The organism is Streptomyces sp. CA-179760 (genome assembly GCF_050937045.1).
Taxonomy (GTDB): Bacteria; Actinomycetota; Actinomycetes; order Streptomycetales; family Streptomycetaceae; genus Streptomyces.
Genome location: NZ_JBNJLZ010000001.1, coordinates 114,998 through 170,902, shown reverse-complemented (window position 1 = coordinate 170,902; position 55,905 = coordinate 114,998). Strand labels below are relative to the sequence as shown.

Here is a 55,905-nt window from a genome sequence, read left to right as displayed (position 1 = left end):
CCAGGTCCTTGGGCATACCCAGGAAGTACTGCCGCATCAGGAACGTGCCGAAGGCGGTCGGGAAGGCCGGGATGATCAATCCCAGCAGGGTGTCGGTCAGGCTCATCGACTTCAGCACCAGGAACACCGGCACGATGGTGACCTGCAACGGCACCATCATCGTCGCCAGGACCAGGCCGAACAGCGGCTTCTTGAAGCGGAACTCCAGCCGCGCGAAGGCGTATCCGGCGAGGCCCGCCGTGATCATCTGGCCGACCGCGATCAGCCCGGTCACCAGCGTGGAGTTCAGCGCCAGCAGCCAGACGTCTATCTGGTCGAACACCCCGCGGTACGCCTCGGTGGACGGGTTCGTCGGGACGAGCTGCGGCGGCAGGTCGAACGCCTCGGCAGGCGTGCGCAGCGAGGTGGACACCGTCCACACCACCGGGCCGAGGGTGAGCAGGGCGCACACGGCCAGACCGGCGATCCGCGCCCAGGGCGCGAGCCGGTAACGCACGCGGCCCGAGGACAGGGTTGCTTGGCTCATGGGAGGACTCACCCGGCTCACTGGTAGTGGACGAAACGCCGGCTGAGCCGGAACTGGAGTGCCGTGACCGCCATGATCAGCACGAACAGCAGCACACCCACCGCGGACGCCTCACCGAAGCGCAGCTGCTCGAACGCCGTCTCGTAGATCACCATCACGACCGTGCGGGTGGAGTCTCCGGGACCGCCGTTGGTGAGGACGTACGGCTGCTCGAAGACCTGCAGCGCGTTGATGATGCCGACGACCGAGGCGACCAGCAGCGTCGGTGACAGCAGCGGCAGGGTGACGGTGAGGTGCTTGCGCAGGCCGGTCGCGCCGTCCAGGGCGGCGGCCTCGTGGATCTCCTTCGGGATGTTGTTCAGGCCGCCGATGAACAGCAGGAACGAGAAGCCGAACTGCTGCCAGACATAGACCAGCACCACGGTCGCCATCGCCGCGTTCTCCGACGTCAGCCAGGGCACCGGCGCGATCCCGAGGAAACCGAGCGCCCAGTTGATCACCCCGAAGTCCTGGTTGAACAGGTACTTCATCACGACAGAGATCGAGGCGGCGGACAGCACCAGCGGGAAGAAGAACGCCGAGCGGAACACCGACCGCAGCCACACCGGCATCCGCCCGTTGAGGGTCAGCGCGAGCGCCAGCGCGATCAGCAGTTGCAGCGCCACCGCGAACACCATGAACACCAGCGTGTTGCGGAAGGACACCAGGACCGTCTCGTCGCCGAACACCTCGCCGTAGTTGGAGAGCCCGGCGTAGGACGGCGAGTCGATGACATTCCAGTGGAAGAGGCTCAACACCACCGAGCCGACGATGGGGACGACCGTGAAGACGACGATGCCGACGATCGTCGGGGTCAGGAACAGCGTGGCCAGCAGCCGGGTGCCCCGGTCGCGGGCCGAGGGACGCTTCGGCGTCGGGGACGACGCGGCCCGGGGCCGGGCGGCCCGGGCGGGCGGTGTCTGGGTGTTCGTCACGCGTCACGCTCCATGGCCTTCTCCAGATCGCCCTGCATCCGGCGCAGCGCGGGACGTACCGAGCGCGAGGAGGCCAGGGCCGTACCGGTGTGCTTCAGCAGCACCTGTTCGACCTCCGCGACCTGCGGCGGCGCCGGGATCGGTCCGGTGTCGGGGAACCGGTCGAGGGTGTCGTAGAAGACCGGCCAGTGTGCCGGACCCGTCTTCTCGTAGCGGTCGGCGGTCAGCAGGGAGCGGCGGGCCGGAGTCGTCTGGTTCGTGGCGAACAGCCGCGTCAGGGTGTCCTTCTTCGCGGCGTACTTGATGAACTCCCAGGCCTCGTCCTGCATCTTCGAGGTGCGCAGCAGCGCGTAGCCCGCCGCCCCGTACTGCATGCGCTGGGTGCGCCAGCGCGGGAAGTACTGCACGTCGAAGCCGTCCCGCTCCATACCGGCCAGGGACAGTCCGCCCGCCCAGAAGCCGCCCGCCGGTGTGACGCCGACCCGGCCGGTGGAGAACACGCCGATCAGGTTCTGGCCGTTGCCGCCCTCGGGGCGGGTGCACAGGCCGTCCTGGATGAGGGAGGCCAGGTAGTCGTAGACCTCCTCCACGCGGTCGTGGGTGGCCTGCGGCGTCGTCCAGCGGAAGCCGCCCCCACGGCCCTTGCGCTGAGCCGCCGGATAGAAGCCGTCCCACAGCCACTGCCCGCCGGGCGCCTTGGACTCGGTGAGCAGGTTGGTCTCGTTCGCGAACAGCCAGGGCACCACACCGCCCCACAGCCGGTTGGTCCAGAAGTACGGCGTGAAGCGCGAGCCGCTGGACTTCTTCATGTCCCGCAGCAGCGTGGTGAAGTCGTCGCGGGTCCAGTCGGCCGGAGGGAAGTCCGCCCCGGCCCGGCGCAGCACCTGCCGGTTGAAGTACATGTCGGCCGCGTTGAACTCCACCGGCAGCTGGTAGAGGCTGCCCTCATACATCATCGACTCCACCAGCGACGGGTGGACGTCGGCGAAGTACTCCTTCAGCTCGGCCGCGTCCCGCCGCACCCACCTGTCCAGGGCCACGCCGAGCCGCTGCGCGAACAGCTGCACGCCCTCGGTGGCGACGTAGACGAGGTCGGGGGCGGTGCCCGCCGCGACCTGGGTGAGGATCTTCGCGAAGAAATCCGACCAGTCGACGGCCTGCACCGCGTTGATCCGGAGCTTGATGTCGGGGTGCAGCTCGCGGAAGCCCTCCTGGAGCGTGCGGATGGCCTCCGGCCCATAGGCGGGGCCCAGGGTGGCGACGACGAGGGAGCCGTCGTCCCGGCCGGGGATGTCGGCTCCGGTGAGCCGGTCCCAGCTCGCGGCGGTGCCGGCCAGGGCGGCGGCCCCCGCGCCATAGGCGCCGTACCGCATGAGGGCGCGGCGGGTGAGGTGCGAGTCGGTCATCGTTAAGGGCCTAACTCGTGTTAGACGAGGTGTGATGCCCCAGATGATGTGAGGGTCGCGCGGAGCTGTCAAGGCGTGTGGGTGCTTGACCTTTAACGAGTTAGGTCCGAGAGTCCTGGTCCCATGAGCCGCCGTTTCCGACGAGAGGAACGAGTGTGATGAGCGGGTTCACCAGGAGAGCGCTGTTCGCCGGTTCGGCCGTGGGCGCGGCCGGCGCCTTACTGCCCGTCGCGGCGAGCCCGGCCGATGCCGGGCCGAGGGCGGCCCGCGCGAGCTACCGCGCCGCCTATCACTTCACCGTCCCCGAACAGTGGAAGAACGACCCGCAGCGCCCGGTCTGGATCGACGGCGCGTATCACTACTACTACCTCCACAACGCCGACTACCTCTCCGGCGCGGTCGGCACCGCCTGGCGCCTGGCCACCAGCACCGACCTGGTCTCCTTCACCGACCGGGGGATCGCCGTACCCAAGGACACCACTCCCAACGGCGACGTCTGGTCGGGCTCGGCGGTCGTCGACACGGACGGCACGGCGGGCTTCGGGGCGGGCGCGGTCGTCGTCCTGGCCACGATGTCGCCGCACGACGGCCCGAGCGACCAGGCGCAGTACCTGTACTACTCCACCGACGACGGCCGTTCGTTCACCCCGCACGGCACCGATCCGGTGCTGCCCAACCCCGGAGTGCGCGACTTCCGCGACCCGAAGGTGATCCGGGACGAGGAACGTGGCCGGTGGGTGATGACCCTCGCCGAGAACGACAAGGTGGGCTTCTACCACTCGTCCGACCTCAGGTCCTGGTCGTACGTGAGCGGTTTCGTCAGGGGCGGCATCGGTGTGCTGGAGTGCCCCGACCTGTTCCGGATCCGCGCCGGTGACGGCACGGTGAAGTGGGTGCTCGGTGTGAGCGCCAACGGCAAGGCCGCCGGGCTGCCGAACACCTACGCGTACTGGACGGGCTCCTTCGACGGAAGCGCCTTCACCGCCGACGCCGACCAGCCGCAGTGGCTCGACCACGGCTGGGACTGGTACGGAGCCGTCACGTTCGACAAGCGCGGCGCCGACGGCACGTCCGACGAGGAGACCCGCTACGCGATCGGCTGGCTGAACAACTGGGACTACGCCCAGATCACGCCCACCATCGACAGCGACGGCTTCAACGGCACCGACTCGATCGTCCGCGAGATCACGCTGAAGCGCGGCGCCGACGGCACCTACCACCTGGCGTCCCGGCCGGTCCCCGCGCTCGACCGGTACGTCTCCCGCACGGTCCGGCCAGGGGACCTGGAGGTCGAGGGCACCCGCCTCCTCGACTACCGGGGTACCGCCTACGAGCTGACCTGCGAGATCACCTGGGACCAGCTCACGGGCGCGGGAGTGCAACTGCGGCGCTCCCCGGACGGCGTCCGGCACATCGACGCAGGGGTCCACCGCGACTACACGTACCTCAACCGCCGCCCCTCCGTGTCCCCCGACATGTCGGGCCGATGGCAGGAGAGCCGCAGCCCCTTCGACCCGGCCCGGCGCTCGGTGAAGCTGCGGATCCTGGTCGACCGTACGTCCGTGGAGATGTTCGTGGACGACGGCCGGTACGTGCATTCCTCGGCGGCCTTCCCCTATCTGGTCGACACCGGGCTCGCGCTGTTCACGGTCGAGGGGAAGGCGGTGTTCCGGAACACGGTGATCCGGGAGTTCAGGGTGTGAGGGCGTCGGCGCGGTGTCGCCCCGGGCGGAGATCACTGTCACGATCTTCGGGACGGCAGACACACGCCCACGACCAGCGGAGCGCTCATGACGACGGACGGCCCGATCACGGACGAGGCGGCGCGGCAGGCCGGTGTGGAGGTGAAGCCGGTCGCCGGGCACATCGGCGCCGAGATCGGCGGTGTCGACCTGGCCGCGGACCTCGACGACACCGTGATCGCCGCGATCAGGGCGGCGGTGCTGCGGTGGAAGGTGGTGTTCTTCCGGGGGCAGCGGCTGGACCACACCGGGCATGTGGCGTTCGCGCGCCGGTTCGGTGAGACCGTGGTGCTGCCCCGGCGCGGCAAGGCCTCGCCGCCCGACTTCCCCGAGATCGAGACGACCGCCGACCGTCTCGAACTGGGCGGGCGGTTCGGTATGGAGCACGACGAGTGGCTGCGGCGCCGCCGCCACACCCTGCTGCGCGGCTGGCACTGCGACCACGGCGCTCGCGTCGACCCGCCCGCCGCGACGATCCTGCGCGCCGAGACCGTACCGCCCTACGGCGGCGACACCACCTGGTCGAACCTTGCGGCGGCCTACGCCGGACTCTCCGCGCCGCTGCGGGAGTTCGCCGACGGGCTGAGGGCCGAGCACCGGCTCGGCGTCGGCTACCAGCCCCGGCCCGGTGACGACGCGTACGTCCGCCACCTGCTGGACCGTCAGGTCGCCTCGCTGCACCCGCTGGTGCGCGTTCACCCGGAGACGGGGGAGCGGATCCTCTACGTCAACGGCTATTACGTGGAGCAGATCGCCGGTCTCTCCCGGCCCGAGAGCAGCGCGATCCTGGACCTGCTGCTCGAGCAGGCGGTCCGGCCCGAGTACACGGTCCGGTTCCGCTGGGAGCCGGGCAGCGTGGCGTTCTGGGACAACCGCGCCACGATGCATCTCGCCCCCGGCGACACGGCCCACTTCGACCACCCGCGGATCATGCACCGGGTGATGCTCGCAGGGGACGTGCCCGTCGGGGTGGACGGCAAGGCGTCGGAGCCGATCACGGGGACAGAGCCCGGGCGTTGGTGACCTGTGCCCGTTCGGCCTGTGTGCCCGGCCGCCATCCCAGCGCCGGGCCGAGCTTCGTCGCCATGTCGGTGAGGATCTGCAGACAGTCCTCGTGCTCGAAGGTGAACGGCAGTGCGAACGCGACCTCGTCCACCTCGCGGAACGCGGCGTGTGCCTCCAGGCGCTCGGCGATCTCCGCCGAGGTGCCCACCAGGTCCGGCGCGAACAACAGCCGCGCCGGGCCCTGAGGTTCGGCCGTACGAGGGGTGCGCCGGCCGGCGTACTCCTCGTACCGGGCGCGCTGTTCGGGCGAGGCCGAGTCCGTGGGGATGACCACGAGGCCCTGGGAGACCCGGGCGGCCTCGCCGTCGGGGTGGGCGGCGCGGAAGGCGTGGATGTGGGAGAGCTGGATCCGCGCGAAGTCGTAGGGCCCTTCGGGGTCTTCGGCCTTCACGACGCTGCTGGTGAGGAGGTTCGTGGCGTGCTCGCCCGCCCACCGGGCCGAGCGCAGGCTGCCGCCGCCGTACCACATGCGCCGCCCCAGGCCGGGGAGTGCGGCTGCACCCGCTGCGAGAAGACCTCGAGGCCTTCCCGCCCGCTGAAGTCTGTCGCCGGCTCGCCCCGTACGAAGTCCAGCAGTCGCTCCACCCGTCCGTAGCCGAAGTCCTCGGTGCCGGCGGTGTCCGGGTAGAGCGCGCCCTTGATCTCGTCGAAGTGCATCGGCGGGCCCACACTGACGCCCGGGTTGAGGCGGCCGCCGGACAGCAGGTCGACGGTGGCCAGGTCCTCGGCCAGCCGCAGCGGGTTCTCCCAGCCCAACGGGATGACCGCCGTACCGAGCTCGATGCGGCGGGTGCGCTGGGAGGCCGCGGACAGGACCGCGACGGGGGAGGAGATGCCGTACTGCAGATGGCGGTGACGTACCCACGCGCTGTCGAACCCGAGCCGCTCGCCCAGCTCGATGATCTCCAGCGTCGACTCGTGGCCGCGGCGTGGATCCGCCTCGTCGAACAGCCCGATGGTCAGGAAACCCAGCTTGCGCAGCGGTCGTGAGGTCGGTGGCACGGAGCCTCCATCATTGAATGTTCAATGGTTATGCCTGTGCCAACCCCGCGGCCGCTCGCGCTGTTCCCGCCGTCGCGGGTCAGCGCAGCGGGATCGTCACCTCGTCCTCGATCGGCGGGGCGAGTTCCTGGGCGCGGTCACCGGTGGCCGCGTAGCAGCGCAGGCGGACCGAGTCCGGGGAGACGTCCAGACGCAGGAAGCACTTGAAGAACGGTGGGCTGTAGGTCGCCGAACTCGGCGAGAACAGCGACGTGTAGATCTTCCGCACGGGCAGCCGGAACCGCTTGGCCTTGTCGGGCCGACGGCCGGTGCCGAGCAGCCCGGCGACCAGGCGGACGCGCCGGGTGACACGGGCCGGGGCGCCCGGGGCACGGGCCGGCCGGATGCCGAGGCGCTCGGCGATCACGGCCGTCGCCTCGGCCTCGGTGAGCGTGAAGAAGCGGCGCATGCGCAGCCGGCGGCCGTAGAGCCGGCTGTAGAAGGCGAGGGAGTCACCACGCAGCGGATAGCAGCGGAAGTCCTGCTCGGTGACGTCCGCGACGGAGACGCGGGGGATGGTGTGGGTGGCGTGCATGAACGCACCGCCGCCGCCCGCGACCACGTACTGGAGGGTTCGTCCGTCGGCCAGCCGGACGGGGTAGCGCTGGTAGTTGTGGATGTCGCCGCCGATCGCCGCCACGTAGTGGTGCGCGGGGTCACGGACGATGCCGTCGACCGTGCCGCCCCCTTCGATGGCGCCCGGCTCGTGCCTGCCGTCCACGTACAGGGGCGAGCCGGTGACCAGGATCTTCGGACGGGGGCCCTGGGAGACCTCGCGCAGCCACGCCCCCTGCTCGGCGTCGAGGGTGCCCAGCAGGCCCGTGTCGATGCCGATGATCCGCACCGGTCCGGCGTCGATGGCCCAGTAGGGGCCCGGCTGGACGGCCTGCTGGGCGGGGGAGGAGCGCAACTTGCGTGCCTCGGCCAGGTGTTGTCCGTCGTCCGGGCGCGCCTTGTGCCACAGCAGGGACCGCAGCCAGGCCCGGCTGAGGGGGCGCGGCCGGGGCTCGGGCGGCAGCGGCGGTGCGTCGTCGCAGAAGACGCGCATGAAGCCGCCGAGGTCCTCGTACCAGTCGTGGTTGCCGGGTATCGCGTAGATGGGTGCCCGGTAGTCCTGGTACGGCCGGAAGAACTTGGTGTCGTAGTCGTCCGCGCTGCCCACCGGGTAGATCACGTCACTGGCGAGCACGGCGAAGCTGGTGTCCTGACCGGTCTTCAGAAGGCCCGGCACGACGGCGTACTGAGGGTCGTCGCCCTCTCCGGTGTCGCCGATGACGAGGAAGGAGAAACGGTCCGGCTCATCGCGCCGGATCACCTTGTCGGCCGGTGCGCCGGTGGCCTCGCGCTGCGCCACCCACCGGCCGCGTGTCCGGCCGGTGGGGTCGCCGAACCAGGAGGCCAGCACGCCGTTGCGGGCGGCCCACAGCGTCTTCGGGTTCAGCCAGGAGATCTTCTCGACCCGCTGCGGCATCAACTGCTGGTACGCGCCGCGTTCGGTGCTGTTCCAGCCGGCGCCATCGGCGGTATCGCGTGAGGAGTCAGACACCGATGCACCGTAACAATCGAACCTGAAGCCGTCCGCGCCGGGTTGGTCAGCGCTTTCGGTTGGGCCACGCCGTTCCGGGCCGCGAACCGCCCTGCGACGCGGCGGAGTTGGCGGCCGAGCCTCGGCCGGAGGTGCCCGGGTGCGATGCGGAGGTCCGTTCGCCCGCCACCAGCAGCGGATCGAACATCACCACGACCCCGGCCAGCAGCAGGAAGACGACCGGCCCCAGCAGCATCGGCAGCAGCAGCGACAGAGGCGAGTCCCCGTCCCACGTCCCGTTGGCCGTGTCGTGTACGTGGACGCTCACGGCGGCCATGCCCGTGTAGTGCATCCCGGACACCGCCACCCCCATCACCAGACTCGCCCCGAGGCTCATCAGAAAGCTGCGGATCGTGACGGCCGCCCACAGCGCGGCGGTCGCGGCGGCGATGGCGATCAGTACGGACAGCGCGACACCGAGCGGGTCGTAGCCGACGTCGCCGTTCAGCCGCATCGCCGCCATGCCCAGGTAGTGCATGGTCGCGACGCCCAGTCCCGTGACGGTGCCCGCGACCGCCAGGGCCGTGCGGCCCGTGCCGCGGTAGCCGACGATGAACACTCCGATGCCGACCACGACGACGGCCACGACGAGACTGAGCACCGTCGTGGCCGCGTCGTAGCGGATCCGGGTCTCCTTCACGTGGAAGCCGATCATGGCGATGAAGTGCATCGTCCAGATGCCGCACCCGATGGAGACGGCGCCTAACGCCAGCCAGCCGGGTTTCCAGGATCGCGCATTGAGCAGCGAGCGCACGATGCACCGCAGCCCGAGTGCCCCTCCCAGGCAAGCCATCAGATAGGCCGCAACCGGAGTCACCGCACCGTAGCGGAACCCGTCGACCGTGCCGTCCATAAGCCAACTCCCCCCAGAGTCTTGGCTGGTGTGGAGGCAAGGTCTACGTGCAGTGGACACGTGAAAGCAAGCCCTTACCGTCGGTAGATCAACAACTTCCGTTCATCGAGAGTCGACTTCGGTCAGAATGTGCGCTTCAGGAGGTCGAGCAGAGCCGCCCAGTGCCGCTCGTCGCCCTCCTGGTGGTACGACGCCGTGTCCGACTGCGTGAAACCGTGGGGCGCGCCCGGGTACACTTCGCAGCGGTGGCGCACGCCCGCGGCCGTCAGGGCCTCCTCCAGGCGCTCGATCTGCTCCGGCGGCAGCGAGGGGTCCTCGTCGGCGTGGCCGAAGTACAGCTCGGCGGTTATCCCGCCGGCCACCAGGTGTGGGCTGTCCGGCGTGTCCGTCGCCAGCCGCCCGCCGTGGAAGCCGGCCGCGGCCGCGACCCGCTCCGGGTAGGTGCCGGCGGTGAGCAGCGAGAGCCGGGCGCCCATGCAGTAGCCGGTCAGGGCGACCGGGCCGTCGGCCACCGCGGGAGACTCGGCCAGCCAGCCCAGATAGGCGGCGGCGTCCCGCATCGCGACGTCAGGCGTCAGGGTCTGCATGACCGGCATGATGCGCTCGAATATCTCCGGACGCGCCCCCGGGTCGATGAACTCCGGCAGATCGAACAGCGGGGCCCGGCCGTGCCGGTAGAACACGTTCGGCACCAGCACCACGTAGCCCTCACCGGCCAGCCGGTCGGCCATGGACCGCAGCCGCGGACGCAGGCCGAAGGCGTCCATGTAGAGCAGGACCGCCGGATGGGCGGCCCCGTCGTCGGGACGGGCCAGATACGCGTCCGCGGTGCCGTCCTCGGTGGAGATGTCGACTTCGGTTCCCTGTACGGCGGTCATGGCTGGGCTGCCTCTCTGCGGGGTGTCGGGGCTGCGGGGTCTTGGACCCGCGAGGTGCCGGCCCCGCGGGGTCCCGCCAGGAACCCGTCCGCGTGACCGGGCAGATCACGGGCATCGTGACACGCGCTTTCCCGGGGCATTTCGCCCACCCCCCGCACACGGTTCAACCGTGAACGGCCCTTGGCGTGCCGTTTACTCGAACCGTGCGGTGTCGCCCGCACCGTGCCGCACGATCTCCGCCTCCCCGCCGGAGAAGTCGATGACTGTCGTCGGCTCGGTGCCGCAGTCGCCGGAGTCGACCACCCCGTCCAGGACGTGGTCCAGCTCGTCCTTGATCTCCCAGCCCTGCGTCATCGGCTCCTCCTCGCCGGGCAGCAGCAGCGTGCTGGACAGCAGCGGCTCTCCCAGCTCGGCGAGCAGGGCCTGGGTGACGACATGGTCCGGGATCCGGACGCCGACCGTCTTCTTCTTGGGGTGCTGCAGCATGCGCGGCACCTCCTTCGTCGCGGGCAGGATGAAGGTGTAACTGCCGGGCGTCGACGCCTTGATCGCGCGGAACACGTCCTTGTCGACCCGCACGAACTGGCCGAGCTGCGCGAAGTCCTGGCACACGAGGGTGAAGTGGTGCCGGTCGTCCAGCTTGCGGATCGACCGGATCCGGTCGATGCCGTCCCGGCTGCCCAGGCGGCAGCCCAGTGCGTAACAGGAGTCCGTGGGGTAGGCGACAAGAGCGTCCGCGCGGATGCTGTCGGCGATCTGGCCGATGGTGCGCGGCTGGGGATTGTCGGGGTGCACGTCGTAGTACTTGGCCATCTGCCGAGCTTATGCCGCCAGCGTGGGCCGGTGGCGCAGGGTGGGGCTTCGGCCCGGGATGAGTGTGTGACACACGTGAGGTAACGTCCCCGACCGGTGCGCCGGAGGCGGCGCGAGGAGCGAGGGGAAGGCCCAGGTGGCTGGCCGAGAGGACGGGAACCGGCAGCAGGAGACGCCGGCCGGCGCGGGTCCGGCGTGGGCGGAGGAACTGCTCGAGCATCTGCGCCCTGCGGGACGCGACGTCCGCAGAGTCGTCGCCTGGCTCTCCGGCGCCGTGCGCGGATCGGTGGCCCTGCAGGACGCCGCCGGGAATCTCGTCGCCGGGAACAGGCTGCCGCTGGACGAGGACCTCGTCACGGACATCACCGCGGGCCGGATCGCCTCCGCCGCCTGGGAGAGCCGGGAGCGCCATCTACGCCTGGTCCGGGTGGAACACCCCTCCCACGCGTGCGTGCTGGCCGTCTCGCGCGCGACCCCCTTCGACCGGCGGGCCTCCGACGTGGTCACCCACACCGCCCAGGTGATTGAGCTCCTGCTGACGGCGCGCGAGTCGACCGCGGCGGGGCACCGGCTCCGGCGGGCCACCTCCGACCTGCGCCTGGCCATCCTGCAGCTGCTCATGGTCGAGGACACCGTCGCCGCCCGCCGTGTCGCCGCCGGCCTCTGGCCAGGACTGCTCGACGCCGAGACGGCCTGCGTGTACGTGGTCGAGTCCGGCCCCGCCGTACGCGACCGCATCGCCGAGGAGTGCCTGGACAGCACCGGGGAGGAAGCCCTGGTCGTGCGCTGCCCGGCCATGGACGGGCACGTGATCGTGGTCAGTCCCCGTGACGCCACGCGCGAGGCCCTGCGGTCACTGGTGGGACGGCACCCGGACCTCTATCTCGGCGGCAGCGTCCGGCAGAGCCTGGCCCGGACCGCCACCGCGTACGGCCAGGCCGTCAGCGCCCTCGCCGTCGCCCGCTTCCGGCCCGACAAGACAGCCGTGTACGCCGAGCGCACCCACCCGGAACGCCTGATGGACCCGGTGGCGCTGCACGACTGGACGTCCCGCGTGCTGCGCCCGCTCGACACCCTGCCGCACCACACCCGCGCCGAACTGCTCGCCACCAGCCGTCTCGGCCTGGAGTTCACCGCCGTCAACGCCGCCAAGGTCCTCGGCGTCAGCCGCAACACCGTCCGAGCCCGCATGGAACGCGTCGAGGGCCTGCTCGGCACGGACTTCGCCGACCTCACGGTCCGGGCCGTCGTCCACTTGGCGCTCAACACTCAGATCGGTCTGCCCGACGCGCAGCCGGCGAGCGACACCGGCAGCCCCGGACTCCGGTTCTCCGACCTGCTGTCCGGGCCCGCCGTGCGCACCTGGGCGCAGGACCTGCTGGGCCGGCTGGACGCGGACGCCAGGAACCCGCGCCGGACCCTGCGGACCTGGATCGCCGCCGGAGGCAACGCCGAACGGGCCGCGCAGACCCTGGGCGTGCACGCGCAGACCGTGCGTGAGCACGTCCGCAGTGCCGAACCCGTCCTGGAACGCCAGATGCTGGCCGCCGGTACCGACCTGTACGAGGTCGTGCTCGCGCACCTGGCCGTCGGGGATCTCGACCTGCCGGTCTTCCACCGCCGCGGCTGACCGGTTTGCCTCAGGGGCAACCGGTTGGCCAGGTCCAGGGGGGATGAAATCGGGCCAACCGGACGCAGCTGTGCACGGGTGAGCCTCGTTGAGCGTGCAACGGGCATCGACGAGGTTCACAAGGCCTCTGCCATGGACGTAAGTTCAACACACCGCGGGGGCACGACCGGAACGGGGGACCGGTCGCGCTCCCGCGAGCTGCCGTCTGCCGCCTCAGCCCCGCAGCCGCACCGGAATCTCCTGCCAGCCGAAGGCGATGAAGGACGGCACCTGCCGCAGGTCCTCGTCACCGGCGGCCAGGCACAGGCCGGGGAAACGGTCGAACAGGGCAGGAAGCGCGGTGAGTGCCTCCAGGCGGGCCAGCGGCGCGCCGATGCACCGGTGGACCCCGATCCCGAACGCCAGATGGTCGTCGGCGGCCCGCGTGGCGTCGAAGAGGTCGGCGTCCGCACCGTAATGCTCGGGGTCGAGACCCGCGGCGGCGTACGTCGTGATGATGGCGTCACCGGCCGGGACCGTGACGTCGCCGACGGTGAGGTCCGTGACGGCGAACCGGAGCGGCAGCGACGCGATCGACGGGTGTGCGCGCAGCGTCTCGTCGACCACGGCGTCCCAGCCGATCTCCCCCGACCGCACGGCGGCCAGCTGCTCGGGGCGCCGGAGCAGGGCCACGGCCGCGTTGCCTATCAGGTTGACGGTGGTCTCGAAGCCGGCCCCGATGACCAGCAGCAGCGTGTACAGCAGCTCCTCGTCGCTGAGCCGGTCGCCGTCCTCGTCCCGGACCCGGATCAGCTCCGTGGTCATGTCGTCACCGGGGTGCGCGGCCTTGTACGTGATCAGCGCGGGCAGCACCGTGCCGATCTGCCGCTGGACGGACGCCGCGTGTTCCGGGCTCGGGTCGGTGGTGTCCATGATGGCCGCGATCATCCGGGCGGTGTCCTCCCGCAACTCGTCCGGGACACCGAAGAGTTCGCAGATCAGCCGCATCGGCAGCGGATGGGCGAACCCCTCCTTGATGTCCACGACCTCGTCGTCGGCCGCCGCGAGCGCGTCCAGCAGCTCCGCCGTGATCGCCTCCACCCGGGGCCGCATCGCCTCGGTGCGCCGGTGCGTGAAGCTCGGCGCCACCAGCTTGCGCAGCCGTGTGTGGTCCGCGCCGTACGTGGAGAGCATGTTGACCACGCCCACCCAGCCCAGGATCCAGCCCCAGGACGGGTGCTCGCCGATCTCGGGCCACAGCCGCCAGTGCAGCCGCGGGTCCTTGCTGACCCGCGGATCGAGGATGAGTTCCTTCAGCGTGTCGTAGCGCGTGGGCGCCCAGGCGGGAATGCCGCCGGGCAGCTCCACGGGCACGATCGGGCCGAGGGAGCGCAGCCGGGCGCTCTCGGCGGCGATGTCGGCGCCGAACGGGTCGAGAGCGATGCGGTCGGTCACGGTCATGGTCGTACTCCTGGCTGGTCGGGAGAGCGGGGACTGAATCGGACGGGCAGCGCCGTCAGCGAGCGGTGGAAGGGCCCGGGCCGCCAGGTGAGGCGCTCACGGGGCAGCACGGGTTCGAGGTCGGGCAGCCACTGGGTGAGCCGTTCGATCGCCTCGGTGGCGATGAGCAGCGTGTGCCGCTTCACCGGGCAGGCGTGCGGGCCCGCCGACCAGGACAGGTGGGAGGCGTCCCCCGGGTGCCGGTCCGTGCCGCGCTCCTGCTCGGCGGCCTGCGCCAGCGCCCCGTAGGAGATCACCACCGGCACCGCGGCCCTGAGCCACACGCCGTGGAAGGTCACCGGCGTGCGGGCGTAGTGGATGCCGTAGTTGGCGAGCGGCGTCTCGTGGTGCAGCACCTCCAGCACCGCGTCGGTCACGGTGCGGGCGCCGCTGGTGAGCGTCGAGTAGAAGGCCGGGTTGCCGAGGATCCTGGACAGCGCGTTGGACACCAGGTTGGCCGTAGGTTCGTGCCCCGCGCCGAGCGTGAGGAACACCTGCCAGGTGACCTCCTCGGGGGTCAGCCCCGCCGGGTGGTCCAGCAGCCAGCTCGGGAGGTCGTCACCGCGCCGCTCGCTCTTGGCGGCGATCAGCTCCAGCACGTACCCGCCGAACTCGGCCTCGCCCTCCGCCGCCTGCGCGCCGCCCTCGATCAGCTTGCCGAGGGCGGAGTCGAGCCGGTCGCTCGCGCTGTCCGGCAGCCCGAACAGGCTGTTGAACACCAGCGCCATCAGCGGCCGGGTGAACTCGCCGACCAGGTCGGCCTCGCCCCGCGGCCCGAACCGGCTCACCAGCAGGTGCACCGCCCGGTGGATCCGGTCCCGCAGATCGTGCGGCTCCACCAGGTCGAAGGCGTCGATCAGCGCCGTGCGGTAGCGGAGGTGGGCGGCGCCGTCGGCGAACAGGGTGTTGGGCCGCCAGCGCATCATCCCGAGCACCGGGGAGTCGTCGGGCACGGTTGCCTCCCACGGCCGGGGGTCGTGGGAGAACGTCTCCGTGTCGTGCAGCAGGTCGAGCGCCGCCCGCCGGTCCGTGACGACGTACGCCGCCACACCGGGCGCGAGTTCCGCCCAGCCGACCGGGCCCTGGGCGCGCAGGGCCACGTAGTAGGGGGAGGGGTCGCGGGCGAAGCCGTCCTCCCACAGGCGTACGGGCGCCGCGAGGGAGAAGGCCTGCTCGGCGGGGGACGGAGGTGTCACCGGTGCTCCGCGGGTCGGTGGTCGATCAGGTGCTGGACCAGGGCGAGCAGGGAGTCGATCGAGGAGTCCGCCTCCCGCGCGTCGCAGGTCACCATCGGGGTCGTCGGCGCCAGGTCCAGGGCGGCGCGCAACTGCTCGGGCGTGTGGTGGCGTGGCGCGTCCGGGAAGGTGTTGAAGGCGACCGCGTACGGCAGCCCGGTCTCCTCCACCAGCCCGAGCACGTCGAACGAGGCGTCGATCCGGCGGGCGTCGACCAGGACGAGCGCGCCGAGCGCCCCGTAGGCGATGTCGTCCCACAGCGGCCGGAACCGCTCCTGGCCGGGCGTGCCGAACAGGTACAGCACGATCCCGCCCGGCAGGCTGATCCGGCCGAAGTCGATGGCGACCGTGGTGGTCGACTTGTCCCGCACCCCGGCGAGATCGTCCACCTGCGCCGACGCCTCGGTGAGCCGCTCCTCCGTGTGCAGCGGGCGGATCTCCGAGACGGAGCGGATCAAGGTGGTCTTGCCCACCCGAACGGCCCTGTGACCAGGATCTTCACCAGGTCGCGCGCCGTGTCGGGGAGGTGGACGTCCGTGCCGCCGGGCTGGGCGTCAACGGTGCTTGAGGTCGCGGAGGCCATCGGCCACTCTCTTCAGCAGGTCGGGGTCGAAGCGTCGGGCGGGCGGGATCGGCGCGCGGGCGAGTACCAGGTCGCGGTCGACGAGGCCGGCGGCCAGCACCAGCACCGCGGAGACCGGCAGCCGCAGCAGGGCGGCGGCCTCCACGACCGTCAGGGACCCGTACTCCAGCTCTTCCAGCAGGGCCGCCTGTGCGGCGGGCAGATCGGGGGAGCGGGCTCACCGCTGCCGGTGAGCACGGACAGCCGCTCCAGATGGGTGCGGCTGGGCCGCGCCACCCCGCCGGTCGACAGGTACGCGGGAACCAGGGGACGGCCGCCTCTGCGGCCGGTCATGCCGGCGTGCCGCCGTCGGCGCCTCGGGGCCCGGCGGCCATCGCCTTCTCGCCCAGCCGGGCGACCTGTGAGTGCACCCGGTGGGCGAGCAGGTCGAGACGCACCTCGGGATCGCCGTACGCCGCCACACAGGTGCCGTGGTCGGTCGGCACGATGAGCACATAACCGTGGTCCGACTCGATGACGACCTGCCGTATCTCGGCCCGGTCGGTGTCGGCGAACGCGGCCGCCGCGGTACGGCAGGCGCCCTGCACGGTGCTGGTGATGGCGGCGACCCGCTCGGCGGACGGCTGCGACAGCGCGTCGGTGTAGCCCGTCACGAGCCCGTCCCGGGTGAGCAGGACGGCCGCCACGACGTGCGGCACCTCCAGGACCGGTTCGAGCACCCATGCCGTGTCCCCCGCTGCGCGGCTGGTCATCGAGCCGTTCCCCCTTCGTGGTCGTTCCGGTCGTGGCCGGTGTCGTCGGATGCCGTGTCGGCCGTGGTCGCGGCCGGGGCACCCTCAGGTACGGCTGGGAAGGCGCCGGTGTTCGACATCGCGGCGGCGGAACGTCCGGCCGCTGTGCCGGACTGGAGCGCGCCGAGGGCGGCGGCGGACTCCTCGGGGCGGCGGGGCCGGCGCCGGGGCGCGGGAGCGGATGAGGGGACCTGGGTGTCCGACGCCGACGTGGCCCGGCTGCGGCGCCGGCGCTGGGGGAGATCGCCGCTGTCTCGGGGGCTGTGGTGGCCCGGGGCGGGGGAGACGGCCCGGTCGTCCTGGTCCGTGCCGTAACCGTGCTCCCGGTGGGCGGCGGTGGGGGTCGCTTCGGGCGTCTCGGGCCCGGCGGTCGCTTCGGGCCGCTGGGACGCGGTGGTTGGCTCGGACTCGTCGGACTCGTCGGACCCGTGGGGCTCGTCGGCCCCGTGGGAACGAGCGGACGCGAGGGGCCCGTTGGACGCGGCGGCCGGGGCCGGTTCGGTTCCGCGCGACGGGGACGGGGACAGGGGCGGGGACGAGCCGGGCGCACCCGGCTCCGTACCGCGGGGTGAGGCGGAGCCGCCCGCCGTGTCCCGCACGGCCTCCTTGCGGGTGGAGCGCGGGGCGCTTGCCGCCGGGGGCAGTTCCTCCGGGTCGATCCGCGTCAGCAGATGACGGTCGACCCGCAGCACCGCCCGCACACCGCCGTACGGCGACGGGGAGGACAGGTCGACGCTCAGATCGAACTGCCGGGTCAGCTGGCCGATCGCGGCGAGTCCCATGCGCGGCGGGTCGCCGAGCTCGGTGAGCAGGATCGGTTCGCGGCCGGCGACCATCCGCTGGGCCCGGGCCCGTTCGTCCTGCGTCATGCCCAGACCGGCGTCGTCCACGGTGACACAGACACCGTGGTGGACGGCCTCGAGATTGACCACGATGCCGGTGTCGGGCGCGGAGTGCCGCAGCGCGTTGTCGAGGAGTTCGGCGACGATGATGGCGACCGGCTCGACGGCGTGGGACACCAGGGCGGTGCCGGCCTCCAGGTGATTGTGGATCCGGACGCGCTGGTAGCCCGCGAGCCGGGCCTGGCCGCCCGTCACCGCGTCCACGAGGTGCGACTCCTCCCGGGCGAGCCCGACCCAGGCCCCGCACACCACCGCGGCGATCTGCGCGCGGCGCAGCGACTGCTCGTTCTCGTGGTCGAGCTCGAACAGGGTCTGCGCCAGCTCGGGGTCGTCATAGCGCTGTTGCAGACCGCGCAGGGCGTCCTGCAGCCGGTACAGCGCCGCCTGGATCTCCCGGGTCGCCCCGCGCATCCCGGCCTGCGCGGCGGCGTCGATCCGGGTGCGCTGCGCGGCGAGTTCGGCGTGCAGCCCCTTCAGCACCTGCTCCAGTGCGAAGCCCAGGGGCGAACCGGCGAGCTGCGGGCTCAGCGGGCCGGGCACGGCGAGGTGGGGATGCGCGACCTGCCGGGCGGCGGAGGGCAGGCGCCGGGCCGCCAGATGCTCGACCTCGGCGGTGAACGCCCGTGAAGTACCGTCGAGTTGCGCCCGCAGCGCGGCCGTCTTCGCACGCTGGGCGGCCAGTTGCCGCCGGGACCGCAGCAGCCCGCCGCCGAGGGCGAACGCGGACAGTGTGCCGAGGGCGAGACCACCGACGGCCAGGTCCGGTAGTTCGATCATCGAAGAGATTCCAGGGGGAGTCGGGCAGGGCGGAGTCCGAGGCGCTCAGGCGAGCTACCCGCAGCACAGTACACACCGTCATCGACCGATCTCGCACGGTGGAGCGCCACTTCGTTCCGAAAGTGATCGGTGTCTGTTCGCATCTGGGGCTAACTGTCGGGATTGCCGCGCAGGGAGCTCAGGGAACTCAGAGCCCGAAGACTCCGCTCACCCGCTCGACCAGTTCGTCCTCCGGCATCGTGAGGCCGACGGTGACGGTGGGCAGTTGGAGGCGTGCGGTCTCCTCGTGCAGGCGCTCCGTGAACATGTCGTCCCGGGCGGCGAGGTTGCGGTCCGCGCGCTCCGGGTCGCTGGTCCTCGCCGTGAATCCTTCCCCTGGCACGGCCCGGCTCCGGAACGCGGCCCGGCGGAAATCCGGCGTGGGCAGGAGCCAGACGGCCTGCCCCGGTGCGGTGAGCAGAGGCTGCACGAGGTGCGGCAACAGGCGGAACCCCTCGACCAGGACGGGTGTCTCCCGCGGCATGCGCAGCAGGTCCTCCACGATCAGCCCGAAGGCCTCGCCGCGGAACCAGTGGAACGTCTCGAGCATGGTCTCGGGAGACCGGTCCACCCACCGCTCGTCCATGTCCATGGCCATGAACGCGTGCAGGAGCGGTGCTTCATCGGCGGTGGTCCGTCGAGCGTGGTCCGGCATCACGTCGTCTGTCGAAAAGAGCCGCCAGCCGTGCCGATCGGCGAGCCGGCGGGCGATCGTGGACTTGCCCGCACCGCTGCCGCCCCCGATCCAGTAGACGTGCCGCATCTTTCCGCTCTCCCATGATCGCGCTCTGATTGTCAGTGGCGGATGCCACGATGCCGACAGCTCACCATTCCACCCGTGCGAGGAGGAGCTGATCGTGCGCAGACCGGTCGAGGGAGAGGTACATGTGCACTATGGCCAGATCTATGTCGAGAGCGACCCGGACGGCTGCGGGCCGGGCCTCGCCGAGGCGTTCGCCGGGCAGAGCGTGGGGCTGTGCGGGGCGGCGTCACCGGGCTCCCTCTGGCTGAGCACAGGGCTGCACACCGGATCCGTCGGCTTCACGGTCGAGGTGGGTGAGGAGGCCCCGCCGCTGGACCCGGCCTGGGAAGACGTGGTGGAGGTGTCCTTCCGTCCGGTGTCGGGGGACAGCGCGCTCGTGCAGTGGGCGGGCGAGGCATCCTGGCCGCTGGACCTGGAGGAGACCGAATATCGGGTGCGGTACAGCGCCCAGGGCATGGACGGGGCGGGCGAGAAGGACACCCGACTGGACGACGAGCCCCCACTGGACCGCTACCTCCTGCAGTTCTGGCCCGCCCCGCCCGAGCCGGACCGTGTCCTGAAGCAGACCTCGCTGAGCGCCGCCTACTGGCACCGCTACGCCCGCGAACTGCCGCCGCCCCCCACCCCGGCCGAACGCGCCGAAGCAGAACGCCGCGCCCGCCTCGCCGAGGAGACGGCGCGACGGGAGCGCCGTCTCGCCCGTGAACGCTGGGAGTGGGGCGGACGGTCGCCGAGCCAGAGCCTGCGCGACGTCGGCGGCAACGTCCACGGCCTCCGGCCGTTCGACCCCGCCCTGCTCCACGCCCTCGACGCCTCCGGTCCGGCCACGCAGCGCGCAACGGCCCTGCTCGCCGCCCGCCGTGCCTGTGAGACGGCTGGTCTCACCATCCTCGACTGGGTCGCCGACGCGCTCACGGCCCTGGCCGAAGGCCGCCCGCTGCCACCGCCCTTCGACGACGACGCCCGCATGTGGCAGACCCTGGCCACCGACCCACGCGTCCCCGACCGCACCGTCGGCCGTGCCGTCCCGCCCGAACGGCCCCCCTTCCGGCCGCCCCTGTCGCCGGGCGACCGCGGGCTGGACCCCCGGGAGGCGGCACAGGCCGTGGTCGGCCCGGCAGCGGCCGTGGCGAGAACGGCGACCGCCGAGGCCCGCCCGCGGCCGGCCGTGGCCGAACCGCCGGTCGCCGAGGCGGAACGGTCGATCGCCGAGGCGCAATCGCCGACCACCAGGGCGGAACCGCCGGCCTCCGACACGGCCTCGCACGCCGTGATGTTCAGCATCGGCCGACCGGATCCCTCCCTGCGCATCTCGCAGCCCCACGCAGCCCTCCCCGCGATCGTCGACGCCGCCGGATCCGATCCGCTCCAGGCGGCTTTCGACGCGGTGTACGCGGCCGTGGTCACGTACGGCGAGGACCACCCGGCCCTCCTCGCGGAGGTCTGGTCCGCGGTCGAGGGGCGGCATTCGTAGCCCCGCCCGCGGCCGTGCCCCGGTTCACGCACTGACCATCCGTCCCCCGAGCCCGAACCCGGGCAACGCGCTGGGAATGGGCGCCCACGCCGTACCGCTGGACGATGTACGCCGAGCGCCTCCAGGCGATCGCCGGGTCACCTCCGAGGGGCCGCCGACCGCACATGTGACGCCGGCCCGCTCCACGGCAGGTCGTGACCCGCCGAACTGTCACCCCGCCAGGGCGCCACGGGCCACCGAGAGGGCCTGTTCCGCGTAACCCCGGCCGAACAGCACGGCGTGCACCAGCAGCGGGAACAGCTGGTGCACGCCGGTGCGGTCCGTCCAGCCGTCGGCGAGCGGCGCCTGCTCCTGGTAGGCCTCCAGCACCACATCCAGATGGGGACAGCCGAAGAGACCCAGCATCGCCAGGTCGGTCTCGCGGTGCCCGCCGTGCGCGGCCGGGTCGATCAGCCACACCTGCCCGTCCGGCCCCCACAGCACGTTGCCGTTCCACAGATCGCCGTGCAGCCGGGCGGGCGGCTCGGCCGGCCCCGCCAGCCCGGGCAGCCGCTCGCACAGCCGCTCCACGACGGCTGCCTCAGCGGGGTGGACGGTGCCCTCGTCGACGGCCCGCCGCAGATACGGCAGGACACGATGCGCGGCGTACCAGCGCGGCCAGTCGTTGTCCGGCTCGTTGCGCATCGGGGCGAGTCCGATGTACGCGTCGGCGGGTCCGCCCGGTGGCGGCGCGCCGAACGCGGGCGCCCCGGCGGCGTGCAGGGCGGCCAGGTCACGACCGAAACGGGCCGCCGCCTCCCGGCTCGCCCGCCCCTGCGGAACCCGGTCGATGACCAGCCGGCTCCCGTCGTGGCCGTGCACGCCCGGCACCCGCACCGCCCCGGCACCGGCCAGCCAGCGCAGCCCGGCCGCCTCGGCCCGCGTCGCCCCCGGATCGTCCGCACACTTGACGACCACCACCCGCCCGTCGTCGAGGGTGACCTCCGTGAGGGCCCCGGACAGGGGCCGTTCCCCGCTGACCACCCGTCCGGTGAGCCGGGCGGCGGCGTCCGTACCGGCGGTCATAGGTGGTCCTCCTCGACTCCGCGGGTGATCCACGACCAGCGTACGGTCGTGGCGGTGTCGCTCAGCTCCCGGAACCGCAGTCGACGTCCAGCAGCTGGATCGGCCGCGTCGCGTCCAGGTCGACGTACGCCGTGAAGTCGGCCTTGCCGGACCCGCCGTTCCAGTACGTGCTCACGGTCGCCCAGCCGACCCGCGCGGACTGGGCCGTGGTGACCGGGCCGATGTCGATGGACGCCGGGATGTTCTGGGCGCACAGCAGGACGTCGAACTCCGGGTTGTCGGCGACCTTCTCCTTGAGCTGCGGCGAGATGCCGTACTTGCGTGCGAAGTCGCCGGGGCCGTGCTCGCCGTAGAAGTCCTCGAGGAAGGTGTGGATCTCCTCGGCGGTGTACCGGTCGTTGCCGTCCGCGGCGGGAGCGGCGGCGGCCGGGACCGCGGAGGCGGCGATACCGAGAGCGGCGACACAGCCGACGGCGTAGGCGCGCCAGCGGGCCGGAGTCGCAGTGGTGCGGATCATTCTGGATACCCCCGTCGTGGTCTGCAGAGTCTGTACGTCTTGCCTTGCCTTGGTCGCAGGAGTAGACCGCTCCCGGTCGCCCACCGTTGCGCTCCACCTGGCGGCCGTTTCGATTCCGGGACATCCGCCACGCACCGGTCACGCGGGACGGTGAAATCCCGTCGCCCACTGACAGAACAGGGCGCCGCCGGGGGAGCAGTCGGGTCATGACGACTTCACCGTTCCAGCGCACCATCGCCCTGCCCGCCCCCGTGTGCGAACAGGCCGCCCAGCACCTGGAGCAGGCCGTGCAGCGGGCCATCGACGGAGCCGCGATCCCACTGAAGGCGTTCCGTGGGGCCGCCGACAGCGACTTCACCCTCCCCGTCTCGGTCGTCGAACAGGCGGCGGCCTGTCTGCTGGTCCTGGCCACCGAGACGGCCCAGACCGTACGTCCTTCGGCCTTGCGCGCCACGATCAGCGTCGCGCTGCGGCTGCGCGACGCCGTGGATCTGACGCATCAGCCCGCCCTCAGCAGCAGATTCTGGTGAGGCCGGGCTGATCTTCCGGTGGCCTCCGCCTCAGGTGCTCTCGCGGAAGGCGACGTCGACCTGTCTGCGGCGCAGTTCCTCCAGCGAGGTGTGCTGCCGCCGGGCCCGTTCGACGAGGTCGTCGAGCTGCCGTGCGTCGAGGCGCCGGTCCGTGCCGGCCAGGGCGCGCAGGGCCTGCCAGACCGCCGTCTTCCCGTCCACGCCCAGCCGCAGCGCCTCCAGCTCCCACAGCGTGCTCAGCGGGGAACGCCGTACCAGGCTGCCGTTGCTCTTCAGACGCCCCATCTGCTCGGCCGCACGGCCCGCGTAGACCTTGTAGCGCCGCACCGGGACATCCAGCCGCCGCATGATGTGCAGCAGGCTCGCCCGGTCCTCGGCGATCTCGTCGGCGATCGGGGCCAAGGCGTCGGCGAGCGCCGGATCACCGCACGAGCGCAGCAGATAGCGGACTCGGGCGGTTCCGGCGGTGGCACCGGCGAGATGGTCGTTGAGGTAGATGCCCAGCAGGGACATGTCCGTGGCCGGAGCACCCGGTGCGCCCGGCGGGTCCGCTCGCTGTTCCGTCATGGCACTGCTCCTGTTCTGCTCCGGACCTGTGCCACGGCCACCCGCGTGGTGACGCGTACGACGCAGGGTCTTCGGGGCGTCGAGCCGGGCCCGAACCGCACGGGAGGCTCGACCGGGGCGAGGGCGCCGAGGCTCTCCTCCTCGTAGGTGACGGCGACCGAGGTGACGGGGCGCAGGTCCCGGGCGCCGTACCACTGGTGCCGGCCGGCCCGGGCGCTGCCGTGGGTGCGCGCGCCCAGCAATATCCGGGCGGGCCGGTCCCAGAGCGCGATCCACGCGGGACTCCTGGCGATCGGGCCCGGCACCGCCCGCAGCGCGAGGCCCGGCAGGCCTCGGTGGCCGGTGGTGAAGCGCAGGCCGAGCGGCGGCGCCGAGACGGCCCAGTGCCGCCGGTCGGTGACCCGCACCCCGACCGGCACGACCCGTACCTCGTCGAAAAGATACGTACCGGCCACGAAGTCCGCGGTCTCCCGTGAGGGCGCCAGCAGCAGCCGCGGCCCACCGGGCCCCTCGAACATCACGTCGCTGAACGGCCCGAACGGCGACCTCGCCCAGTGCCCGAGCACCACACGAGCGCCGGACGTCGTTCCGATCCCCGCGATCCAGCCGTCGAAGCGCAGGGTGCGCAGCGGCGACCGGGTTCGGGTACGCCGGGCCGGACCACTGGGTTCGCCGGACTCACCGGGACCGTGGAAGAGCACGCGGGCCGGGTGCCCGGCCCCTCGCGGCGAAACGGCACCGGGGCTCCTCCGTCCCGGCTCCGGCGATGTGGCCGAGGCCACGCCACGGACGAGGCCCTTGTCACGCCCGGACGAGCACCGCTGCGACTACCGTCTAGGAGCGGATCCCCACGTCCCCCACCCTTTCGGACGGCCCGGCAGTGCCAGCAGATCTCTCCCCTGTCATCGCGGCGACCGCACAGTGGCTGACCCGCTCCTTCCCCGCCTTTGGCGGCGCGCTGGCCTCCGCCCTGTGCGAGGTGCAGGCCCGGCAGGCGGTGACGGTCGCGGCGTGGCTCAGGTACCCGACGGAGACGGACGCCGCCCTGCTCGGAATGGCGGGCCCGGGCGGCTCCGCGCGGCTCGACTGGGTCACCGGCGCCGACGTTGCCCCGGGCGACGACGGGGACGACGCGCACGCCTGGCGCACCTGGGTGGACGAGGTCGTCGCCAGCTGGGCGGCCTGTCTGCTCGGCGACCCGGAGCTGGCCGACCGGGCGGTGGCCGCGCTCGCCGAGGGCAGCCACAGCGCCGGCACACCGGCCGAGTTCCGCAGGCTCCTCGCCCCCGACGACGGCGACCGCCGAGCCGCCGCCCTGCTGCGCCACCCCGACCTGCTCGCCCCGGTGGCCGGCCTGCACCACTCCCGGCTGCTGGAACGCCTCCATCCGGGCCGCACACTGATCGCCTGACCCGGCGCCCCGGACGGGGCCCGCCCCTCACCCTCCGTCACTCACCTCTTTGCCGTACACGACCGTGCCCCGCCCGCACGGGAGGCGGACGCTGAGCGTGGCCACGCCGCCGACGGAGGAGAGACCGACATGACCACCGCCCTCTCACAAGACTGGGAACACGCCGTCGTCACGGGCGGTGCCGGATTCGTCGGATCCCATCTGTGCGCGGCTCTGCTGGACGCGGGCGCCGCCGTCACCTGCGTGGACGACTTCAGCACCGGCAGGCCGGAGAACATCTCCCCGCTGCTCGAACGGCCAGGCTTCACCCTGGTGCAGGCCGACGTCGCGGAGGAACTGCCGGTCAGGCAGCGGCCCGACCTCGTCCTGCACTTCGCCTCCCCGGCCTCCCCGGCGGACTACCTGCGGCTGCCGCTGCACACCCTGGACACGGGCAGCCTCGGCACCCGCAACGCCCTGGACCTCGCACACTCCGCCGGGGCCCGATTCGTCCTGGCCTCGACCGCCGAGGTCTACGGCGACCCTCAGCAGCACCCCCAGGACGAGCGCTACTGGGGCAACGCCAACCCCGTCGGCCCGCGCAGCGTCTACAGCGAGGCCAAACGCTTCGGCGAGGCGCTGACCACCGCACACGCGGAGACCCACGGCACCGACACCTGCGTCGTGCGGCTGTTCAACACCTACGGCCCCCGGATGCGTGGCGAGGACGGACGGGTGGTGCCGGTCTTCGTACGGCAGGCCCTGGCGGGTGAGCCTCTCACCGTGACCGGCGACGGCAGGCAGACCCGGTCGCTGTGCTACGTCGACGACACCGTGCGCGGCGTCCTGGCGGCGGCCGCCCACGGCATGCGCGGCCCCGTCAACATCGGCAGCCCGACCGAGATCAGCATGCTCGACCTGGCGCGGCTGGTCGTCGAACTCACCGGTTCCTCCTCGGAGATCCGCCCCGTCGCCCGGCCGGTGGACGACCCGGCCGTGCGCTGCCCGGACATCACGCTGGCTCGCGACAAGCTCGGCTGGGAACCGCAGGTACGTGCCGAGGAAGGGCTGCGGCGGGCGATCGCCTGGTTCCGCGAGGACGCGACGGCGGCGATGGCCGACTGATGCGCCCGGGCAGGCCCTCGGCTCCTCGCAGTTCCGTGCGGACACGATGGCCGAGACGGCGGTCTGACCCGCCCGGGCACGCCCCGGCCCCCTCGCCGCGCCCGGGTCTCCCCGGGGCGCGGCGGCTGCCCTACTCGAACTTGCCGCGTCCCGACAGCGCGTCGCGCAGCCGGTCGACCATCCCCGTGCCCGGAGCGAGCAGCTTGTTCGCCGGCGGCTTGTCGGGGGCGGCCGGGTGGGGCCGGGTCGGGGCGGTCTTCTTCGCCTTGCGGACCTTGTCGCCCAGCTCGTTGAGCGTGTCCATCGGACACGCCTGCCGCAGCGCGGGGAAGAGAGTGCCCTCCTCGTCCGCGAGATGGGCGCGGATCTCGCTCATGAGCATGCCCATCAGCCGGTCGAAGTCGGCGTCGCCCGCGTCGCAGCCCTCCAGGTCCTTCATGACGCGCTCGGCGGTCGCGTGGTCGGCGAGTTCCCGGTCGGCGAGGGCGTCCCCGTCGGCCACGTGCTCGCGTACGGCCGGATACAGATAGGCCTCCTCGGCCACCGAGTGCCGTACCAGCTCGATCGTGACCTGGTCCGCGTACACCTTGCGGTCCTGGTGACCGGACGGCAGCGCTTCGATCCTGCCGAACATTTCCTCGACTTCGCGGTGATCGGTCACCAGCTCGTCGATGATGTTTCCTCCGTGTCCCATGTCCTTCACCTCCTGCCCCCGGGTCCCCCCGGCCACGGATGGGCTAACGCGCGGCCCCGGACCGGCACCGCCGACGGCTCAGACGGGGAGCTTGGCCCGGACTCGCCCGGCCGCGGCCGCCGGCCGGGCGGTGGCACGGACGGAGCGGCGCACCAGTCCCGCGTCGTGCCGCAGTCCCCGCGCGGCATGGGTGCCACGCCACAGCATCGAGGGGCGGGCGCCGGTGTCGTCGGCGGCGATCAGCAGCCCCCCGAGCATGGACATGTTCTTGAAGAAGTGGATGCGCTGCTCGGCCCGTTCCGAGGGGTCCTCCGCCTCCCAGAAGCGGTGCGCCGCCAGCGTCGTGGGCACCAGGGTGGCGGCGATGGCCAGCGCGGCCGGACGCGGCATGCGCCCCGTGGCCAGCATCAGGCCCGCCACGACCTGAACGGCGCCGCTCAGCCGTACGACCTGCTCGGTGCGGTCGGGCAGCGCCGAGACCCGTTCGGTGACCGGTTGTACGACAGGCTCGGCGGCCGGGGCCACGTCCTCCGGGGCACGGACGGAACTCAGGCCGCCCGTCAGGAACATCGAGGCCAGCATGGGGCGGCCGAGCACACGCAACAGACTCATGGCCCTCTCCAGATGTCGGTGGGTTACTGCGCTCGCCGGGTTCCCCGCCGGGGGCGAAGACACGCACCCGGTTCGCGCCGCAGGGCTGATACGCGTGCGTCGGATGTTGAATATGTGATCTAAATAAACTCATGGGTAAGTTGGCATGATTTGTCAGCATCAGGTGCACTAGAGGAGAAGCATCCGCTTCCCCCAAGGAGATGGTGCAATGACTTCCACCGAGAAGGTCACCAAGGAACTGACGGGCATCCAGAGTGCCGACATCGAGGCGGCACTCGACCCGGCGGAAACCGACGGAATCTACCGCGACAGCCGTGAGTGCGCCGCACTCGCGCTGTTCAAGGGCGGATTCGGTCTCCTCCTGTCGCCGCCCACCCCGCGCCCCAAGAAGGGTTGAGTGGACCGACAGGAGCAACCATGAAGCAGTCAGGCACTTCGTCTCTCTTGCAGGACGCGGTGCAGGACCTCGCTTCCGGCGTGGTCTCCGCTCTTCGGAGCGGAGACCACGCCCGTGCGGCAGCCCCCGTGGCGGCCGACCCGGAAGCGGAGGGACTCGCCCTCGCGGCCGTACGTGTGCTGGGAGCCGACGCGTTGCTCCCGAGCACCCTTCTGCACACCCCGCCCCCGCCCGACGAACTCGCCGTGTTCCACAAAGCCGTGGAGACCTACCCGCCCGGCGCCCAGGCCGCCCCCACCGTCGTGTGGAGCCACTGGGCCATGCGACGCACACTGCTGCGGCTCGACCCGGGCCATGCCGGCAGTCCGGGCGAAGAACCCGACGCCGCCTGGCTGGAGGGTGCGAGCTGGCAGCTCCTGACGCACCAGCTCGCGGTGCTGGCCGCCCTCGCCCTGCCCGGCGAGGACAGCGCGGTCGCCCGCGCCGCCGCGCACCGGCCGGTCGACGTCGCCCGCGGCTTCGTGCGCGCCGTACGCCGCAGGGACTGGCGGCAGGCAGCCGGTGCCGGACGCTGGCTGACCCTTCTGGACGGCGTACCGAAGACGCTGGGCCTCGAGAACGGCCTGGACTTCGTGGAGCTGATGGGCGGCCAGGACCCGCTCGTGGCACTGCAGTCGAGGGCCGCGCGGCTGACCCGGACGGGAGCGTTCGTGTGAGGGACGTACGGGGACCGCGGCAGGTGGCCGAGGACGCGCTGGCGTGGGTGTCCGCGCATCGCGAGCGGTTCGCGCTGGGCGAGGACGCGCTGGCCGCCGACGGACAGGTGAACCGCAGCTGGAAACCGCTCGGGGAACTGGCCCAGGTATGCGCGACCGTGTCCCTGCACACCGCGCCCCCGGACCCGCTCCACGCCTGCGCGGCCGACCTCATGAACTTCGCCTGGCAACAGACCGGCCGGGGAGAGCTGTTCGTGCGTCTGCAACGGCTGGAGCCCTTCGCCACCTACCCGCTGGAGGTGTACGCGGCCATGGCCGCGGCGGGCCTGCGGCACCCCGGCTACGAGGCGGCCACCGCCACGGTGGCCCGCACCCTCGGCTGGCGGCTCACCGAGCAGGAGCCCACCCGGCGTCTCGGCGTTCTGAACGCCGAGACACGCAGCGGCATCCGGCAGTCCGACGCGATGCCGCAGGCGCTGCGGCACACGTGGCTGGCCGGGCTGCCCGAGCCGTGGACCTTCGAGCAGTCCTCCGGCTACTCGCTCACCCACGTGGTCTTCCACCTCACCGACTGGGGGCGCGCCGGGCCCGGGGGCGTACCACCGGACGTCGCCGGCTACCTGGCCGACTGGCTGCCGCCCTGGCTCGACACCTGTCTGGACGCCGGGATGTGGGACCTCGGCTGCGAGTTGCTCGCGGTGGCGGCGAGTCTGCCCCTGCTGCCCGAACCCGCCGTCCTCGAGGACGCCTGGGCACGGGTCGCGGCGGTACAGCACCCCTCCGGCGCGATCCCGGAGCAAGGAGGCGGAACGGACCACGACGGCGGCCCGGACTTCCTCACCCACTACCACCCCACCCTCATGGCCGCCTTCGCGGCAACCCTGACCACAGGGCGTCTCGAGGACGGAGCACGGGCAGGTGCGCACCACCGGCCCGGCGGACAAGGAGTGCTGGGATGACCGACACCCGCCTGATCCACAACGTCGGAGCAGGCGCCCTGGAATGGCTGTGGGCCCACCGCGACGGATTCGAGCTGGAACCCGACGTCGACCCGGAGGTCGGCTTCCTGGAGCGCTTCAAACCCATCGGTGAACTCGCCATGATCTGCAAGGTGCTGTTCCGCGAGGGCGTCGCGGGATCGCGCCAGGCACAGCTCGCCCGGCAACTCCTCGACCACGCCTGGCGCGAGACGCTGGACGGCGGCCGCATGCTGGTGCGCGGGCAGCTCACGGAGCCGATCTCCCCCATCCCGTTCGAGGTGTACCTGCCCTTCAAGGAACTCGGCTACAGCCAGCCGGAGGTGGAGCGGGCCGCCGCCCTGAACCACCGGCTGGACAGCTGGGTGTCGTTCGAGGCGACCCCCACCCGGCGGCTCGGACTCTCCGCGTTCCAGCGCCGCTTCGGCCTCCCGCCGCGCCCTCCGGAGGCCGAACTGCGCGACACCACCTGGCTGGCCCGCACCCCCGAACCCTGGACGGTGGAAGGGCACATCGCCTACGACGTCACGCACAACGTGTTCCACCTGACCGACTGGGGAGAGAACCCGGACGGCCTGCCGCCCGCCACCGCCGACTACCTCGCGACCTGGCTGCCCGTCTGGATCGACGACTGGCTGGACCTGGAGCGCTGGGACCTGCTCGGTGAACTGCTGGTGGTCGACGCCTGCCTGCCCCGCCCCACCCTGGACGAGAGGGCCTGGCAGGGCTTCGCCGCCGCACAGCAGCCCGACGGGGCGATGCCGGCCCTGCGGACGATGCCCGAGGGCGCCCCCGACGAGGTGTTCGACATCGTCTACCACCCGACCCTGGTCGCCGCCTACGCCTCCGTACTGGCCACCTCCCGCTCCCTGTCCCTCCTGGCACACGCCTCATGACGACCCGTCGGCCCGACTGGCGGTCGCCGCAGGGCGAACCGCTCGACGCTCCTCGTACCACGCCCACGGCCGCTCACCCTGACCCACGCGTCCAGCCACCGGTTCTTCTCCAGGACCACGGGCTACCGGACCCTCGGCTCGCGGACGCCGTCACCGCGGCCGATGCCCCGGACGTCGTCTTCGCCCTCTCGCGGCACGGCCGCCGAACCGTCCTGAGCGGCGGTACCGCCCCGCCTCCGCCGGTGTCCCGAGAGGACCTGCGGTACGAGATCGGCTCGGCCGCCAAGACCATCACCGGGCTGCTGCTTGCCCGGCTGATCCACAGCGGACGGCTGTCCGGCGGTGAACCGGCCGTCGCTTTCCTCGACGTGGGACGGCCCACCGGTGCCCACCCTGTGACGCTCGCCCATCTGATCACCCACACCTCCGGCCTGCCCGCCCTGCCGCCAGGCTTCCTCCTCCGGGCCCTGCCCGCCTGGCACACCAACCCGTACGGCCGCTTCCCGGCCGCCCGGGTCGTCGACGCCTTCCTGCGTCACCGGCCGCGCCACCGCCCCGGCACCCGGTGGCGCTACTCCAACTACGGCGTCGCCGTACTCGGACACGCACTCGCCGCCGCGACCGGCACACCGTGGGAGGACCTGCTCACCGGCCAGGTCCTGCACCCGCTCGGCCTGGACGGCACGACCCTGCGCGCGGACGACTCCGGATTCGACGCACTCGGGCACGGCAAGGACGGCCGGTCACCCGTGCCCCCCTTCGACGCCGGAGGCTTCCAGGCCGCAGGTGCCGTCCGGGCCACGCCACACGACCTGCTCACCTTCCTCGAGGCCCATCTGGACCCCGCCGGGGCACCACCCCGACTGGCCGCGCCCCTGCGTGAGGTGCGCCGGCCCGTGCTCCGCCGGGGCATCGGACACCGGCACGTCCACACCACCGCATGGTTCCGTCACCCGACCGACGGCGGACCGCTCTACTTCCACAGCGGGGCGACTCTCGGCCAGCAGGCGTTCCTGGGCTTCCGGCCCGACACCGGCACGGCCCTGGCCGCCGTGTGCACCCGCCGCTTCCGTGCCCACGACCCGTTCCTCGCCACCGCGTACGCGCTGCTGACGGAGGACTGGCGGGCCCGGCCCGGCGCCGACGGCGTGTGCCGCGCCGGCGCCGGACCGCTCTGACTCTTCGTCACACCCGCTGCCACAGGGCCGGGGTGCGCGTCGGCGCCCACACGCCCTGGGCCTGGTGGGTCTGCAGGCACTGGTAGCGCACCCCACCGTGAGTCACCGTGACCCCGGCCTCGTAGACACGGCCGGCGGCCCAGCTCTGCGCCACGTTGCCCTGCGGTGCCGCTGCTGCGGCGGGGGCGGTCTTCAGAGTGAGACCGAAGGCGCTGAGCAGCGGATTGATCGGCTGGAAGAACGTCGTGCCCCCGCTCTTGCAGTCGCCCGTGCCACCCGAGGTCACGCCCTGCGCCTGGACGCCCGCGACGTAGGGCCCGCCGGAGTCGCCCGGCTCGGCGCACACCGTCGTCCGGGTCAGCCCGTCCACCCTGCCCTCGGCATAGCTGACACTGGCGTCGTGCTGCTCGACCTTGCCGCAGTGCCACCCGCTGGTGGAGCCGGAGCGGCACACGGCGGCCCCGACGAGCGCCTGGACCGAGCCGGTGACCTGCACCTTCTGTTCGCCCTCGGCCTTCACGTTCGCCGTGGCCGTCCACTGGTCGTTGACGGCCACCCACGACATGTCCTTGCCGGGGAACGTGGAGGCCTGGAACGTGCCCTGTTCCGCCTGGTTGAACCCGGTCGTCGTATCGCCCTTCTTGCCGCAGTGCCCCGCCGAGGCGAAGCCCTGCTGCTGGCCCTTGGTGACGGAGAACCCGATCGAGCAGCGGGCGCTGCCGTTGATGTAGTAGGCGTCGCCGCCGGTCAGATCCGCAAACAGGCGCGGTCGCTCCGCCGTCACCGTGACTCCCACGCTCTTGGCGTCGAGGCCCGCCGCCTTGACGAACGCGGTGGCCGCGGCCCTGCTCCGGGCCTGCACCGCGATCCGGTTCGCAGGGATGTCGACGTACCACAGGGGCGTGTCGCGGGTGTCGGCACGGGCCGCCGCCCCGTCCAGTTTCTTCTTCGCCGCCTGGAGGTCCCGGAGCGTCTTCTTCACGACGGCGGCCTTGGCGCCCTGGGCCTTGATGGCGGCCACGTCCGCGGTGTTCGTGGTCGCCACCACGAGCTCCTGCGCTGTCGTGCCGCGCAGCCAGGCCCCCGCGAAGCGCGTGCCCAGGGCGTTGCGCAGCCGCCCCGCCCGGGTGCCCGCCTCCGCCTCGTTGACCAGCCGCCGGGACGCCTGGGCCGGGGTCAGCCCGAGGTCGCGCTCCAGGGCCCGCAGCATCGGCGCCGACGGCCGGTCGGCGCCGAGGGTCTGGGCGGCCGAGGGCAGCGGGCCCGCGGGGGGCGCCGGCTCGGCCGCCACGGCGGAGGGGAGTCCGGTGGCGACGAGTGCGCCGAGCGCGGTCAGGGCCGCCCGGCGGCCGGTCACGACGTGTCTGTGGACCATTCGGTGTGTCTCCTTCGATCACGGTGGAACTGCGGTACTGCGGTAACCGGGTGTCTCAGGCGGACTTCAGGCCGGGCGAACCCACCTCCGTGACGAAGGACGCGGTCGTCGAGACGGTGCCCCCGGGCTGTGTGATGGACGGGACGGTCCGGAAGTCGACCTGGGCCTTCGCGCGGTCCAGCTCGACCCGGACGTAGCCGCGCCGGCCGTCGTAGTACCTCATGTGGGGGTTGGCCCGCAGGTAGGTGTCCCAGTTGTCGGGCTTCTCGGTTCCGTTGCCGCCGCTGGAGATGGAGGTGCAGGTGAACTCCGTGCCCAGCGTCCTGGACCGCGGGTCGTCGAAGTCGTCCTTGATGTCGAAGGCGTACCCGACGTGGACGTCGCCGGTGAGGACCATCCAGTTGTCGATGCCCGCGGCCTTCGCGCCCGCCGTGACCCGGTCGCGGGAGGCGCGGTAGCCGTCCCAGGCGTCCATGGAGACCCGGGCCGGCCCGGTCACGTCGAACTTGCGCTGTGAGAAGCACACCTGCTGGGGCGTCACGTGCCACAGCGCGCCGGAGCCTCGCCAGCCGTCCAGCAGCCAGCGTTCCTGCGCGTCGCCGGTCATGGTGCGGGCCGGGTCGTCCGACTCGGTGCCCGGTGCGTGCGGCCGGTCGTCGTAGGCCTGGTCGGAGCGGTACTGGCGGGTGTCGAGGAGGTCGAACTGGACGAGTGACCCCCAGGCCAGCCGGCGGTACAGCCGGGCGTCGGGGCCCTGCGGCAGCTGCTCGGCGCGCAGCGGCTGGTTCTCCCAGTAGGCCCGGTAGGCGGCGGCGCGGCGCGCCAGGAACTGCTCCGAGGAGGTGCCCTTCTCGTCGAAGGCGCCCGCGTAGTTGTTCTCCGTCTCGTGGTCGTCCCAGGTGACGAGGAACGGGTGCCGGGCATGCGCGGCGCGCAGGTCCGGATCGTTCTTGTAGAGCGAGTAGCGCAGCCGGTAGTCCGCGAGGGTGACCGTCTCGCGGTTGAACACGTCGGGCAGCTTGCGGTCGCTGTAGCGGCGGGCGCCGCCTGCGGAGTCCACCGGGTACTCGTACAGGTAGTCGCCGAGGTGGAACACCGCGTCGACGTCCTCCTCGGCCAGATGCCGGTGGGCGGTGTAGTAGCCGTCCTGGTAGGCCTGGCAGGCCACGGCGGCGAGCCGCATGCCGGCGGGGGCGCTGCCCGCGGCCGGTGCCGTACGGGTCCGGCCCGTGGGGCTGATCCAGCTGCCCACCCGGAACCGGTAGTAGTAGTGGCTGTCCGGCCTCAGACCCTTGATGTCGACGCGCACGCTGTGGGCGTACTCGGGATGTGCCGTCGCGACACCCTGCTGCTCGACGAGCGCGAACCGCTCGTCCATGGCCACTTCCCAGGAGACGACGACCCGCTCCTGGCCCAGGCCGCCGTCCGCGGTGAACGGCTCGGGGGCCAGCCGCGTCCAGATCAGCACCGAGTCGGGCAGTGGATCGCCGGAGGCCACGCCCAGGGTGAACGGGTCGTCGGAGACCCGGGCGGCGTCGAGTTCCGGAGCGGCGGTGGCGCCGCGGGCCGGCCGGTTGGTGCTGAAGGCGAGCATCGCCGCCGCCGCGGTGACGGTCAGGAAGCGCCGGCGGGCGACGTGCGGCGCCGCGGTGCGCAGTACGGCGTCGTGCGGGGAGAAGGCATGCTCGGACGGTGCATTCCGACGGCCCGTCAGCGCCATCTGGTGTCCTCTCGTACGGGGCAGGGCGCCCCGGACGGACGCGTGGGGCATCGCCGACGTGGGGAGCGCGGAGCATGCATGCTAAGCAGACAAAATGCCTTAAGCGGGCGCGACCTGCGGGGCGTTCACACCAGAGGCGGTACGGGGACGGCGCCTCGTGTCACCCGTCACGGAACACGGCGCACGGAAAAGCGCCGCCGGCGCGGGCCGGCGGCGCGGGGCGAGCGGGGGATCGGGCCTAGCGGGCGGCCCGGGCGGCGGCTCCGGTGGCCGCGTGGTCGCGGACCGGCAGGTGGTAGACGTGGAAGGCCCGTCCGATGACCGGCTGGGCGACATTGCGCACCCGTACGCCGCCGCTGGTCATGCCGTGTTCGGTGCCGGCGTGCGCGTGCCCGTGCACCGCGAGGTCGGCACCGGCCGTGTCGATCGCCTCGGCCAGCAGATAGCTGCCCAGGAACGGATGGATCTCCAGCGGTTCGCCGGCCAGCGTGTCCGGGACGGGGGAGTAGTGGGTCAGTGCGATCCGCGCGTCACAGCCCTCCTCGCCGAGCCGCTCCAGGGACGCCCGCAGACCGTCGGCACAGCGCCGCGAGTGCCTGACGAACTCCTTCATGACCGGCTCGCCGAACTCCCCGGCGCAGCGGCCGACGAAGCCGCCGCCGAACCCCTTGGTGCCGGCCACGCCGATACGCGCCCCGCCGCACGGCAGGACCGTCCCCTGGCCCTCGAGGACATGGGCGCCGGCGTCCCTGAGCACGGCCGTGACCTCGTCGGGTTTGTCGTCGTGATGGTCGTGGTTACCCAGGACGGCGACCACCGGGACCCCGAGGCCCTGGATCTCCCGGGCCACCACCGAGGCCTCCTCGGGAGTGCCGTGCCGGGTCAGGTCCCCGGCCAGCAGCAGGAGGTCGGCGCACTCGGGCAGGGTCTCGAAGGCGGGGCGGAGCACGCCCTGGCTGTCGGGCCCCATGTGGATGTCTCCGACGGCTGCGACGCGGATCATGAGAGCTCCTCCGCGTGGTCGGGGGAGGACGCCTCGGTGACCACGAGATCGCTGTGCACCGGGATTCCGGCGAGCTCCTCGCGGGCGGTGCGCACGATCTCCTCGCGGCAGGGGGCCGAGGGCACGGTGCCGGTGAGCAGCACCGTCCGGCCGCGGGCCTCGACCCGTACGCCGAGTTCGCCGAGTTCGCCCGAGGCGAGGCGGTCCTGGAGGTGGGCGATGCGGTAGTCCAGGTTCTGCGCCGGCGGCGCGCCGCCCGTGTCCTGGGAACCGTGGGTGCTCATGAGTGCTCCTTCAGATGACGTTCAGGCGCTCCAGGAGGAAGAAGAAGGCGGCGGGCATGGGCGCGTCCCCGCACTCGCGCCGCACCCGCTCCCAGTCGACCTTCTCCCGCAGGGCGCGCGCGATGGGGAGGGCGGCACCGAAGTCGCAGTGGTGCTCCGAGAAGGCGGCGGCCAGGCTCCACAGCAGATCGGTCGGGGCCAGCACGGGCATGCGCACCGAGTCGACCGAGATCTCCTCCGCGCGCTCCAGCATGTCCGCGCCGACCGGCCGGTCCGCCAGCTCGAAGATGATGTCCACGGGCTGGCCGAAACACGTGGCTTTGATCAGCCAGTCCTCCGGCGGTGTGTAGACGGTCAGCCCCGCGTCCCGGAGTGTGACCGCCACCGCCTCGGCGTCCTCGGGGCGGATGGCGAAGTCGACGTCGTGCTGGAGGTTCTTCTCGCCTCCGTGCGCGTAGGCGGCCACGCTCCCGGCCAGCGCGAAGAGATGTCCCTTCCGCTTCAGCAGGGAACCCACCTGCTTGGCCGCCTCCAGAATCGCCTGATTACGGTCCAGGGGCAGTTCGTGTGGCGGCTCACCGGCCTGCGGGTCCTGGGGTGGCGCGGGCTCGCTCCGGTCCGGGGCCAGTCGGAGGTCGGGTATGCCCGGCCTCCGGACGAGCGTCGCGTCATCACCGTTCTCCGTCATGACCACTCCATTCGCCGAACCGGAGACTCCGCTGCCGTACCGTGCCCGGACCCCGTGAGGGCCCGCGTGCCCGCTCTGAGTACCCAGCGCGCCCGTGCCGACACGGAAGGCTGCGGCCCCTGCTCCGGCCGAACAGGACAAGCGCTCATACCGTCGAAGACGGAATATAGGGCGAAGAGCTGGAAAACCGGTTGAAGTCGGATAAAAGCGCGCCTGTGGAGGTCGACATGACCCAGGAGACATCACGTTCGTCCGATCTTCCGCAGCCGCTGCGGGCAGTCGCCTCGGGCCTCCGGCATCTGCCGGGCGCGGAGCAGGTGGGGAAGGTGGCCGGAGGAGCCCTGGACAAGGTCGGCGCGGTGTCGCCGCGCGGCCGCCGGATGGCCGTCTACGCCGGTGCCGGTGTGCTCGGTGTGGCCGGAGTGGTGGAGTGGCCGGTGGCGCTGACCGGCGCCGCCGTCGCCTGGCTGACACGGCCCAGGCCCGGACAGAAGCCCGACGGCACGTCACCGAACGGCGGCACGCGGACCACCCGCACCGGTGAACGCGGCAAGGGCACCGGCTCCCACGACAGGCCGGACGACCAGGACACCTCCGAGCACGGCCCCGGCGGCAGACTCGCCTCGTCCCACTACCGGCACGACCGACCCGAACAGCACGTCCACGAACAGCCCGCCAAGGTGGGCGACACCGCCACCGCCTCCGCGCTGAAGCAGGTCGCCGAGGCCACCGCGCACCACGACCCGCACGGCGAGGAACCGGACCGGGTACACGCTCACCCGCACGGACACGACAGCCGGCCGACCGGCTGAGTCGGGACAGCGGCAGATGCTCACACGCTTCGACGTCGCCCCGCTCGTCGGGGCCGTGGCCGGGGCGGCCGCAGGGGCCGTCCGCGGCACCGCCCAGGGCGTGACGTCCGTCTACGACACCACGCGGCGCGTACGCAACGTCGCGCGCAACGCCCTGACCGGCCAGCAGCACTGGAAGGCCGGCCACCGCGTCCACCTCGCCCTGCGGCGCTCCGACGGCGAGGCCGGCACGCTCGCCCGCGAGTTGGCCGGGGAACTCCTCGACCACCCGGACGTGCTCACGGCGTTCTGGGACGGAGGACTGTCCCGCATGGTGATCACCGTGGCCGAGGAAGCCGCCACCGACCGCGTCACCGAGCGGGCCATCGCACTCGCCGCCCTCCTCGGCCTGGACGAAGGCACCGACCCGAACGCCCGGGACACCAGCCACCCCGGCGACCCCACCGAGGTGCGCGTCACCGCGGCGGCGATCCTCCTGGACGCAGTCGGCACGGCAGGCGCCCTGGCCGGCCGGTCCCTGCGTCTGCCGCCCACCTCACGCATCATCACCGCGACCGTCACCCTGCTGCGCGAGAACCCCCGCTTCCGGGCCCTGCTCCGGCAGCGCTTCGGCACCCCCGGCATGGAACTGGTCCTCGCCGCCGCGAACGCCGCCGCACACGGCGCCGGCCAGACCCCGCTGGCGCTCCTGCTCGACGGCGTCCTGCGCGGCACCCAGCTGACGGAGGCCGTGGCCAGGGCCGCGGCCTTCGAGGCACTGCACGACGACATCGTCCACGAACGCCGCACGAGCCTGCCCTGCCCGCCGGACACCCGGCCGCCGCTCAAGGTGACGCCCGCCGCGGAGTACGCCTCCCACGCCAGCACCGGCAGCGTCGCCGGCGCCGCCGCCACCCTCCTCGTGACGCACCGGGCGAGCGACGCGGCCGAAGCAGTCCTCGCCGGATCCCCCAAGGCGGCCCGGTACGGACCGGCCGCCTTCGGCGCGACCCTCGGCGCCTTCCTCGCCCACGCCGGGATCCTCCTGCGCAACGGGGAGCGCCTGCGGCAGCTGGAGATCGCCGACGCCCTGGTCCTGCACGCCGACGCCCTGCGCAGCCGGCGGGAGGACACCCAGGACGACCCAGACGGGCTGCCCGACGACCCGGTCCACCCCTTCGCCGAGGCCGTCCTCGACGCGGCCCGCAGGGCAGGACTGCACGTCGTGATCGCAGGCGGCTCCGACCTCAAGGACATCACCCGGCTCGCCGACGAGGTCGCCCCTGGCGCGAAACCGTTCGGAGACGTCGTCCGGGCCCTGCAGAACGACGGGCACATCGTGGTGACCGTCGCCCGCCTGGCCGAGTCCGGCGACGGACACGTGGCGGCCGGCCTGCCCGCCGGCGACGTCGCCATCGCCCTCACCGACGGCCGGGCCGCCGTCTCCTGGGGTGTCGACGCGCTGGCCCCGGGAGGCCTCGCCGACGTCTGGCGGCTGCTGACGGCGATCCCCGCGGCCCGGCGCGTCGGACGCCGGTCCCAGACCCTGGCCCGCGCCGGCGCCGCCCTGTCGGGGCTCCTGGTCGCACGCGGCGGACAGCGTCTGGGCCGACTCGGCATGTGGCCCCTCACCCGGCACGCCCCCGTCAACATCGCCGCCGCGGGCGCCCTGCTCACCGGCTGGCTCGCGGGCATCCAAGCGGCCCGGGCCACCCCGCCCCCGCCACGACTGCACATCCCCTGGCACGCCCTGGAACCCCACGAGGTCCGCGACCGGCTGGGACGCACCAGGCGCGACGGCGAGCCCCGCGGACTCGCCCTGCTCGCCGACCGCTCCAGGCAGCAGGCCGGCCGCCTGATCCGCCACCCGGCAGTGACCCCGGCCCGCTGGACATGGCAGGCGGCCGGTGCCGTACGCCGAGAACTCGACGATCCGCTCACACCCGTCCTGGCCACGGGCGCCGTCGCCTCCGCCCTGCTCGGCTCGCTCGTCGACGCCCTGCTGGTCGTGGGCGCCATGGACCTCAACGCCGTGACGGGCGGACTCCAGCGGATGCGCGCCGAACAGGCACTGGCCCGGCTGGCCTCCCGGCAGCAGCCCAAGGCCCGCAGGCAGGACAGCCACCGGCGCACCGTCACCGTCGACGCCGCCCGGCTGCGGCCCGGCGACGAGATCAGCCTCGGCGCGGGCGATGTCGTACCCGCCGACGCCCGGCTGCTGGAGATCGACGGCCTCGAGGTCGACGAGTCGGCTCTCACCGGCGAGTCCCTGCCCGTCTCCAAGGCCGTCGACGCCACGCCCGGACTGCCGGTGGCCCAGCGCGCCTGCATGGTGTTCGAGGGCACGACCGTCGTGGCCGGACGCGCCCTCGCGCTCGTCGTGGACACCGGCGACCAGACCGAGGCGGGCCGCGCCGTCACCCTCGCCGCCCGCACCCCGCCGCCCGCCGGCGTCCAGGCCCGGCTGCAGGAACTGACCCGCAAGGCGCTGCCGGTGACCTTCACGGGCGGCGCGGCCGTGACCGGACTGTCCCTGCTGCGCGGCAGCCCCGTACGACGCGCCGTCAGCGGGGGTGTCGCGGTCGCCGTCGCCGCCGTTCCGGAAGGACTGCCGCTCGTCGCCACGGTCGCGCAGATGGCGGCCGCCCGGCGGCTGTCCCGGCGCGGCGTCCTGGTCCGCACCCCGCGCACCCTGGAGGCGCTCGGGCGGGTCGACACCGTCTGCTTCGACAAGACCGGCACCCTCACCGAGAACAGACTGCGCCTGGTCCGCGTCGCCACCGCCGACGGCACCGTCGTCGAGACCGGCACCGAACAGGCCTTGCCGGTCCTGCGGCTGGCAGCGCGCGCCTGCCCGCAGGAGGAGACGGGACAGGGCCGCCGTGTCGCGCACGCCACCGACGAGGCCGTCCTCGACGTCGCCCCGCCCGACGAGGGCTGGGCCCCGACCGGCGAGCTGCCCTTCGAGACACGGCGGGGCTACGCCGCGGCGGTCGGCCGTGACGGCGATCCGGACTTCGGTGAACTCCTCGTCGTCAAGGGAGCCCCGGAGACGATCCTGCCCGCCTGCCGGAACCTCCCCGGCCACGCGACCGACACCGCCCACGAGCTGGCAGGACAGGGACTGCGCGTCCTCGCCGTAGCCCGGCGCCCCTGCCGGGCCGACGACGCCGACGCCGAACTCGACGCGCCCCTCGCGGACCTGGAGTTCAGCGGCTTCGTCGCCCTCGCCGACGTCCCGCGCGACACCTCGCACGCCCTGCTCGCGGAACTCCGCCGCTCCGGCATCCTGCCCGTCATGCTCACCGGCGACCACCCCGAGACCGCCCGCGCCATCGCCCTGCAACTGGGCTGGCCGCAGGAGACCGAGGCGGTGACCGGCGACGAACTGGTCGCCATGGAACGCCGCGAACGCGTCCGGGTCCTGCGCGGCGCGGGCGTCATCGCCCGGGTCGCACCCGAGCAGAAACTGCACGTCGTCGAGGCCCTGCAGCAGGCCGGACGAGTAGTGGCGATGGCCGGGGACGGCGCCAACGACGCCGCCGCCATCCGCGCCGCCGACGTCGGGGTGGGCGTCGAGTCCCGCGGCTCCGCGGCCGCCCGCAACGCCGCCGACCTCGTGCTCACCACCGGCGACCTGTCCGTCCTCGTGGACGCGGTCGCCGAGGGCCGTGCGCTGTGGCGCAGCGTCGCCGACGCGGTGAGCATCCTCATCGGCGGCAACGCCGGCGAGGTCGGCTTCAGCGTCCTCGGCACCCTGCTGGCCGGTGCCTCACCTCTGTCGACACGTCAGCTGCTGCTGGTCAACCTGCTCACCGACATGTTCCCGGCCATGGCGGTGGCGGTCACGCCGAGCGACGACCCCCCGACCGCGGAGCACGCCGCGACCGGCCCGATGGGCCTCGACGTCCTGGGCGCCCCGCTGCTGCGCTCCATTCGCCGCCGGGGCCTCACCACCTGCCTCGGCGCGGTCACGGCGTACCTCATCGGCCGCCTCACCCCGGGCACCGAACGCCGGTCCACCACCATGGCCCTGTGCGGCGTGGTCGGAGCCCAGCTCGTGCAGACCCTCTCCGGCCGCCGGCGCAGCACGCTGGTGTGGGTGACGGCCCTCGGCTCGGCCGCCGTACTCGCCGCACTCGTCCAGACCCCCGGCGTCAGCCACTTCTTCGGCTGCACCCCGCTCGGCCCGGTGGCCTGGGTGGGCGTGGCCCTGGCCATCGCCCTCTCGGCCCTGGCCCCGCGTCTGGAACACCTCAGGGCCGTCCACGTGCTCTACGAGGCCGTGACACGCCTCGCCCTGCGTCTGGGCGACCTGACTCAGCAGGCCCGGGAAGTGCTGCAGAGCGGGATCGCCCGGCCGGTGGTGGCGTAGCGGGCGAGCACACACGGCGGAGGGCGGTCGCCACCACCGCACGTGGTGGCGACCGCCCTCCGCCGCCGGCTCAGACCGCGCCGCGCCAGGCGCCCGTCTCCGACCCACGGGCCTCCATGAACTGCTTGAACCGCCGCAGGTCGCCCGAGACCTGCCGCTTGACGAACCCGAGCTTGTCGCCCACGGTCTCGGTCACCCCGACGGGGTCGAACTCCAACTGCAGCATGACCTTGGTCGTGTCGTCCTGGATGCGGTGGAAGGTGACCACACCGGCCTGCCTGGCCTCGCCGCCCACCGTCGTCCAGGCGACGCGCTCGTCGGGAACCTGCTCGGTGATCTCCGCGTCGAACTCCCGCTCCTGGCCGCCGACCTTCGTCACCCAGTGCGTCAGCGTGTCGGTGCGCTGCTCGATGCGCTCCACGCCTTCCATGAACTGGGGAAAGTCCTCGAACTGGGTCCACTGGTTGTAGGCGGTGTGCACCGGGACACGGACCTCGATGGATTCCTCTACCTGCGACAAGGCGGTACCTCCCTTTCTCGTACGGAGAGCGAGGGACGGGTACCGGATCTCGCGCCGGGCACTCCTGCTCTTCACGACTTGTAAGGTCGGATGCCGTGGCCACCTTGCTGATCGTCCATCACACGCCCTCGCCCAACTGCCAGGCGATGTTCGAAGCCGTCCTCTCCGGGGCGACGGACCCCGAGATCGAGGAGGTCCGCGTCGAACGCCGGCCGGCGCTGTCCGCCACCGCCTCCGACGTCCTCGCGGCCGACGGCTACCTCCTCGGCACCCCCGCCAACCTCGGCTACATGTCGGGCGCCCTCAAGCACTTCTTCGACCAGGTCTACTACCCGTGCCTGGACGCGACGCGCGGCCGGCCCTTCGGCTTCTACGTGCACGGCGGGAACGACGTGACGGGAGCGGTGCGGGGTATCGAGTCCATCACGACGGGCCTCGGCTGGCGCCGCACCGCCGAGGCCGTGACCGTGACCGGCGAGCCGGACAAGGGCGACGTCGAGAGGTGCTGGGAACTGGGCGCCACGGTCGCCGCCGGACTGATGGGCTGAACAGGTCAGGTCTCTTCCACCCGGCGCCGGTCCTCCTCGTCCCAGGCCCGGGTGTCGCGCGGCTGGGTGTACGGCTCGTCCTCGGGCGGATGCCCGCCGGCGACGGCCCGCTGCCGTACCGTCTCCGCGTCGAACTCCAGGCCCAGCAGGATCGCGAGGTTCGTGATCCACAGCCACACCAGGAAGACGATGACACCCGCCATCGTGCCGTAGGTCTTGTTGTACGAGGCGAAGTTGGCCACGTACACGGCGAAGCCCGCCGACGCGAGCAGCCAGATCAGCAGGGCCAGCACGCTGCCGGGCGTGACCCAGCGGAACCCCTTCACCTTGGCGTTCGGGGTCGCCCAGTACAGAATCGCGATCATGATCGTGACCAGCACGACCAGAACGGGCCACTTGGCGAACGACCACACCGTCAGCGCCGTGTCGCCGATGCCCAGAGTCGTCCCGGCCTGACGGGCCAGCCCGCCCGTGAAGACCACGATCAGCGCGCTCATCGTGGCCAGCACCATCAGCACCACCGTCACGCCCACCCGCACCGGCAGCAGCTTCCACACCGGCCGCCCCTCGGGCATGTCGTAGACGGCGTTGGCGGAGCGGATGAACGCCGCCACGTAGCCGGAGGCCGACCACACCGCCAGGAGGAGACCGACGATCGCCATCAGCGAACCGATGCCGGCGTTGCCCTGCAACTGCTCGACGGCCCGGGTGATGATGTCCCGCGCCGCGCCGGGAGCGAACTGCTGGATGTTCTCGAGCACCTTGTCCGTGGTGGATTCGCCGGTGATGCCCAGGAGAGACACCAGGACCAGCAGTGCCGGGAACATCGCCAGCACCGTGTAGTACGTCAGCGCCGCCGCCCGGTCCGTCAGCTCGTCCTTCCTGAACTCCCGCACGCTCCCCTTCAGTACCGCACCCCACGACGTCCGGGGCAGCTCACTCGGCGTGTCGGGAGCCGCACGCTCCACTTCGGGGCCCGGACCCGCCGTCCCGGGCGCCGGCCGAGGGCTCTCCGACGGTTCCGAAGACGGACCCTCGGTCGCGTCATGTTCTTTTCGTCCCGGAATATGCAGCTTCACCATGGGGGTCGGGTAACCCCGGTCCCTGCCCTTAAGCGGTCGGCCCGCTTCGCATTCCGGCATCACCCGCCGGGCCGGAACGTCACCCTCGCAGCCGATCGGTGTGCCCGTCCTCCGTCACCGAGGCGAAGCTCTTGCCCCGCACGGTTGAGGGAGCGCTCCCGCGCCGGGCACGATGCCCGACATGACCACGCACCCCGCCATCCGCCCGTACCGCCCCGAGGACCGTCCGGCCCTCGACGACATCTGTGTCCGCACCGCGCACGCCGGCCAGGACAGCCGCCCCCACTACGCGGACCCGGGCATCTTCCCGATGATCTTCGCGGCTCCCTACGTCCGCCTGGAGCCGGAGCTGGCCTTCGTGCTGGACGACGGCCGGGGACGGGCGGTCGGCTACATCCTCGGCACCGCCGACACCCCGCGCTTCGCCGCGGAGTTCCGCACCACGTGGCTTCCGATGGCCGCCGGCCGCTACCCGGAACCGCCCGAGCCGCCGCGCACTCCGGACGAGGAGATGGCTCGCCTGTTGCACCATCCGGAACGGATGGTGCGGCCCGAGCTGGCCGCGCATCCCGCGCATCTGCACATCGACCTGCTGCCCGACTGGCAGGGCCGGGGTCACGGGCGCCGCCTGATGCGGACGTTCCTCGGGGCACTCCAGGGCAGGGGAGTCCCGGCTGTCCACCTGGCCATGGCGACGGCCAACACCGGGGCCAGAGCCTTCTACGACCGCCTGGGGTTCCGTGAGATCGACGTGCCGGAGCCCGGCTCGGCCGCTTACCTCGGACGCGCCACGAAGGAACTCGACCGGCTCTGACGGAAGTGGCGCAATCGTGCGTTGCGGACCCGCGCCATCGGCCCCAGCGTGGAAATGCGGGAGCGCTCCCACGCTGTCCCGCACTCCCCACGCAAGGCACACCGCAAGCACCGCGACCCCCACATCCGAAAGAGGAGATCATGGATTGTCATGGTCATGTCCGTAGAATGTTCCGTCCGGTCCGCTCCCGCCTGACGCTCGCCCTGAGCGTGCTGGTCGCCGCGCTGCTCAGCCTGATCCCATGGAGCGGCACCGCTGTCGCCCATGGCTCGGTCGTCGACCCGGCATCCCGTAACTACGGCTGCTGGCTGCGTTGGGGGAACGACCACCTCAACCCCGCAATGGCCCAACAGGACCCCATGTGCTGGCAGGCGTGGCGGAGCGACGCGAACGCCATGTGGAACTGGAACGGCCTGTACCGCAACGGCTCGGGCGGCGACTTCCAGGCCGTGGTGCCCAACGGCCAGCTGTGCAGCGGCGGCCGTACCGAGGGCGGCCGGTACAACTCCCTGGACACGGTCGGCGCCTGGAAGACGACGGACATCGGCGGCAACTTCACCGTGAAGCTGTACGACCAGGCCAGTCACGGTGCCGACTACTTCCTGGTGTACGTCACGCGGCAGGGCTTCAACCCCGCCACCCAGCCGCTGACCTGGAACGACCTCCGGCTCGTCACCCGCACCGGAAGGTACGCGCCCAGCCAGAACTACGAGATCCCCGTGAGCACTTCGGGGCTGAGCGGCAGGCATGTCGTCTACACGATCTGGCAGGCGTCGCACATGGATCAGACCTACTTCCTGTGCAGTGACGTGAACTTCCGCTGACCTGCCGTTTCATGTGTTGCACCCCGCCGGACGGGGCGAGTCCGGCGGGGTACCGCCGAGCGGGCTTTCTGAGAGTTCCCGAAGAATTCTCGGAACTGCTGAACGCTCCGGCGCCCGCGCACGTATGGGGCGAGGGGATTTTCATGCCCGGAACGCCTCAAGCGCAGGAGAGCACCCTTGGCACGCAATACGCGAAGACGCCCTACAGGCCCACGGCGCGCGACCTTCGCCGCAGTCGCGCTGATGCTGGGCGGAGGCGGCCTGATGGCGGCGAACGTCTACGCCTCGGCCACGGACAGCGGTTCGGGCGGTGATCCCGCCCAGACGCGGTCCGGTACGGGGGTGCGGACCGCGGGCTCCACGATCGACTGCCCGGACGTCGGCAGCCGACTGACCTCGGTCCCCGAGCAGGCGAGGGCGGAGGTCGACAAGGAACTCGCCCTTCTGGACGAGCAGATCGCCAAGGCCTACCAGCGGCTGAGCGCGTCGGCACAACAGATACAGCAGGACTCCGGCTTCGCCGACAACGCGATCATGAATCCGCTGAAGGAGAAGCGGGGCGCGACCCTCGAGCGCATCGCCATCGCCATCGACCGGGTGGGAGACCGCCCCGAGGGACTCGACGCCCTCGCGGCCTGCACCGTCCGGGACTCCGGCAACCAGGCCCCGAGCAGGGCGAGGGCCAGGACGGCGACGGCGCGGAGCAGCCCGGCCAGGAGCAGGGCCAGGACGGCCAGGATCAGGGGAACGGCCAGGAGCAGGGCCAGGGCAACAACGGCGGACAGGCGGGCAACGGACCGGTCGCCGCCGACTTCGCGGACATCACCAGCGTCCAGCCCAATGTGAACAGCCCTCGCCAGAAGGGCAACGCCTCCCGCGGCACCTTCGCCACCAGTTGCGGCGTGAACGAGAACGGCCTGTTCAACTCCGACAACATCATCGCCGCCCCGGGTGTCACCAACGGCGCCCACCACTTCCACGACTACGTCGGCAACCAGGCCAACAACGCCTTCGCCAGCGACCAGGACCTCGCGGACGCCGAGACCAGCTGCGACGACCAGGGCGACAAGTCCTCCTACTACTGGCCCGTCCTGCGCGTGCAGAACGGCACCCAGGAGCAGGACGCGGGCTCGCCCGGCGGCGGCATCGAGGGCAACGCCGGCGCGATCGTCACGCCGAAGCAGGTCACGCTCGACTTCGTGGGGAACCCGCGCGACAAGGTCACCGCCATGCCGCGGCTGCTGCGCATCATCACCGGCGACGCCAAGTCGTTCGTCAACGGACCGGCCAACGCCAACGCCTCCTGGAGCTGCACCGGCTTCGAGGACCGGCAGCTGAAGGACAAGTACCCGCTGTGCCCGAAGGGCAGCGACGTGGTGCGCTCCTTCACGTTCCAGAGCTGCTGGGACGGCCGCAACATCGACAGCGCCAACCACCGCACCCACGTGGCGTTCACCGACGCCTCCGGCGCCTGCCCGTCCGGCTTCCGGCCGATTCCGCAGCTGGTCCAGCGCATCGTCTACGACGTCGACGCGCCGAGCCTGAAGGACGGCGGCCGTACGACACCGCTGTTCGCGGTGGACTCCTTCCCCGAGCAGCTGCACAAGCCGGTCACGGACCACGGCGACTTCATCAACGTCTTCGACGAGGACCTGATGGGGAGATGGTCGACTGCATCAACGACGGCCGGAAGTGCGGAGCCGGAGCGGAAGCCGGGCCCGGCGAGAAGCCGACCGAGGAGCCCGGGGCGGGCGAGGAGCCGAGCGAGGAGCCGACGAAGGCCCCCGAGGCCCCGCAGGAGCAGCCCACCCGCACCCCGGACGCGCCGAAGGACGGCAACGCGGGCGGCAAGCCCGGCGACACGGGCACCGACGGAAAGGGCGGAAAGGGCGAGGCGCCCAAGCCGCCGGCTACGGACAAGCCTGCCCCTGAGCCGGAGCCGAGCGACTCGCCCGCCGACGAGGCCGAGGTGTACGCGACGCCCTCGGCGAAGTCCGGTGCACAGGGCGGCTCGAAGGACGACTCAGGCGAGGGCTCGGACGGCCTCGGCGAGTCCCAGGCCGTCGGCACGGCGACCAGCGCCGCCGCCACCCCGGTGACTCCGCCCCGGACCGAGCCCCAGGCGGTCGGCAGCGGCAACCTGGCCGAGACCGGTGCCCAACTGTGGCCGGCCGCGGCGGGTGCCGTTCTCCTCATCACGGGCTTCGTGGTCCTCCGCCGTGCCAGGCGCGGCTGACCCGACAACGCCCTGACGCGCCACCGGAACGGCGGCGGGATCCCTCCTCGGATCCCGCCGCCGTTCCGCTCCGGGTCCGGCACCCTTCGGCGGACCCCGAAGTGCTCACCCTCTACCGTGACCCCATGGACAGCACCTGGAACGCCGGACGCGGCGTCGGCGGCGGAGTCGCGGCATGACGCCCTGGGAGATGGCGGCCGTGTTCGCGGCCGGTACGGGCGCCGGTGCCGTCAACGCCGTCGTCGGCTCGGGAACGCTGATCACCTTCCCGGTGCTGCTCGCCACCGGACTGCCTCCGGTCACGGCGACCGTGTCCAACGGGCTCGGGCTGGTGCCCGGCTCGATCAGCGCGGTCATCGGCTACCGCGAGGAGCTCCGCGGTCAGAGGCGGCGCGTCCTCCTGCTCGGGATCGGTGCCGTGCTGGGCGGCCTCGCGGGCGCCGTGCTGCTGCTGACCCTGCCCGCCGCGGCCTTCGAGCGGATCGTGCCGGCCCTGGTGGGCCTCGCCCTCGTCCTGGTCGCCTGCCAGCCCCTCATCGCCCGGCGGGTGCGCCGCCGACGTCGCCGTACCGGCGGCCCGGCCCGTCCCGACGGTGGTCCGCTGCTGTTCACGGGGCTGACGCTCGCCAGCGTCTACGGCGGCTACTTCTCGGCAGCGCAGGGCATCATCTACGTCTCCCTGATGGGCATGCTGCTGGACGAGACGCTCCAGCGGCTCAACGCCGTGAAGAACGTGCTCGCGGCCGTCGTCAACACCGTCGCCGCCCTGCTCTTCCTCTTCTTCGCGGAGTTCGACTGGACGGCCGTCGTCCTCATCGCCGCCGGGTCCGCGCTGGGCGGCCTCGTCGGAGCCAGGACGGGCCGCCGCTTCAGCCCCGCCGTCCTGCGGACCCTGATCGTGTCGGTCGGCGCCGTCGCCCTCGTCCACCTGGTGCTCCACTGAGTCCGGTCCGCTACTGCGCCGGACGGGCGCCCTCCGCTTTCTGTCCCCCCTCGGCGTCGATGTGGGGAAGTACCCGGTCCAGCCAGTGCGGCGTCCACCAGGCGTGCCGTCCCAGCAGCGTCATCACGGCCGGCACCATCAGCAGCCGTACCACGGAGGCGTCGATGAGCACACTGACGGCCAGCCCCAGGCCGAGCATCTTGACCACGATGTTGTCACTGATGATGAACGCCGCGAACACGCTCACCATGATCAGCGCGGCACTGGTGATGACCCGGGCCGTGATCTCCAGGGCGTGCGCCACCGACCCCTTGGCGTCCCCCGTGCGCAGCCACGCCTCGTGGACGCGGGACAGCAGGAAGATCTCGTAGTCCATGCTGAGGCCGAAGATGATGGCGAACATCATCATCGGCACATAGCTTTCGATGGGCACCTTGCCGTGCACGCCGAGCGCGGGCCCGCCCCAGCCCCACTGGAACACCGCGACGACCACGCCGTACGACGCGGCGATCGACAGCACGTTCAGGACGGCCGCCTTGACGGCGACGAGCAGCCCCCGGAACACGGCCAGGATGATGAGGAACGCCAGGCCCACCACGACGGCGATGATCACGGGCAGCTGGGAGGCGACGATGTCACGGAAGTCGACCTGTGTCGCCGTCGTGCCGGTGACGTACCCCTTGGCGTCCGTCCCCTGGACGGCGTCCGGCAGTGTGTCGTCGACGAGACGGTTGGTCAGGTCCGTGGTCGCGGAGTTCTGCGGGGACTTGGTCGAGTAGACCGTGCCGACCAGGACGTCCCCGTCCTGGGTGGGCGTCAGCGGGGTGACGGCGGCGGCCCCTTCGACCGAGTCGAGCGTCGTCTGGGCCCGCGAGGCCAGATCGTCACGCTGAGAGTCGGGTACGTCCGTCTGGTCGATGACGATGGTGAGCGGACCGTTGGACCCCGGCCCGAAGGCGTCGGTCATCAGGTCGAACGCCCGCCGGTCGGTGAAGGAGGTCGGGTCGGCGCCGTCGCCGATGTGGCCGAGCTGAATGGAGAACAGCGGGATCGCGAGCACCGCGATCACGGCGACACCCCCCGACAGGAACCACAGCGGCCTGCGTTCCACCCGCTGCGCGTACCGGTGCCAGGTGCCCTGCGCCGTCTCACCCGCCTCGGCGTCGGTCTCGGCGACGGGGCGGCGCACGTGGTAGCGGTCGATGTGCCGGCCGATGAGCCCGAGGAGGGCGGGGACCAGGGTGAGCGCGCCGACGACGGCCGAGACCACGGTGACGGCGGCGGCGAGACCGAGCAGGGAGATGAAGGAGACTCCGGACGCGGACAGGCCCGCCAGCGCGATGATGACCGTACAGCCGGAGACGAGGACGGCGTGGCCGCTGGTGCTCGCGGCCTGCCCGGCGGCCCGTACCGGGTCCATGCCGTCGATGAGGTTCTGCCGGTGACGGGTGAGCATGAACAGGGCGTAGTCGATCCCGACACCGAGGCCGATCATGGTGGCCAGGGTCGGTGAGACCGTCGCGAAGGTGAACGCGGCTGCCAGCAACCCGAGGATGGCGAGACCGCCGACGACGCTGATCAGCGCGGTGAGCAGCGGAATGACGGCGGCGATCACACTGCCGAAGCCGACCAGCAGCACGATGACGGCGACGCCGAACCCGATCAGCTCGCTCACCCGGTCGTCGGCGGCCGGCCGCGCGAGTTCGCCGAGCGGCCCGCCGTACTCGACCTCCGCTCCCGCCGAACGCAGTGGCTGTACGGCGGAGTCGACGCCGTTCAGGTATCCGGCGCCGAGGGTCGAGGGCTGCACATTGAAACGGACCGTGATGTACGCCGTCTTCTTGTCGTCCGACAGCGGCCCGACGTTCGGCTGCGACTGCTGCGAGGACGAGCCCGGGGCGGACAGCGGGTTCTGGGCCGACAGGACGTGCGGGAGCTTCTCCAGGTCGGCGACCGTGGTGGACATCTGCGAGTTCAGCGCGGTCAGTTCCTGGCTGTCGTCGTGCAGCACGATCTGGCTGCTGTAGCCGCCGGCCTGCGGATCGTGCTCCTTCAGCACGTCCAGGCCCTTCTGCGCCTGCGCCTGGGGCAAGGAGAAGTTGTCGGAGTACTCGCCCCCGGACACATGGTTGACGACCTGGAGAGCCACCAGCGCCACGAGCCATGCCCCGATGACGATCCCGAAGTGGCGTGCGCACCACTCGCCCAGCCGCCGCAGCAGACCCGCTCGCGCGGCCTTCTTGTCCCCGTCACCGGTGCGGGAGTGCGGCATCTACGTGGCTCCTGTGTCGGCTGAGACATTAGGTGCCGTCCATTAGATGCGCGGGGAATCACTCCGGCATTTCCGGCGCGCGGGCACCCTGCCACTCCGGGCGGGCGTTCCCCCGAAAGGTCGCCGCCGGGGCGGCGCGCCGGGCTCGCCCGCCGATGCGCCCGCGCGTCGCGGTAAGGTTCAGCGCCCCGGACCCCAGAGCGACGCCGAGGCCGACCAGCGCGCTGCCCGCCGCCTGTGCCAGGCCGTAGGAGCCCGTGCCGACGAGCGGTGCGGTAGCGGCGGCGGCGACCGGGATGAGGCCGGAGAACAGGGTGGCGCGTTCCGCGCCGATCCGCTGCATGCCCATGTACCAGCACACGAACCCGACGACCGTGACCACCACGGCCTGCCACAGCAGCGCGGCGGCCTCGGCGGCGTCCGGACGCCGCAGCCACCCGGCCCCGTCGGCCAGTACGCCGACCGCCGCCGACTCCAGCGTGGCGACCGCGCACACCGCGGCGGACAGCAACCGGGGCCCGAGCGGCCGCAGCACGGGTACGGCGAGCACGGCGAACCCGACCTCCCCCGCCAGGGCGCACACGGAGAAGGCCAGGCCCGCGCCGTCGGTGCGCCCCCAGCCCTGGACCACGCAGGCGCCGACGGCCACGAGCAACGCCCCGCACAGGACCGTCCGTCTGGGGCCGCGTCCGTCCAGGAGCGGCACGAGCACGACGACGACCACCGGCGCACAGCCCACGAACACACCGGGAACCGCCGGTTCCGCCGTGCGCTCCGCGGCGATGACGGCCAGGTTGAAGCCGACCATGCCGATGGCGGCGAGCAGGACGAGACGGACCCACTGACGCGGCGTCAGCGCCCTCAGTCGGGCGGTCGAACCCCTCCCGGCCAGGGGCAGGAGCAGCAGACAGGCCAGCCCGTAGCGCAGGAACTGCCCGCCCGCGTACGGGTACTCGCCCAGGACACTGTTGGCCGTGAAGGACGCTCCGACGAGGACACAGGCGAACGCGGCGAGCAGGGCTCCCCGCGTGGTGGTGACGTTCATACCGGCGACGTTAGGCAGCGCGGCGGCCCGGCTCGGAGTCCACTTCGGTGCGCGTTTCGTGGACCAATCCGCCGTGGGCCGCCGCCCGAGGGTCAGCCGATGTGGTAGCTGTCGCCGTAGACCTTCCAGTCCAGCGGTGGGGCGAGGTCGAGGTTCCGCTTGCGTAGGAAGACGCGCTGAGCCGTGTCGACCCGGCTCGTGTCGCTGTGCGCCTCCTCCTGCCTCATGGCCCACACCCGCGCGTCCAGGAAGGCGTCGAGGTACGTCACCTCGTCACCGCCCGACGCCGGAGGCTCGGCCGTACGCAGCGCACGCCTGCGGATGTTGCGGAAGCTCAGCGGGTCGTTGCCGTCGCCGTGCATGACGATGGCGTCGTAGTACGCGAACTGGCCCAGCACCCGCAGCCCGTCCGCCTTGCCCTGCCGGACCGCCGGGCCGAAGTACACCCGGTCGCGCTCGTCGTCCTGCGCCCGCCGGAACGCGGCGTCACGGGCCGCCCGGCGCCAGTCGCCCGGGAAGCCCGGGTCGAGCCCGTCGTGCGAGTCGGAGCCGTCGACGTCGCGCAGCGCCGGCAGGTACTTCGCCAGGACATTGCCGGGCTTGCGGTCGGTGTAGAGCTCGACGAGGTCGAGCATGTCGCCGGTGCCGGAGCAGAACCCGATGATGCCGGCGGTGTAGCCGCGGCCGTCGCGGATGTCCTCGATGTACTGGTACTGCGCCTTCCAGTCGAGCGAGGAGTTCTCCGCGCTCGACACGAGCCGCATGGCGATCTCCTTCTTCGCCGGGTCGTCGAGCCCGATCGCAACGGCGGAAGCCGTGGCCTGCGACGGCTTCAGGAACGGGGCGGCGGCGAGGGCGGCGCCGAACAACGCCAGAGCGGTGCGGCGCGGGGTCGGGTGTCTCACGGGGCCTCCAGGCAGAGTGGGGGTGGGGAGAGCTGGCCGTGCAAAACTGATAGGAAGGTTTCCTATCACTGTCCGGCTGCGCCGGGAACCGTCGGCGGCGAAGTTCGTGGGGTCGGACGAGCCGGCTGGGCCCCGCCACGGGAACCAACGGCCCGCCCCGCGCGTCAACTCATTGCCCAGGGAGGCCGGATCGGTCTCGGAAGCCGGCGAGAGAGGGGTATCGCGGTGGACGACGCGACGTCGCAGCAGGGGAGCGAGGCGGAGGCGGCGGCACGCCGGGCACGCTTCGGCGCGCTGCCGGAGCCGGTGCGCGTGGAGGACATGGTCGAGGAACGGGCCGCGGGCGTCCCCGACCCGGCGCGCACCGCCTACAACCAGGACGAGTGGCTCGTGCGCTACTGCCTGTGACCCGACCCTACGAGCGGCTCTTCGCACCCAGGCCGCGCAGCCACCGCACGACGTCGTCGGCGTCATGGGCGCGGGCGATGTCGAGCGGTGTCATGTCGTCGTAGCCGCACCAGTCGGCGTCGGCGCCGTGCTCGTGGAGATACCGCGCGGTGGGCAGATGCCCGCCGTGGCAGGCGCCCCAGAAGGCGCTGGTGATCTCGTCGGGCGCAGGGGGCTCCTCGGCCTCGACATACGCCCGCACCCGGTCGAGCAGGCCGAGCGTGGCGGCGTCCTGGAGGGTGGTGCGGGCGCCGTGCTCGATCAGCCGGCGCGCGGCGCGCCACTGGCCGAACGCGCGGGCGTCGGCGAGCGGGGTGCCACCGGCGATCACCGCCCCGGGGCCTCGATGTCGGCCCCGGCGGCGATGAGCGCGTCCAGGACGGCCACGTCGTTGCTGCTGGCGGCCCAGTGCAGTGGAGTCTCCGCGTGCGCACCGCCGAAGCGCGCGTCGGGATCGGCCCCGGCGGCGACCAGGGCGGCGACCACCTCGGGACCGTGGGGGAAGTGGCCGGGCCAGTCGGTCGCGATGTGCAGCAGACCGCGCGTGCCCTTGCCGTCCTCGCCGTGCTCGGTGACGCGTGCCGCGGCCAGACCGGGATGGTCGGCGAGCAACTGCCCGAGCCCCGGCAGGTCCCCGGCCCGGATCGCCGCGGTGACGGCGACGGCCAGCGGATCCTGTGATGTCAGCGTCTGCAAGCCGGCCTCCCGATCGCCGTCCAGGGCCTCCGATTCTGTACGAGGACGCCCCCGCACACCACGCTCCGTGCCCGTAGCACTCATCCACGGAGTCATGCCCGACGACATGCCCGCAGGCCCCGCGAGGCGTAGCGTCCGGGTAGGAGCGGGAGGACAGCATGTCCGCTGACAACGAGCCGCCCGGGGGCGCCGGGACGCTGGACGCCCTGGGGACGGCCCTGGCCGACACCGTCCGCGGAACCGGAGCCTCGATCGGCGGCCTGTACCTGATCGAGGAGGCGGCGCCCGTGCTGCGCCTGGTCACGCTCTGCGGCCTGCCGATCGCCTTCAGCGCCCCCCTGGCAGCGGCTCCCCCTGACCGCGCCGGTCCCGGTCGCCGACGCGATCCACGACGACACTCTGGTCAGCATCGCGAGCCAGGAGGAGATGGCCCGCCGCTACCCCCGCGCCGCCGCGGTCCTGCCCTACCCGTTCGCCCTGGCCGCCGTCCCGCTGACCGGCGTACGGCGCCGCTGGGGCGGCATCGTGCTGATGTGGCCCGCCGTGCGGCCGCGCGGCATCACGCCACGCGTACGCGGCCACCTCACCTCCAGCGCCCGCCGCATGGCCCGCCTGCTGGACGACGCCGCGGGGCCGCCCACCCTGCCAGACCAGCCGCGCGTCGTCCCCGTCGACGCCGCGCACCACCCCGTGCAGACCGGCCTGGCCGCCGCCGACTACCTCGAACGCCTCCCCGAAGGTGCCCTGGCCCTCGATCTGGAGGGCCGCGTCACCTTCGCCACCGCCAACGCGGCCCGCCTGCTCGGCTGCCACGCCGACCGGCTGCTCGGCACCCGGCCCTGGCAGTCCGTGTCCTGGCTGGACGACCCCGTCTACGAGGACCACTACCGCACGGCGGTCGTCAGCCGCACACCCGTGTCGTTCACCGCGCGCCGCCCGCCCGACCTGTGGCTCACCTTCCAGCTCTACCCGGACACCAGCGGCATCAGCGTGCGCGTCGTCCCGGGCGGAGAGCGGACCGAGGCCCCGTCACCGCCTGCCCCCGCGCGCAGTCCCGCGGCGGCCCCGACGGGACGCCTCTACCAACTGGTGCACCTGGCCGCCGCGCTCACCGAGGCGGTGACCGTGCGCGACCTCGTGGCGCTGAGTGCCCACCAGATCCTGCCCGCCTTCGGTGCCCAGGGCCTCGTGCTGTCCGTCGCCGAGGCCGGGCGTCTGAAGATCACCGGCTACCACGGCTACGCGGCCGACGTCATGGAACGCCTCGACGCCCTGTCCCTGGACACCGACCTCACCCCGGCCGGCCAGGTCCTCGCCAGCGGCACCCCCGCCTTCTTCGCCGACCCGGCCGAGATGGCCGCCAACTACCCCGGCGTCCCCCAGACCAGCGGCAAACAGGCCTGGGCCTTCCTGCCGCTGATCATCTCCGGGCGGCCGGTGGGCTGCTGCATCCTGTCCTACGACAACCCGCACACCTTCACCGCCGACGAACGCGCCGTCCTGACCTCCCTGGCCGGTCTGATCGCCCAGGCCCTCGACCGCGCCCGGCTCTACGACACCAAGCACCGTCTCGTACACGAACTGCAGCGCGCCCTGCTGCCCCGGGCCCTGCCGAACCTGTCCGGCCTCGACGTCGCCGCCCGCTACCTGCCCGCCGGGCACGGCATCGAGGTCGGCGGCGACTTCTTCGACCTGCTGCGCCTGGACGGGACGACCGCGGCCGCCGTCATCGGCGACGTGGAGGGCCACAGCATCGCCGCCGCCGCACTCATGGGCCAGGTGCGCACCGCCATCCACGCCCACGCCACCGCGGGCGCCGCACCCGACGAGGTCCTCGTCCGCACCAACCGGCTCCTGGCCGACCTCGACTCCGAACTGCTCGTCTCCTGCCTCTACGCCCATCTCGACCTGGCCCGCCACCGGGTGGCCTTCGCCAGCGCAGGACACGTCCCGCCGCTGCTGCGTCACACCAGCCGCCCCGCCGAGGTCCTCGACGTCGAGCCCGGCCCCCTGCTCGGCATCGACACCGGCGGCCACTACCCGGTCACCACCGCGCCCCTGCTCCCCGGCACCACCCTCGCCCTCTACACCGACGGCCTGGTCGAACTCCCCGGCAC

At 72.3% G+C, this 55,905-nt stretch carries 50 protein-coding genes and 4 pseudogenes (2 of these 54 only partly in view); 21 read left to right on the top strand and 33 right to left on the bottom strand.

Features of this window, described 5'->3' with window-relative positions; genetic code table 11:
- The 3 genes in view from ACQEV8_RS00825 to ACQEV8_RS00815 are tightly spaced (at most 17 nt apart) and all read right to left on the bottom strand, a layout consistent with a single transcriptional unit that may run on beyond the window.
- Positions 1-526, bottom strand: partial view of a carbohydrate ABC transporter permease gene (locus ACQEV8_RS00825; RefSeq protein WP_432956433.1) — the 5' portion only. Its footprint begins 329 nt before the window's first position; the window shows 526 of its 855 coding nt (coding positions 1-526); the start codon lies at positions 524-526; its stop codon lies off the left edge, out of view.
- 17 nt (positions 527-543) lie between these two features.
- On the bottom strand, positions 544-1,500 hold the full coding sequence (locus tag ACQEV8_RS00820; RefSeq protein ID WP_432956431.1) for a carbohydrate ABC transporter permease: 957 nt from the start codon (positions 1,498-1,500) through the stop codon (positions 544-546).
- Positions 1,497-2,906 carry an extracellular solute-binding protein gene (locus ACQEV8_RS00815; RefSeq protein WP_432956430.1) on the bottom strand — a complete coding sequence of 470 codons (1,410 nt, stop codon included), beginning with the start codon at positions 2,904-2,906 and terminating at the stop codon, positions 1,497-1,499. Before ACQEV8_RS00815 ends, ACQEV8_RS00820 begins: the two co-directional genes overlap by 4 nt.
- A 158-nt stretch (positions 2,907-3,064) precedes the next feature.
- Here ACQEV8_RS00815 and ACQEV8_RS00810 point away from each other — a divergent pair, with 158 nt between their 5' ends.
- Positions 3,065-4,609, top strand: a complete 1,545-nt coding sequence (locus tag ACQEV8_RS00810) for a glycoside hydrolase family 32 protein (protein WP_432956428.1) — start codon at positions 3,065-3,067, stop codon at positions 4,607-4,609.
- Between the two features lie 87 nt (positions 4,610-4,696).
- Positions 4,697-5,671 carry a TauD/TfdA dioxygenase family protein gene (locus tag ACQEV8_RS00805; protein ID WP_432956427.1) on the top strand — a complete coding sequence of 325 codons (975 nt, stop codon included), beginning with the start codon at positions 4,697-4,699 and terminating at the stop codon, positions 5,669-5,671.
- On the opposite strand, the pseudogene ACQEV8_RS00800 reads toward ACQEV8_RS00805, so the two are convergent.
- The 5 genes and pseudogenes from ACQEV8_RS00800 to ACQEV8_RS00780 all read right to left on the bottom strand — a co-directional run bounded on the left by ACQEV8_RS00800 (position 5,643) and on the right by ACQEV8_RS00780 (position 10,883).
- A pseudogene (locus ACQEV8_RS00800) lies at positions 5,643-6,715 on the bottom strand (LLM class flavin-dependent oxidoreductase). The gene ACQEV8_RS00805 and the pseudogene ACQEV8_RS00800 sit on opposite strands and share 29 nt — an antisense overlap.
- A 79-nt stretch (positions 6,716-6,794) precedes the next feature.
- Entirely contained in the window at positions 6,795-8,300 is a 1,506-nt protein-coding gene (locus tag ACQEV8_RS00795; protein ID WP_432956426.1) for a metallophosphoesterase family protein, read from the bottom strand.
- 46 nt (positions 8,301-8,346) lie between these two features.
- Complete coding sequence (locus ACQEV8_RS00790; protein ID WP_432956425.1) at positions 8,347-9,192, bottom strand: MHYT domain-containing protein; 846 nt, start codon at positions 9,190-9,192, stop codon at positions 8,347-8,349.
- Between the two features lie 122 nt (positions 9,193-9,314).
- Positions 9,315-10,070, bottom strand: coding sequence for a dienelactone hydrolase family protein (locus ACQEV8_RS00785; protein WP_432956423.1), 756 nt, complete (start codon positions 10,068-10,070; stop codon positions 9,315-9,317).
- A 192-nt stretch (positions 10,071-10,262) separates the two neighbouring features.
- Positions 10,263-10,883: an L-threonylcarbamoyladenylate synthase gene (locus ACQEV8_RS00780; RefSeq protein ID WP_432956421.1), complete on the bottom strand. Its 621-nt coding sequence runs from the start codon at positions 10,881-10,883 to the stop codon at positions 10,263-10,265.
- A 136-nt stretch (positions 10,884-11,019) separates the two neighbouring features.
- Between ACQEV8_RS00780 and ACQEV8_RS00775 the strand changes: the two genes are divergently transcribed.
- Positions 11,020-12,513 carry a helix-turn-helix domain-containing protein gene (locus ACQEV8_RS00775; RefSeq protein ID WP_432956419.1) on the top strand — a complete coding sequence of 498 codons (1,494 nt, stop codon included), beginning with the start codon at positions 11,020-11,022 and terminating at the stop codon, positions 12,511-12,513.
- A gap of 213 nt (positions 12,514-12,726) precedes the next feature.
- Here ACQEV8_RS00775 and ACQEV8_RS00770 read toward each other — a convergent pair whose 3' ends face one another.
- The 7 genes and pseudogenes from ACQEV8_RS00770 to ACQEV8_RS00740 form a co-directional block, all read right to left on the bottom strand.
- Positions 12,727-13,953, bottom strand: a complete 1,227-nt coding sequence (locus ACQEV8_RS00770; RefSeq protein WP_432956417.1) for a cytochrome P450 family protein — start codon at positions 13,951-13,953, stop codon at positions 12,727-12,729.
- Positions 13,950-15,188, bottom strand: coding sequence for a cytochrome P450 (locus ACQEV8_RS00765; protein ID WP_432956415.1), 1,239 nt, complete (start codon positions 15,186-15,188; stop codon positions 13,950-13,952). Before ACQEV8_RS00765 ends, ACQEV8_RS00770 begins: the two co-directional genes overlap by 4 nt.
- Positions 15,185-15,810, bottom strand: a pseudogene (locus ACQEV8_RS00760) (GTP-binding protein). The gene ACQEV8_RS00765 and the pseudogene ACQEV8_RS00760 overlap by 4 nt, the downstream one beginning before the upstream one ends.
- Positions 15,782-16,143: pseudogene (locus tag ACQEV8_RS00755) on the bottom strand (DUF742 domain-containing protein). Before ACQEV8_RS00755 ends, ACQEV8_RS00760 begins: the two co-directional pseudogenes overlap by 29 nt.
- Positions 16,140-16,562 (bottom strand): roadblock/LC7 domain-containing protein, encoded by a 423-nt coding sequence (locus ACQEV8_RS00750; protein ID WP_382488620.1) that lies wholly within the window; start codon positions 16,560-16,562, stop codon positions 16,140-16,142. The pseudogene ACQEV8_RS00755 and the gene ACQEV8_RS00750 overlap by 4 nt, the downstream one beginning before the upstream one ends.
- Positions 16,559-18,280, bottom strand: coding sequence for an ATP-binding protein (locus tag ACQEV8_RS00745; RefSeq protein WP_432956413.1), 1,722 nt, complete (start codon positions 18,278-18,280; stop codon positions 16,559-16,561). The genes ACQEV8_RS00750 and ACQEV8_RS00745 overlap by 4 nt, the downstream gene beginning before the upstream one ends.
- Before the next feature lie 187 nt (positions 18,281-18,467).
- Complete coding sequence (locus ACQEV8_RS00740) at positions 18,468-19,082, bottom strand: hypothetical protein (protein ID WP_432956411.1); 615 nt, start codon at positions 19,080-19,082, stop codon at positions 18,468-18,470.
- 94 nt (positions 19,083-19,176) lie between these two features.
- Between ACQEV8_RS00740 and ACQEV8_RS00735 the strand changes: the two genes are divergently transcribed.
- Positions 19,177-20,556: a hypothetical protein gene (locus ACQEV8_RS00735; protein ID WP_432956410.1), complete on the top strand. Its 1,380-nt coding sequence runs from the start codon at positions 19,177-19,179 to the stop codon at positions 20,554-20,556.
- Positions 20,557-20,766: 210 nt separating this feature from the next.
- Here the strand turns inward: ACQEV8_RS00735 and ACQEV8_RS00730 are convergent, their stop codons facing one another.
- On the bottom strand, positions 20,767-21,621 hold the full coding sequence (locus ACQEV8_RS00730; protein ID WP_432956408.1) for a fructosamine kinase family protein: 855 nt from the start codon (positions 21,619-21,621) through the stop codon (positions 20,767-20,769).
- 61 nt (positions 21,622-21,682) lie between these two features.
- Entirely contained in the window at positions 21,683-22,138 is a 456-nt protein-coding gene (locus ACQEV8_RS00725) for a hypothetical protein (RefSeq protein WP_432956406.1), read from the bottom strand.
- A 206-nt stretch (positions 22,139-22,344) separates the two neighbouring features.
- Between ACQEV8_RS00725 and ACQEV8_RS00720 the strand changes: the two genes are divergently transcribed.
- On the top strand, positions 22,345-22,668 hold the full coding sequence (locus ACQEV8_RS00720; protein ID WP_432956404.1) for a hypothetical protein: 324 nt from the start codon (positions 22,345-22,347) through the stop codon (positions 22,666-22,668).
- 30 nt (positions 22,669-22,698) lie between these two features.
- Here ACQEV8_RS00720 and ACQEV8_RS00715 read toward each other — a convergent pair whose 3' ends face one another.
- Together ACQEV8_RS00715 and ACQEV8_RS00710 are read right to left on the bottom strand one after the other, a co-directional pair.
- A complete protein-coding gene (locus ACQEV8_RS00715; RefSeq protein ID WP_432956402.1) occupies positions 22,699-23,235 on the bottom strand; it encodes a hypothetical protein in 537 nt (178 codons plus the stop codon).
- Positions 23,232-23,864 carry a hypothetical protein gene (locus ACQEV8_RS00710; RefSeq protein ID WP_432972287.1) on the bottom strand — a complete coding sequence of 211 codons (633 nt, stop codon included), beginning with the start codon at positions 23,862-23,864 and terminating at the stop codon, positions 23,232-23,234. Before ACQEV8_RS00710 ends, ACQEV8_RS00715 begins: the two co-directional genes overlap by 4 nt.
- A gap of 251 nt (positions 23,865-24,115) precedes the next feature.
- Between ACQEV8_RS00710 and ACQEV8_RS00705 the strand changes: the two genes are divergently transcribed.
- Together ACQEV8_RS00705 and ACQEV8_RS00700 are read left to right on the top strand one after the other, a co-directional pair.
- Positions 24,116-24,646 carry a hypothetical protein gene (locus tag ACQEV8_RS00705; RefSeq protein WP_432956401.1) on the top strand — a complete coding sequence of 177 codons (531 nt, stop codon included), beginning with the start codon at positions 24,116-24,118 and terminating at the stop codon, positions 24,644-24,646.
- 129 nt (positions 24,647-24,775) lie between these two features.
- Positions 24,776-25,750 carry an NAD-dependent epimerase/dehydratase family protein gene (locus ACQEV8_RS00700; RefSeq protein ID WP_432956399.1) on the top strand — a complete coding sequence of 325 codons (975 nt, stop codon included), beginning with the start codon at positions 24,776-24,778 and terminating at the stop codon, positions 25,748-25,750.
- Between the two features lie 130 nt (positions 25,751-25,880).
- On the opposite strand, the gene ACQEV8_RS00695 is transcribed toward ACQEV8_RS00700, so the two are convergent.
- Positions 25,881-26,444: a hemerythrin domain-containing protein gene (locus ACQEV8_RS00695; protein WP_432956397.1), complete on the bottom strand. Its 564-nt coding sequence runs from the start codon at positions 26,442-26,444 to the stop codon at positions 25,881-25,883.
- Positions 26,445-26,522: 78 nt separating this feature from the next.
- Positions 26,523-27,056, bottom strand: a complete 534-nt coding sequence (locus ACQEV8_RS00690; RefSeq protein ID WP_432956395.1) for a DoxX family protein — start codon at positions 27,054-27,056, stop codon at positions 26,523-26,525.
- Between the two features lie 208 nt (positions 27,057-27,264).
- Between ACQEV8_RS00690 and ACQEV8_RS00685 the strand changes: the two genes are divergently transcribed.
- Genes ACQEV8_RS00685 through ACQEV8_RS00665 form a run of 5 tightly spaced genes read left to right on the top strand, consistent with a single transcriptional unit; the run spans position 27,265 to position 31,220 of the window.
- Positions 27,265-27,453 (top strand): hypothetical protein, encoded by a 189-nt coding sequence (locus ACQEV8_RS00685; protein WP_391113310.1) that lies wholly within the window; start codon positions 27,265-27,267, stop codon positions 27,451-27,453.
- A 20-nt stretch (positions 27,454-27,473) separates the two neighbouring features.
- The gene (locus ACQEV8_RS00680; RefSeq protein ID WP_432956393.1) at positions 27,474-28,169 is read left to right on the top strand and encodes a hypothetical protein; all 696 of its coding nucleotides are present in this window, start codon (positions 27,474-27,476) and stop codon (positions 28,167-28,169) included.
- Positions 28,166-29,128: a DUF6895 family protein gene (locus ACQEV8_RS00675; protein WP_432956392.1), complete on the top strand. Its 963-nt coding sequence runs from the start codon at positions 28,166-28,168 to the stop codon at positions 29,126-29,128. The genes ACQEV8_RS00680 and ACQEV8_RS00675 overlap by 4 nt, the downstream gene beginning before the upstream one ends.
- On the top strand, positions 29,125-30,042 hold the full coding sequence (locus ACQEV8_RS00670; RefSeq protein WP_432956390.1) for a DUF6895 family protein: 918 nt from the start codon (positions 29,125-29,127) through the stop codon (positions 30,040-30,042). The genes ACQEV8_RS00675 and ACQEV8_RS00670 overlap by 4 nt, the downstream gene beginning before the upstream one ends.
- Positions 30,039-31,220, top strand: a complete 1,182-nt coding sequence (locus ACQEV8_RS00665) for a serine hydrolase domain-containing protein (RefSeq protein ID WP_432956388.1) — start codon at positions 30,039-30,041, stop codon at positions 31,218-31,220. The genes ACQEV8_RS00670 and ACQEV8_RS00665 overlap by 4 nt, the downstream gene beginning before the upstream one ends.
- A gap of 7 nt (positions 31,221-31,227) precedes the next feature.
- Here the strand turns inward: ACQEV8_RS00665 and ACQEV8_RS00660 are convergent, their stop codons facing one another.
- From ACQEV8_RS00660 to ACQEV8_RS00640, 5 genes are all read right to left on the bottom strand, one after another.
- On the bottom strand, positions 31,228-32,595 hold the full coding sequence (locus ACQEV8_RS00660; RefSeq protein ID WP_432956386.1) for an alpha-lytic protease prodomain-containing protein: 1,368 nt from the start codon (positions 32,593-32,595) through the stop codon (positions 31,228-31,230).
- 55 nt (positions 32,596-32,650) lie between these two features.
- The gene (locus tag ACQEV8_RS00655) at positions 32,651-34,315 is read right to left on the bottom strand and encodes an alkaline phosphatase D family protein (RefSeq protein WP_432956384.1); all 1,665 of its coding nucleotides are present in this window, start codon (positions 34,313-34,315) and stop codon (positions 32,651-32,653) included.
- 238 nt (positions 34,316-34,553) lie between these two features.
- Entirely contained in the window at positions 34,554-35,318 is a 765-nt protein-coding gene (locus ACQEV8_RS00650; RefSeq protein WP_432956383.1) for a metallophosphoesterase family protein, read from the bottom strand.
- Positions 35,315-35,602, bottom strand: a complete 288-nt coding sequence (locus tag ACQEV8_RS00645; RefSeq protein WP_432956381.1) for a BON domain-containing protein — start codon at positions 35,600-35,602, stop codon at positions 35,315-35,317. Before ACQEV8_RS00645 ends, ACQEV8_RS00650 begins: the two co-directional genes overlap by 4 nt.
- Positions 35,603-35,612: 10 nt before the next feature.
- Positions 35,613-36,290 (bottom strand): nucleotidyltransferase family protein, encoded by a 678-nt coding sequence (locus ACQEV8_RS00640; protein WP_432956379.1) that lies wholly within the window; start codon positions 36,288-36,290, stop codon positions 35,613-35,615.
- A gap of 227 nt (positions 36,291-36,517) precedes the next feature.
- Here ACQEV8_RS00640 and ACQEV8_RS00635 point away from each other — a divergent pair, with 227 nt between their 5' ends.
- Together ACQEV8_RS00635 and ACQEV8_RS00630 are read left to right on the top strand one after the other, a co-directional pair.
- Entirely contained in the window at positions 36,518-37,102 is a 585-nt protein-coding gene (locus tag ACQEV8_RS00635; RefSeq protein ID WP_432956378.1) for a hypothetical protein, read from the top strand.
- Between the two features lie 16 nt (positions 37,103-37,118).
- A complete protein-coding gene (locus ACQEV8_RS00630; protein WP_432956376.1) occupies positions 37,119-41,456 on the top strand; it encodes an HAD-IC family P-type ATPase in 4,338 nt (1,445 codons plus the stop codon).
- Positions 41,457-41,526: 70 nt separating this feature from the next.
- Here ACQEV8_RS00630 and ACQEV8_RS00625 read toward each other — a convergent pair whose 3' ends face one another.
- Positions 41,527-41,976 (bottom strand): SRPBCC family protein, encoded by a 450-nt coding sequence (locus ACQEV8_RS00625; protein WP_432956375.1) that lies wholly within the window; start codon positions 41,974-41,976, stop codon positions 41,527-41,529.
- A 95-nt stretch (positions 41,977-42,071) separates the two neighbouring features.
- Here ACQEV8_RS00625 and ACQEV8_RS00620 point away from each other — a divergent pair, with 95 nt between their 5' ends.
- Positions 42,072-42,524, top strand: a complete 453-nt coding sequence (locus ACQEV8_RS00620; RefSeq protein WP_432956374.1) for a flavodoxin family protein — start codon at positions 42,072-42,074, stop codon at positions 42,522-42,524.
- Positions 42,525-42,529: 5 nt separating this feature from the next.
- Here the strand turns inward: ACQEV8_RS00620 and ACQEV8_RS00615 are convergent, their stop codons facing one another.
- Positions 42,530-43,606 (bottom strand): YihY/virulence factor BrkB family protein, encoded by a 1,077-nt coding sequence (locus ACQEV8_RS00615; RefSeq protein WP_432956373.1) that lies wholly within the window; start codon positions 43,604-43,606, stop codon positions 42,530-42,532.
- Between the two features lie 181 nt (positions 43,607-43,787).
- Between ACQEV8_RS00615 and ACQEV8_RS00610 the strand changes: the two genes are divergently transcribed.
- The 4 genes and pseudogenes from ACQEV8_RS00610 to ACQEV8_RS00595 all read left to right on the top strand — a co-directional run bounded on the left by ACQEV8_RS00610 (position 43,788) and on the right by ACQEV8_RS00595 (position 48,423).
- A complete protein-coding gene (locus tag ACQEV8_RS00610) occupies positions 43,788-44,420 on the top strand; it encodes a GNAT family N-acetyltransferase (protein ID WP_432956371.1) in 633 nt (210 codons plus the stop codon).
- Positions 44,421-44,560: 140 nt separating this feature from the next.
- Positions 44,561-45,244 carry a lytic polysaccharide monooxygenase auxiliary activity family 9 protein gene (locus ACQEV8_RS00605; RefSeq protein WP_432956370.1) on the top strand — a complete coding sequence of 228 codons (684 nt, stop codon included), beginning with the start codon at positions 44,561-44,563 and terminating at the stop codon, positions 45,242-45,244.
- 264 nt (positions 45,245-45,508) lie between these two features.
- Positions 45,509-47,480 (top strand): annotated as a pseudogene (locus ACQEV8_RS00600) (DUF1996 domain-containing protein).
- Positions 47,481-47,655: 175 nt separating this feature from the next.
- Positions 47,656-48,423: a sulfite exporter TauE/SafE family protein gene (locus ACQEV8_RS00595; RefSeq protein WP_432956368.1), complete on the top strand. Its 768-nt coding sequence runs from the start codon at positions 47,656-47,658 to the stop codon at positions 48,421-48,423.
- A 10-nt stretch (positions 48,424-48,433) separates the two neighbouring features.
- On the opposite strand, the gene ACQEV8_RS00590 is transcribed toward ACQEV8_RS00595, so the two are convergent.
- The 3 genes from ACQEV8_RS00590 to ACQEV8_RS00580 all read right to left on the bottom strand — a co-directional run bounded on the left by ACQEV8_RS00590 (position 48,434) and on the right by ACQEV8_RS00580 (position 52,645).
- Entirely contained in the window at positions 48,434-50,695 is a 2,262-nt protein-coding gene (locus ACQEV8_RS00590) for an MMPL family transporter (RefSeq protein WP_432956367.1), read from the bottom strand.
- Between the two features lie 58 nt (positions 50,696-50,753).
- The gene (locus tag ACQEV8_RS00585) at positions 50,754-51,740 is read right to left on the bottom strand and encodes a DMT family transporter (protein WP_432956366.1); all 987 of its coding nucleotides are present in this window, start codon (positions 51,738-51,740) and stop codon (positions 50,754-50,756) included.
- Positions 51,741-51,832: 92 nt separating this feature from the next.
- The gene (locus ACQEV8_RS00580) at positions 51,833-52,645 is read right to left on the bottom strand and encodes a chitosanase (RefSeq protein ID WP_432956364.1); all 813 of its coding nucleotides are present in this window, start codon (positions 52,643-52,645) and stop codon (positions 51,833-51,835) included.
- A 225-nt stretch (positions 52,646-52,870) separates the two neighbouring features.
- Between ACQEV8_RS00580 and ACQEV8_RS00575 the strand changes: the two genes are divergently transcribed.
- The gene (locus ACQEV8_RS00575) at positions 52,871-53,053 is read left to right on the top strand and encodes a hypothetical protein (protein ID WP_432956363.1); all 183 of its coding nucleotides are present in this window, start codon (positions 52,871-52,873) and stop codon (positions 53,051-53,053) included.
- A gap of 7 nt (positions 53,054-53,060) precedes the next feature.
- On the opposite strand, the gene ACQEV8_RS00570 is transcribed toward ACQEV8_RS00575, so the two are convergent.
- Both ACQEV8_RS00570 and ACQEV8_RS00565 read right to left on the bottom strand, forming a co-directional pair.
- Entirely contained in the window at positions 53,061-53,423 is a 363-nt protein-coding gene (locus ACQEV8_RS00570) for an ankyrin repeat domain-containing protein (protein ID WP_432956361.1), read from the bottom strand.
- Positions 53,420-53,788, bottom strand: a complete 369-nt coding sequence (locus ACQEV8_RS00565; RefSeq protein WP_432956359.1) for an ankyrin repeat domain-containing protein — start codon at positions 53,786-53,788, stop codon at positions 53,420-53,422. The genes ACQEV8_RS00570 and ACQEV8_RS00565 overlap by 4 nt, the downstream gene beginning before the upstream one ends.
- 426 nt (positions 53,789-54,214) lie before the next feature.
- Here ACQEV8_RS00565 and ACQEV8_RS00560 point away from each other — a divergent pair, with 426 nt between their 5' ends.
- On the top strand, positions 54,215-55,905 hold the 5' portion of the coding sequence (locus tag ACQEV8_RS00560) for a SpoIIE family protein phosphatase (protein ID WP_432956356.1). The gene runs 175 nt beyond the window's last position; the window shows 1,691 of its 1,866 coding nt (coding positions 1-1,691); its start codon is at positions 54,215-54,217; its stop codon lies off the right edge, out of view.

Bases quoted from the DNA above. Each gene is read 5' to 3' on its own strand.
- ACQEV8_RS00815 (WP_432956430.1), bottom strand. From the start codon at position 2,906: ATGACCGACTCGCACCTCACCCGCCGCGCCCTCATGCGGTACGGCGCC.
- ACQEV8_RS00810 (WP_432956428.1), top strand. From the start codon at position 3,065: ATGAGCGGGTTCACCAGGAGAGCGCTGTTCGCCGGTTCGGCCGTGGGC.
- ACQEV8_RS00805 (WP_432956427.1), top strand. From the start codon at position 4,697: ATGACGACGGACGGCCCGATCACGGACGAGGCGGCGCGGCAGGCCGGT.
- ACQEV8_RS00790 (WP_432956425.1), bottom strand. From the start codon at position 9,192: ATGGACGGCACGGTCGACGGGTTCCGCTACGGTGCGGTGACTCCGGTT.
- ACQEV8_RS00785 (WP_432956423.1), bottom strand. From the start codon at position 10,070: ATGACCGCCGTACAGGGAACCGAAGTCGACATCTCCACCGAGGACGGC.
- ACQEV8_RS00780 (WP_432956421.1), bottom strand. From the start codon at position 10,883: ATGGCCAAGTACTACGACGTGCACCCCGACAATCCCCAGCCGCGCACC.
- ACQEV8_RS00770 (WP_432956417.1), bottom strand. From the start codon at position 13,953: ATGACCGTGACCGACCGCATCGCTCTCGACCCGTTCGGCGCCGACATC.
- ACQEV8_RS00750 (WP_382488620.1), bottom strand. From the start codon at position 16,562: ATGACCAGCCGCGCAGCGGGGGACACGGCATGGGTGCTCGAACCGGTC.
- ACQEV8_RS00745 (WP_432956413.1), bottom strand. From the start codon at position 18,280: ATGATCGAACTACCGGACCTGGCCGTCGGTGGTCTCGCCCTCGGCACA.
- ACQEV8_RS00740 (WP_432956411.1), bottom strand. From the start codon at position 19,082: ATGCGGCACGTCTACTGGATCGGGGGCGGCAGCGGTGCGGGCAAGTCC.
- ACQEV8_RS00730 (WP_432956408.1), bottom strand. From the start codon at position 21,621: ATGACCGCCGGTACGGACGCCGCCGCCCGGCTCACCGGACGGGTGGTC.
- ACQEV8_RS00725 (WP_432956406.1), bottom strand. From the start codon at position 22,138: ATGATCCGCACCACTGCGACTCCGGCCCGCTGGCGCGCCTACGCCGTC.
- ACQEV8_RS00720 (WP_432956404.1), top strand. From the start codon at position 22,345: ATGACGACTTCACCGTTCCAGCGCACCATCGCCCTGCCCGCCCCCGTG.
- ACQEV8_RS00715 (WP_432956402.1), bottom strand. From the start codon at position 23,235: ATGACGGAACAGCGAGCGGACCCGCCGGGCGCACCGGGTGCTCCGGCC.
- ACQEV8_RS00700 (WP_432956399.1), top strand. From the start codon at position 24,776: ATGACCACCGCCCTCTCACAAGACTGGGAACACGCCGTCGTCACGGGC.
- ACQEV8_RS00695 (WP_432956397.1), bottom strand. From the start codon at position 26,444: ATGGGACACGGAGGAAACATCATCGACGAGCTGGTGACCGATCACCGC.
- ACQEV8_RS00690 (WP_432956395.1), bottom strand. From the start codon at position 27,056: ATGAGTCTGTTGCGTGTGCTCGGCCGCCCCATGCTGGCCTCGATGTTC.
- ACQEV8_RS00685 (WP_391113310.1), top strand. From the start codon at position 27,265: ATGACTTCCACCGAGAAGGTCACCAAGGAACTGACGGGCATCCAGAGT.
- ACQEV8_RS00680 (WP_432956393.1), top strand. From the start codon at position 27,474: ATGAAGCAGTCAGGCACTTCGTCTCTCTTGCAGGACGCGGTGCAGGAC.
- ACQEV8_RS00670 (WP_432956390.1), top strand. From the start codon at position 29,125: ATGACCGACACCCGCCTGATCCACAACGTCGGAGCAGGCGCCCTGGAA.
- ACQEV8_RS00665 (WP_432956388.1), top strand. From the start codon at position 30,039: ATGACGACCCGTCGGCCCGACTGGCGGTCGCCGCAGGGCGAACCGCTC.
- ACQEV8_RS00660 (WP_432956386.1), bottom strand. From the start codon at position 32,595: ATGGTCCACAGACACGTCGTGACCGGCCGCCGGGCGGCCCTGACCGCG.
- ACQEV8_RS00655 (WP_432956384.1), bottom strand. From the start codon at position 34,315: ATGGCGCTGACGGGCCGTCGGAATGCACCGTCCGAGCATGCCTTCTCC.
- ACQEV8_RS00650 (WP_432956383.1), bottom strand. From the start codon at position 35,318: ATGATCCGCGTCGCAGCCGTCGGAGACATCCACATGGGGCCCGACAGC.
- ACQEV8_RS00645 (WP_432956381.1), bottom strand. From the start codon at position 35,602: ATGAGCACCCACGGTTCCCAGGACACGGGCGGCGCGCCGCCGGCGCAG.
- ACQEV8_RS00640 (WP_432956379.1), bottom strand. From the start codon at position 36,290: ATGACGGAGAACGGTGATGACGCGACGCTCGTCCGGAGGCCGGGCATA.
- ACQEV8_RS00635 (WP_432956378.1), top strand. From the start codon at position 36,518: ATGACCCAGGAGACATCACGTTCGTCCGATCTTCCGCAGCCGCTGCGG.
- ACQEV8_RS00630 (WP_432956376.1), top strand. From the start codon at position 37,119: ATGCTCACACGCTTCGACGTCGCCCCGCTCGTCGGGGCCGTGGCCGGG.
- ACQEV8_RS00615 (WP_432956373.1), bottom strand. From the start codon at position 43,606: ATGGTGAAGCTGCATATTCCGGGACGAAAAGAACATGACGCGACCGAG.
- ACQEV8_RS00610 (WP_432956371.1), top strand. From the start codon at position 43,788: ATGACCACGCACCCCGCCATCCGCCCGTACCGCCCCGAGGACCGTCCG.
- ACQEV8_RS00605 (WP_432956370.1), top strand. From the start codon at position 44,561: ATGGATTGTCATGGTCATGTCCGTAGAATGTTCCGTCCGGTCCGCTCC.
- ACQEV8_RS00595 (WP_432956368.1), top strand. From the start codon at position 47,656: ATGACGCCCTGGGAGATGGCGGCCGTGTTCGCGGCCGGTACGGGCGCC.
- ACQEV8_RS00590 (WP_432956367.1), bottom strand. From the start codon at position 50,695: ATGCCGCACTCCCGCACCGGTGACGGGGACAAGAAGGCCGCGCGAGCG.
- ACQEV8_RS00585 (WP_432956366.1), bottom strand. From the start codon at position 51,740: ATGAACGTCACCACCACGCGGGGAGCCCTGCTCGCCGCGTTCGCCTGT.